57 protein-coding genes and 1 tRNA gene (1 of these 58 running past the window's edge) are annotated in these 53,402 nt (G+C 64.1%); 28 read left to right on the forward strand and 30 right to left on the reverse strand.

Features of this window, described 5'->3' with window-relative positions; all coding sequences use genetic code 11:
* The 3 genes from ACQKPE_RS03695 to ACQKPE_RS03705 form a co-directional block, all read left to right on the forward strand.
* Positions 1-2,032: efflux RND transporter permease subunit (locus ACQKPE_RS03695; RefSeq protein WP_427663415.1), on the forward strand; the 2,032-nt coding region annotated here is incomplete at its 5' end.
* 178 nt (positions 2,033-2,210) lie between these two features.
* Entirely contained in the window at positions 2,211-2,453 is a 243-nt protein-coding gene (locus ACQKPE_RS03700) for a DUF2790 domain-containing protein (protein WP_427663416.1), read from the forward strand.
* 183 nt (positions 2,454-2,636) lie between these two features.
* Positions 2,637-2,906: a hypothetical protein gene (locus ACQKPE_RS03705; RefSeq protein WP_427663417.1), complete on the forward strand. Its 270-nt coding sequence runs from the start codon at positions 2,637-2,639 to the stop codon at positions 2,904-2,906.
* 76 nt (positions 2,907-2,982) lie between these two features.
* Here ACQKPE_RS03705 and ACQKPE_RS03710 read toward each other — a convergent pair whose 3' ends face one another.
* From ACQKPE_RS03710 to ACQKPE_RS03730, 5 genes are all read right to left on the reverse strand, one after another.
* Positions 2,983-4,416 carry an aldehyde dehydrogenase family protein gene (locus ACQKPE_RS03710; RefSeq protein WP_427663418.1) on the reverse strand — a complete coding sequence of 478 codons (1,434 nt, stop codon included), beginning with the start codon at positions 4,414-4,416 and terminating at the stop codon, positions 2,983-2,985.
* A 13-nt stretch (positions 4,417-4,429) separates the two neighbouring features.
* Positions 4,430-5,929 carry a purine-cytosine permease family protein gene (locus ACQKPE_RS03715; RefSeq protein ID WP_427663419.1) on the reverse strand — a complete coding sequence of 500 codons (1,500 nt, stop codon included), beginning with the start codon at positions 5,927-5,929 and terminating at the stop codon, positions 4,430-4,432.
* Positions 5,930-5,998: 69 nt separating this feature from the next.
* Positions 5,999-6,388: a nuclear transport factor 2 family protein gene (locus tag ACQKPE_RS03720; RefSeq protein ID WP_427663420.1), complete on the reverse strand. Its 390-nt coding sequence runs from the start codon at positions 6,386-6,388 to the stop codon at positions 5,999-6,001.
* 175 nt (positions 6,389-6,563) lie between these two features.
* On the reverse strand, positions 6,564-7,091 hold the full coding sequence (locus ACQKPE_RS03725) for an RES family NAD+ phosphorylase (RefSeq protein WP_427663421.1): 528 nt from the start codon (positions 7,089-7,091) through the stop codon (positions 6,564-6,566).
* A complete protein-coding gene (locus tag ACQKPE_RS03730; protein ID WP_427663422.1) occupies positions 7,088-7,483 on the reverse strand; it encodes a DUF2384 domain-containing protein in 396 nt (131 codons plus the stop codon). Before ACQKPE_RS03730 ends, ACQKPE_RS03725 begins: the two co-directional genes overlap by 4 nt.
* A gap of 384 nt (positions 7,484-7,867) precedes the next feature.
* On the opposite strand from ACQKPE_RS03730, the gene ACQKPE_RS03735 reads away from it, so the two are divergent.
* From ACQKPE_RS03735 to ACQKPE_RS03745, 3 genes are all read left to right on the forward strand, one after another.
* A complete protein-coding gene (locus ACQKPE_RS03735) occupies positions 7,868-8,320 on the forward strand; it encodes a transketolase (RefSeq protein WP_427663423.1) in 453 nt (150 codons plus the stop codon).
* 42 nt (positions 8,321-8,362) lie between these two features.
* Complete coding sequence (mdeB, locus tag ACQKPE_RS03740; RefSeq protein WP_427663424.1) at positions 8,363-11,071, forward strand: alpha-ketoglutarate dehydrogenase; 2,709 nt, start codon at positions 8,363-8,365, stop codon at positions 11,069-11,071.
* Positions 11,072-11,172: 101 nt separating this feature from the next.
* Positions 11,173-12,429 carry a dihydrolipoyllysine-residue acetyltransferase gene (locus tag ACQKPE_RS03745; RefSeq protein ID WP_427663425.1) on the forward strand — a complete coding sequence of 419 codons (1,257 nt, stop codon included), beginning with the start codon at positions 11,173-11,175 and terminating at the stop codon, positions 12,427-12,429.
* A 27-nt stretch (positions 12,430-12,456) separates the two neighbouring features.
* Here the strand turns inward: ACQKPE_RS03745 and ACQKPE_RS03750 are convergent, their stop codons facing one another.
* Positions 12,457-12,966 carry an Lrp/AsnC family transcriptional regulator gene (locus tag ACQKPE_RS03750; RefSeq protein ID WP_427663426.1) on the reverse strand — a complete coding sequence of 170 codons (510 nt, stop codon included), beginning with the start codon at positions 12,964-12,966 and terminating at the stop codon, positions 12,457-12,459.
* Positions 12,967-13,146: 180 nt separating this feature from the next.
* Here ACQKPE_RS03750 and ACQKPE_RS03755 point away from each other — a divergent pair, with 180 nt between their 5' ends.
* Complete coding sequence (locus ACQKPE_RS03755; protein WP_427663427.1) at positions 13,147-14,163, forward strand: 1-aminocyclopropane-1-carboxylate deaminase; 1,017 nt, start codon at positions 13,147-13,149, stop codon at positions 14,161-14,163.
* Between the two features lie 98 nt (positions 14,164-14,261).
* Here the strand turns inward: ACQKPE_RS03755 and ACQKPE_RS03760 are convergent, their stop codons facing one another.
* Positions 14,262-14,735, reverse strand: coding sequence for a DoxX family protein (locus ACQKPE_RS03760; protein WP_427663428.1), 474 nt, complete (start codon positions 14,733-14,735; stop codon positions 14,262-14,264).
* 350 nt (positions 14,736-15,085) lie between these two features.
* Between ACQKPE_RS03760 and ACQKPE_RS03765 the strand changes: the two genes are divergently transcribed.
* From ACQKPE_RS03765 to ACQKPE_RS03775, 3 genes are all read left to right on the forward strand, one after another.
* Entirely contained in the window at positions 15,086-15,859 is a 774-nt protein-coding gene (locus ACQKPE_RS03765; protein ID WP_427663429.1) for an SDR family NAD(P)-dependent oxidoreductase, read from the forward strand.
* Between the two features lie 83 nt (positions 15,860-15,942).
* Positions 15,943-16,284, forward strand: a complete 342-nt coding sequence (locus tag ACQKPE_RS03770; protein WP_427663504.1) for a carboxymuconolactone decarboxylase family protein — start codon at positions 15,943-15,945, stop codon at positions 16,282-16,284.
* A 74-nt stretch (positions 16,285-16,358) separates the two neighbouring features.
* A complete protein-coding gene (locus ACQKPE_RS03775) occupies positions 16,359-17,012 on the forward strand; it encodes a cupin domain-containing protein (RefSeq protein WP_427663430.1) in 654 nt (217 codons plus the stop codon).
* 56 nt (positions 17,013-17,068) lie between these two features.
* Here the strand turns inward: ACQKPE_RS03775 and ychF are convergent, their stop codons facing one another.
* From ychF to ACQKPE_RS03815, 8 genes are all read right to left on the reverse strand, one after another.
* Positions 17,069-18,169: a redox-regulated ATPase YchF gene (gene ychF, locus ACQKPE_RS03780; protein WP_427663431.1), complete on the reverse strand. Its 1,101-nt coding sequence runs from the start codon at positions 18,167-18,169 to the stop codon at positions 17,069-17,071.
* 21 nt (positions 18,170-18,190) lie between these two features.
* Positions 18,191-18,775: an aminoacyl-tRNA hydrolase gene (gene pth, locus ACQKPE_RS03785; RefSeq protein WP_427663432.1), complete on the reverse strand. Its 585-nt coding sequence runs from the start codon at positions 18,773-18,775 to the stop codon at positions 18,191-18,193.
* Positions 18,776-18,855: 80 nt separating this feature from the next.
* Positions 18,856-19,455 carry a 50S ribosomal protein L25/general stress protein Ctc gene (locus ACQKPE_RS03790; protein WP_427663433.1) on the reverse strand — a complete coding sequence of 200 codons (600 nt, stop codon included), beginning with the start codon at positions 19,453-19,455 and terminating at the stop codon, positions 18,856-18,858.
* A gap of 122 nt (positions 19,456-19,577) precedes the next feature.
* The gene (locus ACQKPE_RS03795; protein WP_029614333.1) at positions 19,578-20,519 is read right to left on the reverse strand and encodes a ribose-phosphate pyrophosphokinase; all 942 of its coding nucleotides are present in this window, start codon (positions 20,517-20,519) and stop codon (positions 19,578-19,580) included.
* 47 nt (positions 20,520-20,566) lie between these two features.
* Positions 20,567-20,641 (reverse strand) — tRNA-Gln (locus ACQKPE_RS03800).
* A gap of 19 nt (positions 20,642-20,660) precedes the next feature.
* On the reverse strand, positions 20,661-21,521 hold the full coding sequence (ispE, locus tag ACQKPE_RS03805) for a 4-(cytidine 5'-diphospho)-2-C-methyl-D-erythritol kinase (RefSeq protein ID WP_427663434.1): 861 nt from the start codon (positions 21,519-21,521) through the stop codon (positions 20,661-20,663).
* 4 nt (positions 21,522-21,525) lie between these two features.
* A complete protein-coding gene (lolB, locus tag ACQKPE_RS03810; protein ID WP_427663435.1) occupies positions 21,526-22,143 on the reverse strand; it encodes a lipoprotein insertase outer membrane protein LolB in 618 nt (205 codons plus the stop codon).
* A gap of 3 nt (positions 22,144-22,146) precedes the next feature.
* Positions 22,147-23,874, reverse strand: a complete 1,728-nt coding sequence (locus tag ACQKPE_RS03815) for a tetratricopeptide repeat protein (protein ID WP_427663436.1) — start codon at positions 23,872-23,874, stop codon at positions 22,147-22,149.
* A gap of 227 nt (positions 23,875-24,101) precedes the next feature.
* Between ACQKPE_RS03815 and hemA the strand changes: the two genes are divergently transcribed.
* Genes hemA through murI form a run of 5 tightly spaced genes read left to right on the forward strand, consistent with a single transcriptional unit; the run spans position 24,102 to position 28,827 of the window.
* Positions 24,102-25,379 carry a glutamyl-tRNA reductase gene (gene hemA / locus ACQKPE_RS03820; RefSeq protein ID WP_427663437.1) on the forward strand — a complete coding sequence of 426 codons (1,278 nt, stop codon included), beginning with the start codon at positions 24,102-24,104 and terminating at the stop codon, positions 25,377-25,379.
* Positions 25,376-26,458: a peptide chain release factor 1 gene (gene prfA, locus ACQKPE_RS03825; protein ID WP_427663438.1), complete on the forward strand. Its 1,083-nt coding sequence runs from the start codon at positions 25,376-25,378 to the stop codon at positions 26,456-26,458. The genes hemA and prfA overlap by 4 nt, the downstream gene beginning before the upstream one ends.
* Entirely contained in the window at positions 26,458-27,288 is an 831-nt protein-coding gene (gene prmC, locus ACQKPE_RS03830) for a peptide chain release factor N(5)-glutamine methyltransferase (RefSeq protein ID WP_427663439.1), read from the forward strand. The genes prfA and prmC overlap by 1 nt, the downstream gene beginning before the upstream one ends.
* Entirely contained in the window at positions 27,282-28,037 is a 756-nt protein-coding gene (locus ACQKPE_RS03835) for a molybdopterin-synthase adenylyltransferase MoeB (RefSeq protein WP_427663440.1), read from the forward strand. Before prmC ends, ACQKPE_RS03835 begins: the two co-directional genes overlap by 7 nt.
* Positions 28,030-28,827, forward strand: a complete 798-nt coding sequence (gene murI, locus ACQKPE_RS03840) for a glutamate racemase (RefSeq protein WP_427663441.1) — start codon at positions 28,030-28,032, stop codon at positions 28,825-28,827. Before ACQKPE_RS03835 ends, murI begins: the two co-directional genes overlap by 8 nt.
* Here murI and phrB read toward each other — a convergent pair whose 3' ends face one another.
* The 4 genes from phrB to ACQKPE_RS03860 form a co-directional block, all read right to left on the reverse strand.
* Positions 28,828-30,246, reverse strand: a complete 1,419-nt coding sequence (gene phrB, locus ACQKPE_RS03845; RefSeq protein ID WP_427663442.1) for a deoxyribodipyrimidine photo-lyase — start codon at positions 30,244-30,246, stop codon at positions 28,828-28,830.
* Positions 30,247-30,269: 23 nt separating this feature from the next.
* A complete protein-coding gene (locus ACQKPE_RS03850; RefSeq protein ID WP_427663443.1) occupies positions 30,270-31,139 on the reverse strand; it encodes a MerR family transcriptional regulator in 870 nt (289 codons plus the stop codon).
* The gene (locus ACQKPE_RS03855) at positions 31,129-32,097 is read right to left on the reverse strand and encodes a YbgA family protein (protein ID WP_427663444.1); all 969 of its coding nucleotides are present in this window, start codon (positions 32,095-32,097) and stop codon (positions 31,129-31,131) included. Before ACQKPE_RS03855 ends, ACQKPE_RS03850 begins: the two co-directional genes overlap by 11 nt.
* A 101-nt stretch (positions 32,098-32,198) precedes the next feature.
* Entirely contained in the window at positions 32,199-33,185 is a 987-nt protein-coding gene (locus ACQKPE_RS03860) for an NAD(P)/FAD-dependent oxidoreductase (protein WP_427663445.1), read from the reverse strand.
* Positions 33,186-33,386: 201 nt separating this feature from the next.
* Between ACQKPE_RS03860 and ACQKPE_RS03865 the strand changes: the two genes are divergently transcribed.
* Together ACQKPE_RS03865 and hemH are read left to right on the forward strand one after the other, a co-directional pair.
* Positions 33,387-34,292, forward strand: a complete 906-nt coding sequence (locus ACQKPE_RS03865; protein WP_427663446.1) for a TIGR01777 family oxidoreductase — start codon at positions 33,387-33,389, stop codon at positions 34,290-34,292.
* A gap of 13 nt (positions 34,293-34,305) precedes the next feature.
* The gene (hemH, locus tag ACQKPE_RS03870) at positions 34,306-35,319 is read left to right on the forward strand and encodes a ferrochelatase (RefSeq protein ID WP_427663447.1); all 1,014 of its coding nucleotides are present in this window, start codon (positions 34,306-34,308) and stop codon (positions 35,317-35,319) included.
* 48 nt (positions 35,320-35,367) lie between these two features.
* Here hemH and ACQKPE_RS03875 read toward each other — a convergent pair whose 3' ends face one another.
* A complete protein-coding gene (locus tag ACQKPE_RS03875) occupies positions 35,368-36,642 on the reverse strand; it encodes a uracil-xanthine permease family protein (protein ID WP_427663448.1) in 1,275 nt (424 codons plus the stop codon).
* A 2-nt stretch (positions 36,643-36,644) separates the two neighbouring features.
* Positions 36,645-37,283: a uracil phosphoribosyltransferase gene (gene upp / locus ACQKPE_RS03880; protein ID WP_427663449.1), complete on the reverse strand. Its 639-nt coding sequence runs from the start codon at positions 37,281-37,283 to the stop codon at positions 36,645-36,647.
* Between the two features lie 295 nt (positions 37,284-37,578).
* Here upp and ACQKPE_RS03885 point away from each other — a divergent pair, with 295 nt between their 5' ends.
* The 4 genes from ACQKPE_RS03885 to ACQKPE_RS03900 all read left to right on the forward strand — a co-directional run bounded on the left by ACQKPE_RS03885 (position 37,579) and on the right by ACQKPE_RS03900 (position 39,483).
* Positions 37,579-38,136: a hypoxanthine-guanine phosphoribosyltransferase gene (locus tag ACQKPE_RS03885; RefSeq protein WP_427663450.1), complete on the forward strand. Its 558-nt coding sequence runs from the start codon at positions 37,579-37,581 to the stop codon at positions 38,134-38,136.
* A gap of 2 nt (positions 38,137-38,138) precedes the next feature.
* Entirely contained in the window at positions 38,139-38,612 is a 474-nt protein-coding gene (locus ACQKPE_RS03890) for a WbuC family cupin fold metalloprotein (protein ID WP_427663451.1), read from the forward strand.
* Positions 38,613-38,652: 40 nt separating this feature from the next.
* Positions 38,653-39,123: a hypothetical protein gene (locus ACQKPE_RS03895; protein ID WP_427663452.1), complete on the forward strand. Its 471-nt coding sequence runs from the start codon at positions 38,653-38,655 to the stop codon at positions 39,121-39,123.
* A gap of 69 nt (positions 39,124-39,192) precedes the next feature.
* Positions 39,193-39,483 carry a PA4642 family protein gene (locus ACQKPE_RS03900; RefSeq protein WP_427663453.1) on the forward strand — a complete coding sequence of 97 codons (291 nt, stop codon included), beginning with the start codon at positions 39,193-39,195 and terminating at the stop codon, positions 39,481-39,483.
* A gap of 160 nt (positions 39,484-39,643) precedes the next feature.
* Here the strand turns inward: ACQKPE_RS03900 and ACQKPE_RS03905 are convergent, their stop codons facing one another.
* Genes ACQKPE_RS03905 through ACQKPE_RS03915 form a run of 3 tightly spaced genes read right to left on the reverse strand, consistent with a single transcriptional unit; the run spans position 39,644 to position 42,959 of the window.
* Positions 39,644-41,131, reverse strand: coding sequence for an aldehyde dehydrogenase family protein (locus ACQKPE_RS03905; protein WP_427663454.1), 1,488 nt, complete (start codon positions 41,129-41,131; stop codon positions 39,644-39,646).
* A 10-nt stretch (positions 41,132-41,141) separates the two neighbouring features.
* Positions 41,142-41,357 carry a hypothetical protein gene (locus ACQKPE_RS03910; RefSeq protein ID WP_427663455.1) on the reverse strand — a complete coding sequence of 72 codons (216 nt, stop codon included), beginning with the start codon at positions 41,355-41,357 and terminating at the stop codon, positions 41,142-41,144.
* A gap of 51 nt (positions 41,358-41,408) precedes the next feature.
* A complete protein-coding gene (locus ACQKPE_RS03915) occupies positions 41,409-42,959 on the reverse strand; it encodes a GMC family oxidoreductase (RefSeq protein WP_427663456.1) in 1,551 nt (516 codons plus the stop codon).
* Positions 42,960-43,085: 126 nt separating this feature from the next.
* Here ACQKPE_RS03915 and ACQKPE_RS03920 point away from each other — a divergent pair, with 126 nt between their 5' ends.
* Positions 43,086-44,015 carry a LysR substrate-binding domain-containing protein gene (locus ACQKPE_RS03920; RefSeq protein ID WP_427663457.1) on the forward strand — a complete coding sequence of 310 codons (930 nt, stop codon included), beginning with the start codon at positions 43,086-43,088 and terminating at the stop codon, positions 44,013-44,015.
* Between the two features lie 75 nt (positions 44,016-44,090).
* On the opposite strand, the gene mqo is transcribed toward ACQKPE_RS03920, so the two are convergent.
* The gene (gene mqo / locus ACQKPE_RS03925) at positions 44,091-45,599 is read right to left on the reverse strand and encodes a malate dehydrogenase (quinone) (protein WP_427663458.1); all 1,509 of its coding nucleotides are present in this window, start codon (positions 45,597-45,599) and stop codon (positions 44,091-44,093) included.
* Between the two features lie 599 nt (positions 45,600-46,198).
* The gene (locus tag ACQKPE_RS03930; RefSeq protein WP_427663459.1) at positions 46,199-46,432 is read right to left on the reverse strand and encodes a hypothetical protein; all 234 of its coding nucleotides are present in this window, start codon (positions 46,430-46,432) and stop codon (positions 46,199-46,201) included.
* Between the two features lie 145 nt (positions 46,433-46,577).
* On the opposite strand from ACQKPE_RS03930, the gene ACQKPE_RS03935 reads away from it, so the two are divergent.
* Positions 46,578-47,162, forward strand: coding sequence for a YajG family lipoprotein (locus ACQKPE_RS03935; RefSeq protein ID WP_427663460.1), 585 nt, complete (start codon positions 46,578-46,580; stop codon positions 47,160-47,162).
* Positions 47,163-47,221: 59 nt separating this feature from the next.
* Here ACQKPE_RS03935 and ACQKPE_RS03940 read toward each other — a convergent pair whose 3' ends face one another.
* Entirely contained in the window at positions 47,222-47,863 is a 642-nt protein-coding gene (locus ACQKPE_RS03940; protein ID WP_427663461.1) for a TetR/AcrR family transcriptional regulator, read from the reverse strand.
* A gap of 208 nt (positions 47,864-48,071) precedes the next feature.
* Here ACQKPE_RS03940 and ACQKPE_RS03945 point away from each other — a divergent pair, with 208 nt between their 5' ends.
* Positions 48,072-49,295, forward strand: coding sequence for an MFS transporter (locus ACQKPE_RS03945; RefSeq protein ID WP_427663505.1), 1,224 nt, complete (start codon positions 48,072-48,074; stop codon positions 49,293-49,295).
* 51 nt (positions 49,296-49,346) lie between these two features.
* Here ACQKPE_RS03945 and ACQKPE_RS03950 read toward each other — a convergent pair whose 3' ends face one another.
* On the reverse strand, positions 49,347-49,553 hold the full coding sequence (locus tag ACQKPE_RS03950; RefSeq protein ID WP_427663462.1) for a hypothetical protein: 207 nt from the start codon (positions 49,551-49,553) through the stop codon (positions 49,347-49,349).
* A gap of 156 nt (positions 49,554-49,709) precedes the next feature.
* Here ACQKPE_RS03950 and ACQKPE_RS03955 point away from each other — a divergent pair, with 156 nt between their 5' ends.
* Positions 49,710-49,970 (forward strand): hypothetical protein, encoded by a 261-nt coding sequence (locus ACQKPE_RS03955; protein WP_427663463.1) that lies wholly within the window; start codon positions 49,710-49,712, stop codon positions 49,968-49,970.
* 33 nt (positions 49,971-50,003) lie between these two features.
* On the opposite strand, the gene ACQKPE_RS03960 is transcribed toward ACQKPE_RS03955, so the two are convergent.
* Positions 50,004-51,173: a 1-acyl-sn-glycerol-3-phosphate acyltransferase gene (locus ACQKPE_RS03960; RefSeq protein ID WP_427663464.1), complete on the reverse strand. Its 1,170-nt coding sequence runs from the start codon at positions 51,171-51,173 to the stop codon at positions 50,004-50,006.
* Between the two features lie 124 nt (positions 51,174-51,297).
* Here ACQKPE_RS03960 and ACQKPE_RS03965 point away from each other — a divergent pair, with 124 nt between their 5' ends.
* The 3 genes from ACQKPE_RS03965 (at position 51,298) to ACQKPE_RS03975 (ending at position 52,520) form a co-directional block, all read left to right on the forward strand.
* On the forward strand, positions 51,298-51,483 hold the full coding sequence (locus ACQKPE_RS03965) for a CPXCG motif-containing cysteine-rich protein (RefSeq protein ID WP_427663465.1): 186 nt from the start codon (positions 51,298-51,300) through the stop codon (positions 51,481-51,483).
* Entirely contained in the window at positions 51,483-51,743 is a 261-nt protein-coding gene (locus ACQKPE_RS03970; RefSeq protein WP_427663466.1) for a putative signal transducing protein, read from the forward strand. The genes ACQKPE_RS03965 and ACQKPE_RS03970 overlap by 1 nt, the downstream gene beginning before the upstream one ends.
* Before the next feature lie 156 nt (positions 51,744-51,899).
* Positions 51,900-52,520, forward strand: coding sequence for an SOS response-associated peptidase (locus tag ACQKPE_RS03975; RefSeq protein WP_427663467.1), 621 nt, complete (start codon positions 51,900-51,902; stop codon positions 52,518-52,520).
* A gap of 72 nt (positions 52,521-52,592) precedes the next feature.
* On the opposite strand, the gene ACQKPE_RS03980 is transcribed toward ACQKPE_RS03975, so the two are convergent.
* A protein-coding gene (locus ACQKPE_RS03980) for a methyl-accepting chemotaxis protein (RefSeq protein ID WP_427663506.1) crosses the window boundary here: on the reverse strand, positions 52,593-53,402 show its 3' portion. The gene runs 33 nt beyond the window's last position; 810 of the gene's 843 nt are visible here — the last part of the coding sequence; its start codon lies beyond the right edge, outside the window; it ends in the stop codon at positions 52,593-52,595.

Here is a 53,402-nt window from a genome sequence, read left to right on the forward strand (position 1 = left end):
GCCCAGGACGAGGCGAACTGACATGCTGGCTTACATCCTGCGGCGCCTGCTGCTGATCAATACCCTGACCCTGTTCGGCCTGGTGCTGGCGATCGGCATCGTGGTGGACGATGCCATCGTCGTGGTGGAGAACGTCGAGCGCAATATCGCCGAGGGCCTGGAGCCGCTGGCGGCAGCGCACCAGGCGATGCGCGAGGTGTCCGGGCCGATCATCGCCATTGCCCTGGTGCTGTGCGCGGTGTTCGTGCCGATGGCCTTCCTCGATGGTGTCACCGGGCAGTTCTACAAGCAGTTCGCGGTGACCATCGCGATTTCCACGGTGATCTCGGCGATCAACTCGCTGACCCTTTCCCCTGCCCTGGCGGCGCGCCTGCTGCGCCCGCACGGCGCGGCACCCGACCGCCTGAGCCGGGTGATCGACGCGCTGCTTGGGCGTTTCTTCGCGCGATTCAACCGAGGGTTCGGCAGCGCCTCGCAGCGCTACCAGGGCACGGTGCAACGCACCCTGGGGCGGCGTGGCGCGGTGTTCGTGGTGTACTTCGCCTTGCTCGGGGCCACGGCGTGGCTGTTCAACAGCGTGCCCGGCGGGTTCATTCCGACCCAGGACAAGCTGTACCTGTTCGCCGGCGCCAAGCTGCCGGAAGGCGCATCGCTTGAGCGCAGCGCCGAGGTGACTCGCAAGTTGGGTGAGATCGCCCGCGAGGTCGAGGGCGTGGCCTACGTGCCTGGCTATGCGGGCTTCAACGCCTTGCAGACGGTCAATACGCCGAACGTCACTGCCTCCTACGTGATCCTCGACCCGTTCGGCGAACGCAGCCGCAGCGCGGCATCGATCAACGCCGAGCTCAACGAACGCTTCGCCGCCATCGGCGATGGTTTCGCCTATGCGCTGATGCCGCCGCCGATCCAGGGGCTGGGCAATGGCTCGGGCTATTCGCTGTACCTCAAGGACCGCGCGGGGCTTGGATATGGCGCGTTGCAGCAGGCCTTGCAGGCGTTCACCGCCGAGGTGGCCAGCACGCCGGGCATGACCTTCCCGGTGAGTTCCTACCAGGCCAATATTCCGCAGCTGGAAGTGCGCGTCGATCGTAGCAAGGCCAAGGCGCAGGGTGTGGCTTTGAACGATTTGTTCGAGACCTTGCAGGCTTATCTCGGCTCGGTCTACGTCAACGACTTCAACCAGTTCGGCCGGGTCTACCGGGTGATGGTCCAGGCCGAGGCTTCGGCGCGCCAGCAGGCCGAGGACATCACCGCGCTGCGCACGCGCAACGACCAAGGCGAGATGGTGCCGATCGGCTCGATGGTCACCGTGGTGCCGACCTTCGACCCGGACCCGGTGATCCGCTACAACGGCTTCCCGGCCGCCGATGTGATTGGCGACTCCGACCCGCGCGTGCTGTCGTCGGCGCAGGTGATCGAGGTGCTGCAAGGCATCGCCGAGCGTACCTTGCCGCGCGGCATCGAGCTTGAGTGGACCGACCTCAGCTACCAGCAGGTCAACCAGAGCCATGCGGCGCTGATCGTGTTCCCGGTAGCGGTGCTGTTGGTGTTCCTGGTGCTGGCCTCGTTGTACGAGAGCTGGAGCCTGCCATTGGCGGTGATCCTGATCGTGCCGGTGTGCATGTGCGCGGCGTTGCTGGGGGTGTGGCTCAGTGGCGGTGACAACAACGTGTTCGTGCAGGTGGGGCTGGTGGTGCTGATGGGGCTGGCGTGCAAGAACGCCATCCTGATCGTCGAGTTCGCCCGCGAGCTGGAAATGCACCGCGGCATGAGCCCGGTGCAGGCGGCGCTGGAGGCCTGCCACCTGCGCTTGCGGCCGATCATCATGACGTCGGTGGCGTTCATCGCCGGTTCCGTGCCGTTGCTGCTGGGGCACGGCGCGGGTGCCGAGGTGCGGTTCGCCACGGGGGTGACGGTATTTGGCGGGATGTTGGGGGTGACGTTGTTTGGGTTGTTCCTGACGCCGGTGTTCTATGTGGCGGTGCGCAAGTGGGCGCAGCGGGGTGAGGTGCTGCGGGGGGAAGCTGCCTGAGGGCATTGTGCGGCCGCTCCCACGCAGAGAGGGGCGGCGGCAGAAAGTCTCGCTGATGCGCTGTGCTAATCACGGCGATAGTAGAATTATATTTTGCGCACTAAATATTATCGCGCAATATACGTCTCAAGCAGCGACAGTCGCTGACACCACTACCCAACGATACCGGAGAACGATCATGACCTTCAGCAAAGCCATCGCCATCGCCACCTTCACCCTCGGCACCAGCGTCAGCACCTTCGCCCAGACCGCCACCCCGTACCAGTACGGCATGGACCTGGACATCGACCACGTGATCTCGGTCGACGCCAAGGCCACCACCGGCCACGCCAGCACCGCCACCCTGACCTACCGCGACAGCGACGGCCAGGTGCAGAAGGTCAGCTACATCCGCCCAGCCATCAACGCCAACCAGAACTGATCAACGGCCCTGGGAATGGGGCTGCCGCGCAGCCCCGGCAACACCGATTGAACAGCGACAGGATCAGGCAAAACGGCGGCACTAATCAGATAACGCCAATCGATTGGGAAACTTAATCTAAACCCATGCAGCAAGGGCACCCCACTCAACCGAATCGCACTTGGACACTTTGGAGCCGCCACCATGAAATCGATCACTACCCTGATCCTCAGCGCCACCCTGATCGCTACCAGCGCCAGCGCTTTCGCCGTCAGCAGCAAGCCACAGCAGCCAGTGGTCGCCGAAGGTGGCTACGAGCGTACCCCAGCCGGCCAGCGTGTCGCTGAAGGTGGCTACGAGCGTACCCCAGCCGGCCAGCGTGTCGCTGAAGGTGGTTACGAGCGCACTCCTGCTGGCCAACGCGTCGCCGAAGGTGGTGCAGATCGCCTGCGGGAAATCCAGCAGCGCGCTTGATCCCCACGCTTGGCCCAAAACGCAACAGCCCCGGCAAATGTCGGGGCTGTTGCGTTACGCCAAGTCAGTATCTAACTCACCCCAGGCAACGCGTCACATGCTTCACCGACTGGTACGCCGACAACCCCCAAGGCCCCAGTTCCCGCCCGATACCGCTGCCCTTGGTGCCGCCCCACGATGTCTCGACGAACACCGCCTGCACCGAGTTGATCCACACGTGCCCCACCTCCAACGCATCGGCCACGCGCTCTGCACGGTCGAGGTCGGCGCTGCACACGGTGGCCACCAGTCCGAAGCGGCTGTCGTTGGCCTGGGCAATGGCGTCTTCTTCAGTTGCAAAGCGCCGCGCGCACAGCACCGGCCCGAAGATTTCCTCGCTCCACAGGCGGCTGCTCTGCGGCACATCCACATACAGCGTGGGCGCGACGAACCAGCCATCGCGCGCTAGCGCCTGGCCGCCTGCCAGGCACTTCAGGCCTTCCTCGCGGGCAGTGGCGAAGTAGCTCGCAACCTTCAGCCACTGTGCCTGGCTGGTCAGCGGCCCCATGACCACATCGTCTTCAGCCAGCGGGTTGCCTACGCGCAGTTGTTCCAGCGCCGCTTGCAGACGCGGTAGCAGCGTGTCGGCGATACCCTCCTGCACCAGCAGGCGCGAGGTGGCCGAGCACATCTGCCCGGCGTTCCAGGTAATGCCGGCGACGATCCACTCCACCGCCTGGTCCGGGTCGCAGTCGTCGAACACCACGATCGCCGACTTGCCGCCCAGCTCCAGGGTCACCGGGCGGCACTGCGCCGAGGCGCTGCGCATCACCTGGCTGCCCACGGCATTGCTGCCGGTGAACGACAGCTTGTCCAAACCGTTGTGGCTGCTCAGCGCCGCGCCGGTCTCGGCCTTGCCGTTGACGATGTTCAGCACCCCGGCGGGCAGGCCCAAGGCCTGGGCGATCTCGCCATAGGCCTGTTCGACCAGTGGGGTGACCTCGGACGGCTTGAGCACCACGGTGCAGCCAGCGGCCAAGGCCGGGGCGAGCTTCCAGGCGCTGGTCACCAACGGGAAGTTCCACGGCACGATCAGGCCGACCACGCCCACCGGCTCCAGGCGCGTCCGGGCGCTGAAACCCGGCGCTGCCAGCGGCACGCCGCGGTTTTTCTGCGGCAGTTGTTCGGCGAGTTCGGCGTAGTAGGCGAAGGTGGCGATGGCGTCGTCCAGGTCGATCTCGGCCTCGTGGCGCGGCTTGCCGTTGTTGCGCATCTGCAGGGCGATCAGCGTTTCGCGGCGCTGCCCGAGTTGCTCGGCAAAACCACGTAGCAGGGCCGCGCGTTCGGCAGGGGCGGTGGCTTTCCAGGCGGGCAGGGCCGCGCGGGCGGCACGTACGGCCTGGTCGACCTGGGCGCTGCTGGCCGACATCAGTTCGGCGAACGGCAACCCCAGGGAAGGGTCGCTGACCGTGATGCAGTCGTTGCCTTGGCCTTCTACCCAGTGGCCGTCGATGTAGTGGGGTGTGGTCATGGTCGGTATCCGGTCAGGCCATTTCGGCGGTGGTCACAGGTGTTGTCGGCGCGCTTTTGCAGCGCACCCAGCGCGGGCCTTTCGGGCCATAGACGCCAGCAGGTTCAGGGAACAGGTTGAGCAGGATCAGGTACAGCACGGCGGCGATGCCGAGGGTGACCGGCAGGCTCAGGTCGATACCGCCCGCCAGCTCGCCCAGGGGGCCGACGAATTGTCCCGGTAGGTTGACGAAGCACAGGCCTACGGCGGCGCTGGGCAACCACGCGCCCATGCCGCGCCAGTTCCAACCGTGCAGGAACCAGTAGTGGCCGCCGCGCTGGCCGCGGGTGAACACTTGCAAGTCGTCGGCGTGGTAGAAGCCGCGGCGGGTGATCAGGCCGAGGATCATGATGATCATCCAGGGGCTGGTGCAGGTGATGATCAGCACGGCGAAGGTCGACACGCTTTGCACCAGGTTGAAGGCGAAGCGGCCAATGAAGATGAAACCGATGGCCAGCACGCCGATCAGCAAGGTGGCAGCGGCGCGGCTGAGCAGGCGTGGGAACACGCTGGACATGTCCAGCCCGGTGCCATACAGCGCGGTGGTGCCGGTGGACATGCCGCCGATCACCGCGATCAGGCACACCGGCAGGAAGAACCAGGTCGGCGAGATTGCCAGCAGTCCGCCGACGTAGTTGTTGGCGGCGATGTAGTCCGGCGCCTGGCTGGCCACCAGGGTGGCGGTGCACAGGCCGAACAGGAATGGAATCAGGGTCGCGGCCTGGGCGGCGATCACCGCCAGCATGATACGCGCCTTGGGGGTTTCACGCGGGATATAGCGCGACCAGTCGCCAAGGAAGGCACCGAACGACACCGGGTTGCTCATGGCCAGGATCGCAGCGCCCACGAATGCGGCCCAGAAACCCGCCTGGCCCAGGTTCACGCTGCCAGCGAAGCCCGCATCGAAGGGCCCGGCGAAGGCGAAGATACCCAGCAGGAACAGCAGGCTTGAGGCCCACACGGCGATCTTGTTGACCCACAGCATGAAGCGAAACCCATAGATGCACACCACCAGCACCAGCACGGCGAACAGCCCGTAGGCCAGGCCCAGGGTCATGTCGGTTTCCGGCAGGCCTACCAGGCGCTTGGCGCCGCCGACCAGCGCATCACCCGAGCTCCACACCGACAGCGAGAAGAACGCCACGGCGGTGAGCAGCGACAGGAACGAGCCGACGATACGCCCGTGCACGCCGAAGTGCGCACCCGAGGACACCGCGTTGTTGGTGCCGTTGAGTGCTCCGAACAGGCCCATGGGCGCGAGGATCAGCGCGCCGACCGCAACCCCCAGCACGATCGCCCAGGCCCCGGCCTGGAACGACAGGCCGAACAGCACCGGGAAACTGCCGAGCACGGCGGTGGCGAAGGTATTGGCACCGCCGAAGATCAGGCGGAACAGGTCCAGCGGGGTGGCGTGGCGTTGGTCGTCGGGGATCTGTTCGACGCCATTGGTCTCGATACCGGTCGAGTGGCTCATGGTGGGCTCCAGCGCGATTCGTTGTGGTTGTAGGTGCGATGGCAGTGCGGCAAGGCCGCGGTCGAAATATCAGGCGGGCGAGGCGACCGACAGGTGCTCGTGACAGGCCAGCCAGCGCTCGCCGACACGGCGAAACACGATGGTCTCGCGTTCCTCCAGGGCAAGTTCCTCGTCATTGATGCGCAGGCGCGTGGCCACGTCGTGCATGAAGATCGCCACCTCGCCTTGCAGGCTCACCTGTGCATTGCTCGACTGGCAGCCGAGCACCGCGAAGCCTTCGGCCTGCCACTGCGCCCACAGCTGCTCGTAGGCGCGGCGTGATAGCAACGGCTGGGGCAGGGTGTGGAAGAGGAAGGTGGCGTCTTCGCTGAAACAGGCGAAGTAGCGGGTGCTGTCGTTGCTGGCGAAGGCGGCGACGAGGTCGGCGGCTGCCTGGCGTACCTGGAGGGTCTGGTCCACGGGAGTGGCCTCACGGTTATTGTGATTATGGTGAGGGGATTCTGGAGAGGAGCGAGGGTAGGAAAAATCGCTGGGGATAAATAATCAGTTCAGGAATTTGTGAACCAAATGGAGCTCAGACCGATCAAGTGGCCAGTTGCTACAAGTGCCGCCGGCGCGTGGGTAAGCCCAAGGGTTATTGGCTGTGATTCCAAGAGGATTGATTACTGGGCAGGTCACCATGGGGGTCATTGACAGCGAGGGTGCCGTGCAGAGGTAATTGGTCGGTATAGATCACCAGGTTTCTACCGCCCGGGTTGGCGATGGAACTGAAGAGAATGCCAGCATAATCGCCCTCCAACGCCAGGTCGCCGATTAGCCAACTGGGTGGTTCGACGCCCTCGTTGAAGCGAATTTTTCGCCAGTCACAGAAAAAGTCTTTCCAGATGCTTGGCCAGCTCTCGTGGTAACCATTGGTGAAGTCGAGCACACGGTTAAGCGTGAGCGAGTAGCTCACCAGCAAGCCCGGCGGGAGAAACGGGCTGCCCTGCTGGAATTCGGCGATGGCCGTTTCGGGTTCGAGGGACAGGTATAGCGCCTCGAGCCCCTTACGATTGGCACGGCCACCCTGGCTTGCAGCACCAGCGCCCGAAGTGGGCGTAATGGCCCACTTCGGTGTGTGCATGCGGTAGCAGTCGAGGTTTTCCAGGTGAGTGATTTTCATCCCTGGGCGCCGGCTTCCCAGGATTGCAAGAAGGCGATCAGCGCCTCGGTCCTGCCTTCGCTGACGATCTCTTCGGCGGTCTTGTAATCGAACACCGACAAGGGTTCGTTCTTGAACCAGAAGATGGCCTTGGTCATGTCGGTACCCATGTCGGTCACGGCACGCAGCACCCGAACCGCGTCGCGAATGTAGGCCTGGATCTTCTCCGACTCAGGTGCGTTGCGCACCGTGTTGCGGTGCACGTGGGCGCGCGAGGCGAAAGTCTGCTGGTCCATCGAAAACACTTTCAGGAACCGCTCGGGAGAAAACATCACCCGGTTCACCTCACGAAGCGACTCCATCAACGCTTCGAAACTGGTCGGGCGAATTTCCAATAATGCGTTGCTGGTCATTGATGACCTCCGAGTGACTTGCGTCGATTATGAGGATAATTTTCGCACAAAATAAGCACAAATCAAGCTCTTGATTCTCGCCAGCCCCACCCCCCGATTCGATTGTTCGTATACAACGTCGCAGGGTCTTGTGGGGTAGGGATCAGGAGAGGGCGCCAGTGTTCTTATCCGGCCCGAAACCAGTGTGCGCGGATCCAGCTCATGCTTGTGCGAATTGGCATACCTGAAGACTCAATGAATATTTCGTTTTCGACCCAGACTATGTAGCAAATCGGAAACATTTACCTGAAACGTCCGAATAATAGGTGTGAAATTCCTTCATCTGCTGAGTATCGTTTTTATACAGACCCCGTGAGCGCAAACCCGAACAAAAGGGAGCAAGCGATGCTGGCGATTTCCAAGTTTGCAAGATGGCTGAAAGAACCGTCGCGTGAGGTGGCAGTGGTGATCGTGTCCAGCACTGCGCTGGCAGAGGACGTCAGCCAAGGCCTGGAGGCCGCCATCGCCGACTGGAACGAGGTCGCTCACCTGCGGGTGGAAGACATGGAAGGCCTGCAGGCCAATTGGCTGGCCACCGATGTTGCCCACGCCTCAGGCGAATGCCAGGCCAGCGAACTGCTGCGGGCGGTGTCCAAGCGCTGCTACCTGCTCGACCTGGAAAGCGATGGCTCGGTACGCCTTGCCTGGTTGGGGTCGGTGTGCGGGCACGAGCTGCGTTGCCTGCAACTGGAGCCTGCGCTGGCCGCCCAAGGCGAGGCGCAGGAGCAGGTCGTGCGGGTAGTGGAAGTGGCCAGGTCACTGGTCAAGACGATTCTCGAGGAGCGCTTCGCGCCCTGAACCCCATTCCAACAAGAACAATACCGAGGTCGAGTCGCTGTCATGAGCAAGCAAGAAGCCGCTGGCCGTCTGGCCGAAGTGTTCCAGGTAGACGAAATCGATGCTGTAGAACTCCAGGAGTGGCGCGAGGCGCTGTTGTCGTTGGTCGAGCACGATGGCCCGGAGCGGGCCAGGCAGGTGCTCGACATGCTGACAGTGCTCGCCCGGCGAGCGCCGATCGACTGGCAGCCACCCCACGGCACGCCCTACGTCAACAGCATCGGCGTGGACCAGCAGCCGGTGTTCCCCGGCGACCTGGCCATCGAGGAGCGCCTGGCCTCGATCATGCGCTGGAATGCCCTGGCCATGGTGGTGCGGGCCAACCAGGCCTATGGCGAGCTGGGCGGCCATATCGCCAGCTATGCCAGCGCCGCCGACCTGTTCGAAGTGGGTTTCAACCATTTCTTCCGCGCAAGCAGCAAGCCGGGCGCTTCGGACCTGGTGTTCTTCCAGCCGCACTCGGCGCCGGGCGTGTATGCCCGGGCCTTCCTCGAAGGGCGCCTTGACCAGAGCAACCTGGAACACTATCGCCAGGAAATCAGCGCCCGCCGCGCCGGTGTGCAGGGCCTTTCCAGCTACCCGCACCCCTGGCTGATGCCGGACTTCTGGCAGTTCCCCACTGGCTCCATGGGCATCGGCCCGATCAGCTCGATCTACCAGGCGCGCTTCATGCGCTACCTGGAGCACCGCGGCTTGCAACAGACCGGCGAGCGCCGCGTATGGGGCGTGTTCGGCGACGGCGAGATGGACGAGCCGGAAAGCATGTCGGCGCTCACCCTGGCCGCCCGCGAGCGGCTGGACAACCTGGTGTGGGTGGTCAACTGCAACCTGCAACGCCTGGACGGCCCGGTGCGCGGCAACGGGCGCATCATCGACGAGCTCGAAGCGCTGTTCTCCGGCGCCGGCTGGCGGGTGATCAAGCTGGTATGGGGTTCGGACTGGGACGGCCTGTTCGCCCGCGACGCCTCGGGCGAGCTGGTGCGGGCGTTGTCCAGCACCGTCGACGGCCAGTTCCAGACCTTCGCCGCGAAGGATGGCCGCTACAACCGCGAGCACTTCTTCGGCCAGAGCGAAGCCCTGGCGCGCCTGGCCCAAGGCCTGACCGACGAGCAGATCGACCGCCTCAAGCGTGGCGGCCACGACATGGTGAAGATCCACGCCGCCTACGCTGCCGCCCTGCAAACCGATGGTCGGCCCACCGTGGTATTGGCGCAGACCAAGAAAGGCTACGGCATGGGCGAGGCCGGGCAGGGCAAGATGACCACCCACCAGCAGAAGAAGCTCGACCGCGAGGCGCTGATCGCCTTCCGCAACCGCTTCAACCTGCCGCTGAGCGACGAGCAGGTCGAGACCCTGTCGTTCTACAAGCCCGCCGACGACAGCCACGAGATGCGTTATCTGCACGCCCGCCGCCAGGCCTTGGGTGGCTACCTGCCGTCGCGCCCACGCCATGGCGAAACCCTGGCGGTGCCGCCGCTGTCTGCCTATGGCGCCTTCGCCACCCAGGCCGAGGGCAAGGATATGTCCACCACCATGGCCTTCGTGCGCATGCTCGGCGGCCTGCTCAAGGACAAGACCCTCGGCCCGCGCGTGGTGCCCATCGTGGCCGACGAGGCGCGTACCTTCGGCATGGCCAACCTGTTCAAGCAGATCGGCATCTACTCCAGCGTCGGCCAGCAGTACGAGCCCGAGGATATCGGCTCGATCCTCTGCTACCGCGAAGCCCTCGACGGGCAGATTCTCGAGGAAGGCATCAGCGAGGCGGGGGCCATCAGTTCCTGGGTAGCGGCGGCCACCAGCTATTCGGCCCATGGCCTGCCGATGCTGCCGTTCTACATCTACTACTCGATGTTCGGTTTCCAGCGCATCGGCGATTTGATCTGGGCTGCCGCCGACCAGCGTGCCCGCGGCTTCCTGCTGGGCGCCACCGCCGGGCGCACCACCCTGGGTGGTGAGGGCTTGCAACACCAGGACGGCCACAGCCTGCTGCTGGCGTCCACGGTGCCGAACTGCCGGGCGTACGATCCGGCCTTTGCCGGCGAGTTCGCGGTGATCCTCGACCACGGCATGCGGCGCATGCTCGAAGAGCAGGAGGATGCGTTCTACTACGTCACCCTGATGAACGAGAACTACCCTCAGCCCAGCCTGCCCAGTGGCGTCGAGGACGACATCATTCGTGGCCTCTACTGCCTGGAAGAACATGCCGCGCAGGCGCCGAAGGGGCGTGTGCGGCTGCTTGGTTCGGGCACCATCCTGCGTGAGGTGCAGGCCGCCGCGCAGTTGCTGGCGCAGGATTGGAACGTGGCCTGCGAGGTGTGGAGCGCCACCAGTTTCAGCGAGCTGGCCCGCGATGCCCGCGAGGTGGAGCGCTGGAACCGCCTGCACCCGCTGGAGCAGCCGCGCACCAGCCACCTGCGCCAGTGCCTGCCAGCGGGCGCGCCGGTGATTGCCGCGACCGACTACGTCAGCGCCTGGCCGCACCTGGTGGCGCCGTACCTGCAGGACCGCTTCGTGGCCCTGGGCACCGATGGCTTCGGGCGCAGCGACAACCGCGAGCAACTGCGCGGCTTCTTCGAGGTGGACCGGCGCCAGGTGGTGCTGGCGGCGTTGTCCAGCCTGGTGGCCGAAGGCGTGCTGCCAGCGCAGGTGTGCGCCGAGGCCATCGCGCGCTACGCCATCGAGGTCGACGCCCCGGCGCCCTGGAACTGCTAAGCGCATTGCCCCACTGACGGTGGGTTGCCCGCCGTCATTTTCCCTACGTTTTGTTCCGAGCGGTCGCCCGCGCGGCGACCCCGTTCGCATGGAGTAACGCCATGAGCAGTTCCCAGGAAATTCGCGTGCCGGATATCGGCGACTACAAAGAGGTGGCGGTGATCGAGTTGCTGGTGAGTGCCGGTGAGTCGGTGAGCGACGGGCAGCCGTTGATCGTGGTCGAGACCGACAAGGCCGCCATGGAGGTTCCCGCGCCCTGGGCCGGGGTGCTGCGGGCGCTGAGTGTGATGGTGGGAGACAAGGTCAGCGAGGGCAGCCTGATTGGTTTGCTCGAGGGTGTGGCCAGTGTCGCGCCGGTGCTTGAGCCACAGGTCGAGCCAATGCCCAGCGTGCAGCGCCAGGTGGACAGCGCGCCAAGCCCCGCGCCGATACCAGCACCGGTGGACAGCCAATTGCCGTTCGCCTCACCCTCGGTGCGTAAGCTGGCACGCGAGCTGGGTGTCACGCTCTCAGGCGTTACCGGGACTGGCCCGCGCCGCCGTATCACCAAGGCCGATGTGCATGGGCATGTGCATGCACGGATGCTCGATCAAGCGCCTGCCGCTAGCCCGCGTGGCGGCCTGCTGGAAGGGCTGCTGCCCTGGCCCCAGGTGGACTTCGCCCGCTTCGGCCCGGTGCAGCGCCAGCCGCTGTCGCGCATTCGCAAGCTCAGTGGCGCCAACTTGCACCGCAACTGGGTGACCATTCCCCATGTCACCAACCATGACGATGCCGACATCACCGAGCTGGAGGCTTTCCGCCAACAGCTCAACCGGGAGTTCGCAGGCAAGGGTACCAAGGTGACCTTGCTGGCGCTGCTGATGAAGGCATGCAGCGTGGCGCTGGCCGAGTTTCCCAGCTTCAACGCCAGCCTGGAGGGCGATGAGTTGGTGCTGAAGGGGTACTGCCATATCGGCTTCGCCGCCGACACCCCGCAGGGTTTGGTGGTGCCGGTGATTCGTGATGTCGACAAGAAGGGCGTGCTGGTAATCGCCACGGAAATGGCCGAGCTGTCGGCCAAGGCGCGCGAGGGCAAGCTGGGTAGCGCCGAGATGACTGGCGGATGCTTCACGATTTCGTCGCTGGGTGGGATCGGTGGCAGTTATTTCACGCCGATCATCAACGCGCCGGAGGTGGCCATTCTCGGCGTGGGCAAGAGCCGAACCGTAGTGGCGTGGGAGGCGGGCGGGCCGGTGCCACGCCTGATGCTGCCGCTGAGCCTGAGCTGGGACCATCGGGTGATCGACGGGGCAGAGGCGGGGCGTTTCAATGCCTGCCTGGTGCGCTTGCTGGGCGACTATCGGCGGATGTTGCTGTAACTCGTGGCGCGAAGGCCGCGACGCGATCTAGAGCGGTATGCGCGTGGTCGACAGCACCTGGCGCAACCCCATGAACGACCGGATCTGCCGCACCCCCGGCAGGTACAGCAACTGTTCGGCATGCAGCCGGTTGAAGCTGTTGCTGTCCTTGGTGCGTAGCAACATGAAGTAGTCGAACTCCCCCGTCACCACATGGCACTCCATGCACCCGGAAACCTTCTGCGCGGCCGCCTCGAAAGCCGCGAAGGATTCCGGGGTGGAGCGGTCCAGCACCACGCCGATCAACACCACCATGCCCGCTTCCAGCGCTTCGCTGTCCAGCAGCGCGACGATCCCTTTTATCAACCCGGCCTGCTTGAGGCGCTCGACACGCCGCAGGCAGGCCGGGGCGCTGAGCTTCACCTTGTCGGACAGGGCCACGTTGGAGATCGAGGCGTCCTGTTGCAGGGTGTGCAGGATGGCGCGGTCGGTGCGATCAAGCGTGATGGGCTCTGGAGCCTTTCGCTTGCTTGTGTCTCGATCATTTGTTGCTTTCATCTGGTTTTATTCACAACAAAGAGTTTTGTAAGGGTGTTACTGCGAATCAATAGTTCTTATTTGTGCTGAAACTTGCAACCCGAATTTTCAGGTTTTTTCTTAGCATGGAAGCCATCGAAGCACGCCGCTTTTTCCCTTCGTCCCAGTGCTTGGATACCTCGAACAACAAGGAGCCATGCCATGAACCTGAGTCGCTACAAACGTTACCCGCTGACCTTCGGCCCCTCGCCGATCACCCCGCTCAAGCGCCTGAGCGAGCACCTGGGCGGCAAGGTCGAGCTGTATGCCAAGCGTGAGGACTGCAACAGTGGCCTGGCCTTCGGCGGCAACAAGACCCGCAAGCTCGAGTACCTGATCCCCGAGGCCATCGAGCAGGGCTGCGACACCTTGGTGTCGATCGGCGGCATCCAGTCCAACCAGACCCGCCAGGTGGCGGCGGTGGCCGCGCACTTGGGCATGAAGTGCGTGCTGGTGCAGGAGAACTGGGTGAATTATTCCGATGCGGTGTACGACCGGGTCGGCAATATCGAGATGTCGCGGATCATGGGCGCCGACGTGCGGCTGGACAGCGCGGGCTTCGACATCGGCATCCGTCCCAGCTGGGAGCAGGCCATGGCGGATGTGCGTGCCGCCGGTGGCAAGCCGTTCCCGATCCCGGCGGGTTGTTCCGAGCACCACTATGGCGGCCTGGGTTTCGTTGGCTTTGCCGAGGAGGTGCGCCAGCAGGAGGCCGAGCTGGGCTTCACGTTCGACTACATCGTGGTGTGCTCGGTGACTGGCAGTACCCAGGCCGGCATGGTGGTGGGCTTTGCCGCCGATGGTCGTTCGCAGCGGGTGATTGGTGTCGACGCTTCGGCCAAGCCCGAGCAGACCAAGGCGCAGATCCTGCGTATCGCACGGCACACCGCAGAGCTGGTCGACCTGGGCCGCGAGATCACCGAAGACGACGTGGTGCTCGACACCCGCTTCGCCTACCCCGAGTACGGCTTGCCCAACGATGGCACGCTGGAGGCCATTCGTCTGTGCGCTCGCACGGAGGGCGTGCTGACCGACCCGGTCTATGAAGGCAAGTCGATGCACGGGATGATCGAGATGGTGCGCCGTGGCGAATTCCCGGAGGGCTCCAAGGTGCTGTATGCACACTTGGGTGGGGTGCCGGCGCTGAACGCCTACAGCTTCCTGTTCCGCAATGGTTGATTGACCCCGGGAGCCTCTAAACGAGGTGCTCGGTTACCGCAGGCTCGGTGCTACCCACAAGGTATGCGCCGTGCCTGCGGGTTTTGTTTTTCCAGTATTCAGACCGTGATCCCGACCACGCGGTCCAGCGACAGGCGCCCGCTGCCACGCACGGCGATGTACAACGCCACGCCCGCGAGAACCACCGGGTACTCGATGCCGCGATCGATCCATGGCCAGGTCGGGCCAAGCGCATAACAGATCCCGACCATCTCCACGGCCATGGCCAGGGCAATCGGACGGCTGAGCAAGCCCAGCGCCAGCATCATTGCGCCGAGGGTTTCCAGGAGCATGACCAGCATCGCCAGTTCCTCGGCGAAGGGCAGGCCCATGACGTTGCCGATCAGGTTGATCGAGCCGGCCATCGGGTCGGCCATCGAGCCGTGGCCCGTGCCGAGCAGCTTCGGCAAGCCGTGGGTCAGCATCACCAAGCCGAAACCGCAGCGCAGCAGGGCGTAGAGCCAGGGCTCGGCGTGGCTGTAGATACGTCCCAGAGAAGGAAACAGCAGGCGTTCTTGTGTGTGATTTGCCATGGGCAGGCCTCGATGAGGGAAGCGTTGCCCATAGTGGTGGTTGGAGTCCTTGGGATAAACCAGAGCCAGTTGACTTGTCTGTTCCAGAAGCATCAACAATCCAGCAGGTAGTGCGCATCGATAAAGTTTTTCTTTGTCTATTGGCTGTTTAATCTCGTTTGTTGACGGGGCACGAAGCGAAGAAGATGCGCTTCAAGGCCAAGGGATAAGTGTTAAAGCAGCCCGCGGCCAATGGCGAATAGTCGAAGTGTTCGAACCATGGAAAGTTTTTCTTCTGTGATAAACGCTTCGCAAGCGCCTCGTTCCCGTCAACCAGGCGCCTGCCATGGGCAGGTGCGAAGAGGTCTCCAATGAGCAATTCATTCAAAGGCAAGAAACTGCTGGTCGTCGGTGGCACCAGCGGCATGGGCTTCGAAACGGCCCGCAGGGTGCTCGCCGAAGGCGCCAGTGTGGTGATCATCGGCCACCGCCCAGAGAAAACCGAGCAGGCTCGGCAAATGCTTGCCGAGCTTGGCAGCGTAACGGCGCTGACCGCCGACCTGGCCAGCGACGAAGGCCTGGCCAAATTGATCGAGACCCTTGCCGAGCAGCACGCCGATATCGACCTGCTGGTGAATGCGGCGGGTGTGTTCTTCCCCAAACCTTTCCTTGAACACCAGGGGGCCGACTACGACCAGTACATGAAGCTGAACAAGGCGTTCTTCTTCATCACCCAGCAAGTCGCCGCGAACCTGGTGAAGCGCGAGCGCCCAGGTGCCATCGTGAACATCGGTTCGATGTGGGCCAAGCAGGCGATCGCTGCCACGCCGTCCTCGGCCTATTCCATGGCCAAGGCCGGCCTGCATTCGCTGACCCAGCACCTGGCGATGGAGCTGGCGCCCAAGGGTATTCGTGTGAACGCGGTTTCCCCGGCCGTGGTGCAGACCCCGATCTACGAAGGCTTCATTCCAAAAGCCGAAGTGCACGATGCGTTGCAGGGCTTCAACAGCTTCCACCCAATCGGCCGTGTCGGCACACCGGATGACGTCGCTGGGATCGTCGCCTTCCTGCTTTCCGAGCAGGCCAGTTGGGTAACGGGCGCTATCTGGGATGTCGATGGCGGGGTCATGGCGGGTCGCAATTAAAGCCCCCGCTCGACTGTTTTCATCAATACAGCCTGTCGTGATGCCACGTCCGGCTGTAACCTTCCGACTGGAGAAACACCATGATGCAAGACTGGAATACCTACCGTGACGCCCTGATGGACCGCGTGGGTGACTATGCCAAGCAAAGCCCCGATGTGATGCGCGGCCTGGTGACCATGGACAACGCGGCGGCCAAGACCGGCCACCTGGAGCCCAAGGTGCATGAGCTGATCGCCTTGGCAGTAGCCGTTACCACCCGCTGCGATGGCTGCATTGCCGTGCACACCCAGAAGGCTGTCGAGCACGGCGCCACCCAGGCGCAAATCGCCGAAGCGCTGGGCGTTGCCATCGCGTTGAATGCAGGGGCTGCGCTGACCTACTCGGCGCGTGTCATGGAGGCCTACCAGCAGTTGCCTGGCAAGTAACTCATCGTCTCGACGGGAGCCGGACGTTACTGTGCTGTGGCCGGTTTCCCTGTCATCCCGATTGGATATCACGCATGTTGATCAACGCCGACTTCACCCTGCCCGCCATCGTGTCGCCGCACCAATACCATTGGGTGGCTTCGCCGCAAATGGGCGTCGAAAGGGTGATGCTGGACCGGGTAGGGGCAGAGCAGGCGCGTGCGACCAGTATCGTGCGCTATGCCCCCGACTCGCGTTTCCCACGCCACCCGCACCCGGGTGGGGAGGAGATCCTGGTACTGTCGGGCACCTTTTCCGACGAGGGCGGCGACTACCCGGCCGGGTGGTACCTGCGTAACCCTCCGGGCTCCAGTCACCAGCCTTCCAGCGCCGAGGGCGCGATCATCTTCGTCAAGTTGCAGCAGATGCCGGCCCACGAGCAGCGTCATGTGCGCATCGATACCCGTGCGCCTTCCAACTGGTATCGGCAGGGCGTGGGCGAGGTTTGCCCGCTGTTCCATGGGGAGTACGAGCAGGTGTGCCTGATGCGCCTTGCGCCGGGGGAAGCGCTTTTTAGCGAACGGCCACAAGGGGTTGAGCTACTGGTGCTTGAGGGGAGTATCGGCGCGGATTGCGCGCTGCATGAGCGAGGGAGTTGGCTGCGGTTGCCAGCCGATGAAGGCGCCCACCTTTTTGCGGGGCCCCAGGGAGGCACTGTTTATCTCAAGACCGGCCACCTGGGCTGTTAACGTAAAAACCCCCGTATCGCCAGGCGATCACGGGGGTTTTTGGTCTAACGCGTCGATTAGACGTTGAAGCGGAAGTGCATCACGTCGCCATCCTTGACGATGTAGTCCTTGCCTTCCAGGCGCCACTTACCAGCTTCCTTGGCACCGCCTTCACCCTTGAACTGGATGAAGTCGTCGTAGGCCACCACTTCGGCGCGAATGAAGCCTTTCTCGAAGTCGGTGTGGATAACACCGGCCGCTTGTGGCGCGGTGGCGCCTACACGTACGGTCCAGGCGCGGACTTCCTGCACACCGGCAGTGAAGTAGGTTTGCAGGTTGAGCAGCTCGTAACCGGCGCGGATCACGCGGTTCAGGCCCGGCTCTTCCAGGCCCAGGGCCTCGAGGAACATGTCCTTCTCTTCGCCGTCGTCGAACTCGGCGATCTCGGCTTCGATCTTGTTGCACACCGGCACCACCACCGCGCCTTCTTCCTCGGCGATGGCCTTGACCACGTCCAGGTGCGGGTTGTTCTCGAAGCCGTCTTCGGCCACGTTGGCGATGTACATCACCGGCTTGCTGGTCAGCAGGTGGAAGCCGCGGATGGCCGCCTTCTCGTCGTCTGCCATGTTCTTCATCAGGCTGCGCGCAGGCTTGCCTTCGGTGAAGTGCGGGATGAGCTTCTCGAGGATGGCCTTCTGCGCCAGGGCTTCCTTGTCGCCGCCCTTGGCGTTGCGGGCAACCTTCTGCAGTTGCTTCTCGCAGCTGTCGAGGTCGGCGAAGATCAGCTCGAGGTCGATGATCTCGATGTCACGCTTGGGGTCGACGCTGTTGGAAACGTGGATCACGTTCTCGTCTTCGAAGCAGCGCACCACGTGGGCAATGGCGTCGGTCTCGCGGATGTTGGCGAGGAACTTGTTGCCCAGGCCTTCGCCTTTCGACGCGCCGGCCACCAGGCCTGCGATGTCGACGAACTCCATGGTGGTCGGCAGGATGCGGTTAGGCTTGACGATTTCCGCCAGCGCCGCCAGGCGCGCATCGGGCATCGGCACGATGCCGCTGTTGGGCTCGATGGTGCAGAAGGGGAAGTTCTCTGCCGCGATACCCGACTTGGTCAGGGCGTTGAACAGGGTGGACTTGCCGACGTTGGGCAGGCCGACGATGCCGCAATTGAAACCCATGGTATTCCCCTCTCTAGGAAATCAGGCCTTCTGGCCGTGCAGTTCACGCATCGCCTTGGCGAAGTCGCCAGCGAGTACGTCCGGCAGCACGCCGAGGGCAAAATCGATGCTGGCGTCGAGCTTCTCCTGCTCGGCGCGCGGCGCGCGGCCCAGGACGAAGTTGGAGACCAGTTTGGCGTCGCCCGGGTGGCCAATGCCAAGCCGCAGGCGGTGGAAGTCGTTCTGGTTGCCGAGCTGCGCGATGATGTCGCGCAGGCCGTTGTGCCCACCGTGGCCGCCGCCTTTCTTGAGCTTGGCGACGCCGGGGGGCAGGTCGAGTTCGTCGTGCGCCACCAAGATCGCTTCCGGCTTGATGCGGAAGAAATTGGCCAGGGCCGCCACGGCTTGGCCGCTGCGGTTCATGTAGGTGGTGGGGATGAGCAAACGAACATCGTTGCCTTGATGGCTGAACTTAGCCGTCAGGCCGAAATACTTTTTATCAGCGGACAGCGAAACGCGCTGGGCGCTGGCAATGCGTTCAACGAAAAGAGCCCCTGCGTTATGCCGGGTCTGTTCGTATTCGGGGCCTGGGTTACCCAGGCCGACGATCAACTGGATGGCGGTCACGTCAGGGGCTCTTTCCTTGGAGTTGGTGGGCTACAGTGCGCGCGGCACTGTAACCCGATCAACGCCGGCGTGCGAGTGGATTACTCGGCAGCGCCTTCTTCAGCAGCTTCGGCGGAAACGCGCGGAGCGTGAACGTTGGCAACAGCTTTGTCATCACCGTGGGCCAGAGCGACGAACTCTACGCCTTTCGGAGCTTTCAGGTCCGACAGGTGGATGATGGTGCCGATTTCGGCCTTGCTCAGGTCAACTTCGATGAACTCTGGCAGGTCCTTGGCTTCGCAGGACACTTCGATCTCGGATTCAACGTGGGAGATCTCGCCGCCTTTCTTGATCGGCGCTTCTTCACCAACGAAGTGAACCGGAACCTTGGCGGTCAGCTTCTGGCCAGCAACGACGCGAACGAAGTCGGCGTGCATGATGAAGCCTTTGGCTGGGTGGCGCTGCAGGGCCTTGACGATGACGTCTTGCTTGGTGCCGTCAACGTTCAGTTGCAGAACGTGGCTGAAGGCAGCTTCGTCCTCGAACAGCTTGGCGATTTCCTTGGCGACGATGGTCAGGGACTGGGCGTCCTTGTTGCCACCGTAGACAACGGCAGGGATGCTCAGCGAGTGACGCAGGCGGCGGCTCGCACCTTTCCCCAGGTCAGTACGCGCTTGGGCGTTCAGGGTGAAATCAGTCATTTTGTTTCTCCAAATTAGCCTCCCGAAAGGCGTTTGCGACCAGCGCCTGACGGGGATGGCAAAAAAGCCCCGCCCCAACGAAGTGTTGGGGCGGGGCGCTTCACATCAACACGTATTCCGCGTTAGCGGAACATCGCGCTGATCGATTCTTCATTGCTGATGCGGCGTACCGCTTCAGCGACAACCGGTGCGATATCCAACTGGCGGATACGGTCACAGGCTTGAGCGGCGGCGGACAGCGGGATGGTGTTGGTCACCACCAGCTCGTCGAGCACCGACTTCTCGATGTTCTCGATCGCACGGCCCGACAGTACCGGGTGCGTGCAATAGGCGTAGACCTTGGCAGCGCCGTGGTCTTTCAGGGCCTTGGCCGCGTGGCACAGGGTGCCGGCGGTGTCGACCATGTCGTCTACCAGGATGCAGGTGCGTCCTTCGACGTCGCCGATGATATGCATCACTTCGGAGTGGTTGGCCTTCTCGCGGCGTTTGTCGATGATACCCAGGTCGACGCCCAGGGACTTGGCGACAGCGCGTGCACGCACCACGCCACCGATGTCCGGGGAGACGATCATCAGGTTATCGAAACGCTGGTCTTCGATGTCGTCGACCAGTACGGGCGAGCCGTAGATGTTGTCGACGGGGATATCGAAGAACCCCTGGATCTGGTCAGCGTGCAGGTCGACGGTGAGTACACGGTCGATACCCACGACAGTGAGCATGTCAGCGACGACTTTGGCGCTGATGGCTACACGTGCCGAACGCGGACGGCGGTCCTGGCGGGCGTATCCGAAGTAAGGAATCACGGCGGTGATTCGCGAAGCTGAGGAGCGGCGGAAGGCATCGGCCATCACTACCAGTTCCATCAGGTTATCGTTGGTCGGGGCGCAGGTCGGCTGAATGATAAATACGTCCTTACCGCGGACGTTCTCATTAATCTCAGTGCTGATTTCGCCGTCGGAGAATTTACCGACAGAAACATCACCCAGTGGGATATGCAGCTGACGTACGACACGCCGAGCCAGATCGGGGTTGGCATTCCCCGTGAAGACCATCATCTTGGACACGCGCAGTACCTGAAGGCTGAGGGTAACCTGGATGAGTATAAGGAAAATGGCAGGGGCGGCTGGATTCGAACCAACGCATGGCAGGATCAAAACCTGCTGCCTTACCGCTTGGCGACGCCCCTGTATCTGTTGCTGCGAGCGCTAGGCACTCGACTTCTTGATCAGACTTTGCAGCTTGCGATGCAACATCGAAACGTTGCTTCCCTTAGCCACAAACCCTGTATGGGCCGCTGAAAGAAGGGCCAGAACTCTACCAGCTTCGGCTTTGCTTGGGAAGGCCCCAAACACGCAACTTCCAGTACCGGTCATTCGAGCCTTCGTATATTTACCCAGGGAATTCAACGCATTGCGAACTTCTGGATAACGCTGCTCGACCACCGGTTGGCAGTCATTTCGACTGTTTCCCTCGGGAACGGGGCGCATCTTAAGGGGGAGGGAATCACGTGTCAACTCTGGATGCGAAAAAATTTCCGCTGTGCTGACAGACACTTGCGGCACCAGCACGACGTACCAGGGCTCCTCGGGCTCGACCGGTTCCAGCTGCTCGCCGACACCCGAGGCGAAGGCCGCGTGGCCGCGCACGAACACCGGCACGTCGGCGCCCAGGGTCAGGCCCAGGGCGGCCAGGCGGTCTTCGCTCCAGTCCAGCTGCCACAGGTGGTGCAGGGCGAGCAGGGTAGTGGCGGCATCGGAGCTGCCGCCGCCGATGCCGCCACCCATGGGCAGCACCTTGTGCAGCCAGATATCGGCGCCCAGGACGGTGCCTGACTGTTCCTTGAGCTGGCGCGCGGCGCGCACGATCAGGTTGCTGTCGTGGGGCACGTCGGTGAGGTCGCTGTGCAGCTGGATCTGGCCATCTTCACGCAGGGCGAAGCTCAACTCGTCGCCGTGGTCGAGGAACTGGAACACGGTTTCCAGCTCGTGGTAGCCATCGGGGCGGCGGCCGATGATGTGCAGCCACAGGTTGAGCTTGGCCGGGGCGGGCAGGGTGAGCTTGTCCATGGGCTCAGTGGCCAAGCTGGCGCGGCTGCCAGTCCTTGACCACCAGGGTCACGTCGATGTTCTCGCCCTGCAGCTTCAGGCGCTCGGGCAGCCAGTAGCCATTCTGCTCGGTATAGCTCAGGTACTGCACCTGCCAGCCGTCCTGGTTCAGGCTGGCCAGGCGGCTGTCGCCGTCCAGGGTCAGCTGGCTCTTGCTGTCGGGTGCCGGCAGGCCGCGCACCCACCACACCAGGTGCGACACCGGCAGTTGCCAGCCGAGTTGTTCTTCGAGCAGCGCTTCGGGGTTGGCTGCCTCGAAGCGGCCCTGGTTGGCCACCTCCAGCACCACGCCGCCGGGGCGTCCGGTCAGGCGTGCGGCGCCGCGGCCCAGGGGGCCGGCCAGGCGGATGTCGTAGTAGTCCTGGCGTTGCAACCAGAACAGCGTGCCGCTGCCGGAGTCGCGGGGCGCGCGGATGCCGACCTTGCCGTTGATCTGCCAGCCGTCGAGGCTGCTCAACTGCTCTTTATGGGCGCGCCACTGCTGCGGGTCGCCCTGGCCTTGCAGGGCCTCGCGGGTGCCGAAGCCGGCGCAACCGGCCAGCAGGGCAATCAGGGTGAAGGTGATGCAATGACGCAGGAACATGGCTTAGAGAGTCTCGGATCCGGTCAGGCGCAAAATGGTCTTGCGCAGAATGGGGCTGTCGGGCTGGGCTTCGAAGGCCTTGGCCCAGACCTGGCGGGCTTCGCGGCGCTCGCCCTTGGCCCACAGTACCTCGCCCAGGTGGGCGGCGATCTCGTGGTCGGGGAAGCGCTCCAGGGCCTGGCGCAGAAAGCGCTCGGCCTCGGCCAGGTTGCCCAGGCGGTAGTTGACCCAGCCGAGGCTGTCGAGCACGGCCGGGTCGTCGGGAGTCAGCTGGTGGGCCTTTTCGATCAGGGCCTTGGCCTCGGCGTAGCGGGTAGTGCGATCCGCCAGGGTGTAGCCCAGGGCGTTGAGGGCCATGGCGTTCTCGGGCTCGCGGCGGATGATCGCGCGCAAGTCCTTTTCCATCTCGGCCAGGTCGCCACGTTTTTCCGCCAGCATGGCGCGGGTGTAGAGCAGGTTGAGGTCGTCGGGGTAGCGCTTGATCGCTTGTTGCAACACCTGGTCGGCCTGGGCTTCCTTGGCGTTGTTGCCCAAGCTTTCGGCCTCGATCAGGTACAGCTGGATGGCGTAGTCGGGCTGCGCTTCGCGGGCCTCTGCGAGCAAGCGCGAGGCTTCGGCGCTGCGGCCGTTGGCGATCAGGATATCGGCCTGGCGCAGTTGTGCGGCCAGGTAGTCGGGGCCTGGACCGACCAGGGCGTATTCGCGCAGCGCGGCGGCCGGGGTGTTGAGCTCTTCGCGGATGCGCCCCAGGTTCAGATGCGCGGCGTCGACGTTGCTGTCGCGCTCGACCAGCTCTTGCAGGTAGCCTTCGGCTTCCTCCCAGTCCTTGTTCTCCATGCACACCAAGGCCAGGGAGTAGCGCAGTTCGTCGTCGTCGGGGTACAGCTGCACCAGGTTCTCGAACTCGGCCTTGGCATTCTGGATGCGGTCCTGCTCTACCAGGGTGCGCGCGTAGGTCAGGCGCAGGCGCTTGTCATCGGGGTTGTCGCGAATGGCGCCGCGCAGCAGCGGCAGGGCTTCCGGACCACGGTCCAGGGCCTGGAGCAGACGGGCGCGCAGCAGTACGGGGGCAATCTCGCCGTTCTGTACCGGGTGGCTTTCGAGCAGCTCCAGGGCTTCTTCGCTCTTGCCGTCCTGGTTCAGCAGCAGGGCCTTGCCGAACAGCAACTGGCCATTTTCCGGGTATTTCACCAGCAGGCGGTCGAAGCTTTGCATCAGGCCGTCGCGGGTGCTCTGGTCGGTTTCAGCAGCGGCGAGGGCGAGGAAATCGAAGTGCGTGTCGCCCTGGCCCTGGAGTACTTTCTCCATGTAGGCCATGGCGTCGTCGTAGCGCCCGGCGCGGGCCAGCTGGATGGCGGCGGCGCGTTGTGCGTCGAGGTTCTCGGCGTCGTTGCGTGCCCAGATGAGTGCGGTGTCCAGAGCTGGCTCGTCGGCACCGAGGTACTCGGCGATGCGGTAGGCGCGCTCGGAAACCGCCGGGTCCTGGGTTTTCTCGGCCTGATTGACGTAGTTGGCCAGGGCGATGTCGAAGCGGTTGCGCTGGCCGGCCAGCTCCGCCACCAACAGGCTATAGAGCGTGTCCTGCTTGAACGAGCCATACACCACGGGCTTTTCCGGCGCGCCTTTGCCGGCCTCGGCGACGGGCGGCTCGGCCTCGTCGTGCTTCGGGGCCAGGCTCTGGCAGCCCTGGAGCAGGGCGAGTGCTAGCAGCAATGCGTAGGATCTGTTCATAGAGGCTTTAAGAAGGGCTTACCGGCGGTCGGGGCATCATGACACAAGCTGGGTGGCAAACCCACCTGCGTTGCAGCGTGTCATTTGGGACAACGGGGGGGCGTTGTCGTTCTGCGCCGATCTGCACACAATAGTGGCCTTGCATGACGACAATAGCGAACGGTGGTTGTCCAAAAACCTGCGAAAGAGGACAATTATCGGCTTCACGTCACAACCAGCGACCTTGCATGGCCTTTCTCGCCCTCGGTATCAACCATAAGACTGCCTCGGTAGACGTACGCGAGCGCGTGGCGTTTACCCCCGAGCAGCTGGTCGAGGCGCTGCAGCAGCTCTGCCGACTGACCGACAGCCGCGAGGCGGCGATCCTCTCCACCTGCAACCGCAGCGAGCTTTATATAGAGCAGGATCACCTGTCGGCCGATGCCGTGTTGCAGTGGCTGGCTACCTACCACCGCCTGAGCCTCGACGAGCTGCGCGCCAGCGCCTACGTGCACGAAGAGCACGATGCGGTGCGGCACATGATGCGCGTGGCCTCCGGCCTCGACTCGCTGGTGCTTGGCGAGCCGCAGATCCTCGGGCAGATGAAGTCGGCCTACGCCGTGGCTCGCGAGGCGGGCACCATCGGCCCGTTGCTCGGCAGGCTGTTCCAGGCCACCTTCAATGCCGCCAAGCAGGTGCGTACCGACACTGCGATCGGTGAAAACCCGGTGTCGGTGGCGTTCGCCGCCGTCAGCCTGGCGCGGCAGATCTTCGCCGACCTGGGCCGCAGCCAGGCGCTGCTGATCGGCGCCGGCGAAACCATCACCCTGGTCGCCCGCCATCTGCACGAGCAGGGCGTCAAGCGCATCGTCGTGGCCAACCGTACCCTGGAGCGGGCGAGCATTCTCGCCGAGCAGTTCGGCGCCCATGCCGTGCTGCTGGCCGACATCCCCCAGGAACTGGCCAACAGCGATATCGTCATCAGTTCTACCGCCAGCCAGTTGCCGATTCTCGGCAAGGGCGCGGTGGAAAGTGCGCTGAAGCAGCGTCGGCACAAGCCGATCTTCATGGTCGATATCGCCGTACCGCGAGATATCGAACCGCAGGTGGGCGAGCTGGACGACGTCTACCTCTATACCGTCGATGACCTGCACGAGGTGGTCGCGGAAAACCTCAAGAGCCGCCAGGGCGCGGCGCAGGCTGCCGAAGAGCTGGTCAGCGTGGGCGCCGACGACTTCATGGTGCGCCTGCGCGAGCTGGCCGCGGTGGATGTGCTCAAGGCCTACCGCCAGCAAAGCGAGCGCACCCGCGACGAAGAACTGCAAAAGGCCCTGCGCCTGTTGGCCAATGGCAGCAACCCCGAGGACGTGTTGGCCCAGTTGGCCCGGGGCCTGACCAATAAATTGCTGCACGCGCCCAGCGTGCAACTGAAAAAGCTCTCTGCCGAAGGCCGCGTCGATGCGCTGGCCATGGCTCAGGAACTCTTTGCCCTCAACGAGGGCTCGACGGACAAGACCCCGCAATGAAAGCGTCGCTGCTGAAAAAACTGGAAATCCTCCAGGACCGCTTCGAGGAACTCACCGCGCTGCTCGGTGACGCCGAAGTCATTTCCGACCAGACCCGTTTCCGCGCCTATTCGCGCGAGTACGCCGAGGTCGAGCCGGTGTTCGTCGCCTACAAGGCCTGGTGCAAGGTGCAGGACGACCTCGAAGGCGCCCAGGCACTGCTCAAGGACAGCGACCCGGACCTGCGCGAAATGGCCGTGGAGGAAGTGCGCGAAGCCAAGGAGCAGCTGGTGGAAATGGAATCGCAGCTGCAACGCATGCTGCTGCCCAAGGACCCCAACGATGGGCGTAACGTGTTCCTGGAAATTCGTGCCGGTACCGGCGGCGACGAGGCGGCGATCTTCTCCGGAGACCTGTTCCGCATGTATTCGCGTTATGCCGAGAAGCGCGGCTGGCGCCTGGAAATCCTCTCGGAGAACGAGGGTGAGCACGGCGGCTATAAAGAGATCATCGCCCGGGTCGAGGGCGACAGCGTTTATGGCAAGCTGAAGTTCGAGTCCGGCGCACACCGCGTGCAGCGGGTGCCCGAGACCGAGTCCCAGGGGCGCATCCATACCTCGGCGTGCACCGTTGCCGTGCTGCCCGAGCCCGACGAGCAGGTGGCGATCGAGATCAACCCGGCGGACCTGCGCGTCGATACCTACCGCGCCTCGGGCGCAGGTGGCCAGCACGTCAACAAGACCGACTCGGCCATTCGTATCACCCACTTGCCCACCGGCATCGTGGTGGAGTGCCAGGAAGAACGTTCCCAGCACAAGAACCGCGCCCGGGCGATGTCCTGGCTGTCGGCCAAGCTCAACGACATGCAGACCAGCGCCGCGCAGAACGCCATCGCCAGTGAGCGCAAGCTGCTGGTCGGTTCCGGCGACCGTTCCGAGCGCATCCGCACCTACAATTACCCACAGGGGCGGGTGACCGATCACCGCATCAACCTGACCCTGTACTCCCTCGACGACGTGCTGGCCGGTGGGGTCGATGCCGTGATCGAACCCTTGCTGGCCGAATACCAGGCCGATCAACTGGCCGCCCTGGGGGACTGATGACCATCATCGCCAGCCTGCTGCGCAACGCGCAGCTGCCCGACTCGCCCACCGAGCGCCTGGACGCCGAACTGCTGCTGGCCGCTGCCTTGGGCAAGTCGCGCAGCTTCCTGCACACCTGGCCCGAGCGCATCGTCAGCAGCGAAGCCGCCGACACCTTCGCCAGCTACCTGGCGCGCCGCCGAGCTGGCGAGCCGGTGGCCTATATCCTCGGGCAGCAGGGGTTCTGGAAGCTCGACCTGGAGGTCGCGCCGCATACCTTGATTCCCCGCCCGGAAACCGAGCTGTTGGTGGAGGCTGCACTGGAGCTGGTGCCCGCCACCCCGGCCAAGGTGCTCGACCTGGGCACCGGCACCGGCGCCATCGCCCTGGCCCTGGCCAGCGAGCGACCGGCCTGGCAGGTGACCGCCGTAGACCGCATCGAAGACGCCGTGGCCCTGGCCGAGCGCAACCGCCAGCGGCTGAACCTGGGCAATGCCAAGGTGCTCGCCAGCCACTGGTACGACAGCCTGGTCGGCGAGCGCTATGACCTGATCCTGAGCAACCCGCCCTACATCGCGACCCAAGACCCGCACCTGAGCGCGGGCGATGTGCGCTTCGAGCCCAGCAGTGCGCTGGTGGCGGGCAGCGATGGCCTGGACGATCTGCGAGTGATCGTCGCCCAGGCGCCGCAGCACCTGCTGCCGGGCGGCTGGTTGCTGCTCGAACATGGCTACGACCAGGCCGAAGCTGTGCGCGGGTTGTTGACCCAGCATGGCTTCGTCGAGGTGAGCAGCCGCCACGACCTGGCCGGCCACACCCGCATCAGCCTGGGGCGCCTGCCATGCTGAGCGACCAGGAGCTGCTGCGCTACAGCCGGCAGATTCTGCTGTCCCAGGTCGATATCGATGGCCAGTTGCGGCTCAAGCAGAGCAAGGCACTGGTGGTCGGCCTTGGTGGCCTGGGCTCGCCAGTGGCGCTTTACCTGGCAGCCGCCGGTGTCGGTGAGTTGCACCTGGCGGACTTCGACACGGTCGACCTGACCAACCTGCAACGCCAGGTCATCCACGACAGCGCCAGCGTCGGCATGAGCAAGGTCGACTCGGCGCTGCAACGCTTGCAGGCGATCAACCCGGAAATTTCCCTTGTCGCCCATCGCCAGGCGCTGGACGAAGACTCCCTCGCCGCTGCGGTGGCGGCGGTTGACCTGGTGCTCGATTGCAGTGACAACTTCGCCACCCGCGAGGCGGTCAACGCGGCCTGCGTGGCAGCGGGCAAGCCGCTGGTCAGCGGCGCGGCCATCCGCCTGGAAGGGCAGTTGTCGGTGTTCGACCCGCGACGTGATAACAGCCCTTGCTACCACTGCCTGTATGGCCATGGCAGCGAAGCCGAACTGACCTGCAGCGAAGCCGGGGTGATCGGCCCGCTGGTGGGGCTGGTGGGCAGCTTGCAGGCGCTGGAAGCGCTGAAGCTGCTGGCCGGTTTCGGCGAGCCGCTGGTGGGGCGCCTGCTGTTGATCGATGCCCTGAGCACACGCATGCGCGAGTTGCGGGTCAAGCGCGACCCGGCCTGCGCCGTGTGTGGCCCACGCCATGGTTGAGCGTTCGGCGCCGGTCGGCGTGATGGACTCGGGGGTCGGCGGGCTGTCGGTGCTCGGCGAGATCCAGCGCCTGCTACCCGCCGAATCGCTGCTGTACGTGGCCGACTGCGGGCATGTGCCCTATGGCGAGAAGTCCGCTGACTACATCCGCCAGCGCTGCCGCCACATTGCCGGGTTCTTCCGCGAGCAAGGTGCCAAGGCCATGGTGCTGGCGTGCAACACCGCCACCGTGGCGGCGGTGGCCGACCTTCGCGAACTGTACCCGGACTGGCCGCTGGTGGGCATGGAGCCCGCCGTCAAACCTGCTGCTGCCGCCACCCGCTCCGGCGTGGTTGGTGTGCTGGCCACCACCGGCACCTTGCAGAGCGCCAAGTTCGCGGCACTGCTCGACCGCTTCGCCAGCGATGTACAAGTGGTCACCCAGCCTTGCCCGGGGCTGGTGGAATTGATCGAGACCGGCGACCTCGGCAGCCCGGTGCTGCGCCAACTGCTGTTCGGCTATGTACAGCCGCTGCTGGATGCCGGTTGCGACACCGTGATCCTCGGCTGCACCCACTATCCTTTCCTGCGCCCGCTGCTGGCCGAGATGGTCCCGCAGCACGTGGCCATCATCGACACCGGCGCCGCCGTCGCCCGGCAGTTGGAGCGCCTGCTGGCGGCCCGTGGGCTGCTGGCAGAGGGGCCGGCTCGCGAGGCGGCGTTCTGGAGCAGCGCCGAGCCGGCCAGCTTGCAGGCCATCCTGCCGTTGCTGTTCAACCGCCCCGGTAGCGTACAGGCCTTCGCGCTCTAGTCAGTTCGACAGGGCCTTGAACGCTGCCAATGCCCGCTGGCGGCTGCTGTCCAGGTCGACGATCGGCGAGACGTAATCGTTGCCAGCGAACAGGTCCGCCGATTTCTTCGGCAGATGAATACTCTTGTCGTCCAGCTTGGAAAGCTCCGGTAGCCAATGGCGGATGAAGCGCCCTTGCGGGTCGAAGCGCTGCGACTGGGTCACCGGGTTGAAGATGCGGAAGTAGGGCACCGAGTCGGTACCGGTGGAGGCGCTCCATTGCCAGCCGCCGTTGTTGGCCGCCAGGTCGCCGTCGATCAGGTGACGCATGAAGTGCCGCTCGCCCTGGCGCCAGTCGATCAACAGGTTCTTGCTGAGGAACATGGCGACGATCATGCGCAGGCGGTTGTGCATCCAGCCGGTCTCCAGCAATTGGCGCATCGCCGCGTCGATGATCGGAAAACCCGTGCGGCCCTCTTCCCAGGCCTTGAGGTCGGACGGCGCGTTACGCCACGGCAGGTTGCGGGTGTGTTCGCGGAACGGCTGGTGCCGCGAGACCTGTGGATAACCCACCAGGATGTGCTTGTAGAACTCGCGCCACAGCAGCTCGTTGACCCAGGTGCGCGCGCCTTCATTGCCACTGTCGAACTCGCCTTGGTTGCTGGCCAGGGCGGCGTGCAGGCATTGCCGGGGCGAGATCACCCCGGCGGCCAGGTAAGGCGAAAGCTGGCTGGTGCCGGGGCGCGCGGGCAGGTCGCGTTGGGTCTGGTAGTCCTCGATCGCTTCGTCGACGAAGCGCGTCAGCCGGGCTTGGGCCTCGTCTTCGCCAGCGTGCCAGTGGTTGCTCAGGGGCTGTGGCGGTTTGTCGAAGCCATCGATGGCTTGAGGGATCGGGTCGTGGGCGATGCCCAGCGGCGCCTGTGGCTTGGGCGGCGGCACCTGGGACGGCAGGCTGCGGTGCAGGTGTTCCAGGCAGGCCTTGCGGAACTGGCCGAACACCTGGAAGTAGTGGCCCGCGCGGGTCAGCAGGGTGCCGGGCTGGAACAGCAACTGGTCGAGGTGGCTATGTACTGCGATACCTGCGTGCTCAAGCTGGGCGCGGGTGGTGGTATCGCGCAGGGTTTCGTTGACGCCGTACTCATCGTTCCAGTGCACGGCCTGGATGCGCTGAGCCTTGCACACCTCGGCCAGCACCTGTGGCACCTGCTGCCAGGTATCGGTATGGCGTATCAGCAGGGGGACGTTGAGCGTGTCGAGGGCCTTGCGCAGGTCGCGCAGGTTGCGCAGCCAGAAGTCCACCTTGCACGGGGCATCGTCGTGGGCCAGCCATTGCCCTGGGCTGGCGACCCACAGGGCAACGGTCGGCCCCTTGGCCATGGCTGCGCTCAGGGCGGTGTTGTCGTTGATGCGCAGGTCGCTGCGCAGCCAGATGAGCTGCATGGGGAGGTCTCGGATAGGGAAGGTCAGCGGGATTGCTGGAGCAGGCGCAATACGCCCGTCGGGGTGTCGAACAGGTGCCGATGCGCCATAGGTTGAGTGCTCAGCCGCGCTTCATGGATGGACGCCGTCTTGCCACCCAGCAGCTGCGGGATGTCGAGCTCTTGCAGGGCGGCCAGTTTTTCCGCCTCCAGGCGTGGGCCCAGGTACAGCACCAGTGCCCGGGGTTGCAGGCGGGCTACCGCTTGCTGCAGCTGCTTGCCGCTCACCGGGCGCTCCAGCACCTCCACGGCCAGGCCGCTGCTACTCAGTAGCCAGGCGCACAACCAGAGGTGCTCATCGAAGGGCTGTTCGTTGTCGCTGGCCAGCAGTACCGGCGGGCCTTCCAGCGATTGGTTGTCGTGGTAGACGCGGGCCCCCAGCTTGCTGCGCAGCCAGGTCTGAAACAGCGACTGTTCCAGGCGCGGGTCGACGTGAATGCGCCAACGTTGTTCGAGGCGCTCCAGTAGCGGCACCAGCAACTGCTCGCACAAGGTCATGGCCGGGTACAGCGCCATGGCCTGGTTCAACTGCTGGTCGAGGCTGCGTTGTGCCAGGTTGGCGACGGCGTCTATCAGCCGCTGGCAGCGGTCGTGCCAGTCGCCTTGCAGCACCGGCGGGGTGTCGGCCTGACGTTCCAGCAGTTCACGCACCTGGCCTACCGAGGCGCCGCGCTCCAGCCAGTGCAGGATGTCCTCGACGCGGGTGACGTGGCTTTCGTTGTACAGCCGGTGGCCCTTGGGTGTGCGCTCGGGCACCAACAGGCCGTAGCGCCGCTCCCACGCACGCAGGGTGATGGGGTTCACGCCGGTGCGCTTGGCTAGCTCGCCGATGGGTAGCCAGGCATCACAGCGCATTGCGTAGCCCCAGGTTTTCAGGATGGGGTTGCAGGTAGGCCTGTTGCAGCAAATAAGGGTCGGGGTGGTTGCGCAGGTGGTGCTTGAGCAGGGTCAGCGGCACCACCAACGGCACGCTGCCTTGCTGGTACTGGCCGATCAGTTGTTGCAGCTCGGCCTTGTCGTCGCGGTCCAGCACCGGGCGCAGGTAGCCGCACAGGTGCTGCAGCACGTTGCAATGGGTGCCGCGGCTGGCGCAGCGGCGCAGAGCCTGCATCAACTGGCTGAAGTACTGGGCGCCGAGGGCATCGGGGTCGTCCTCGCGGCGCATGCTGCCGAGCATACGGCCCAGCTCGCGGTAGGCTTGGGGGTTGTTGGCCATCAGCAGGTACTTGTAGCGCGAGTGGAAGCGCACCAGGGCGCCGCGGCTCAGGCCCTCGGCACGCAGGCGTTGCCAGTCGGCATAGGCGTATACGCGGCTGATGAAGTTCTCGCGCAGCACCGGGTCGTGCAGGCGGCCTTCTTCTTCTACCGGCAGGTCCGGGCGCCGTTCGCAGAACGCCTGGGCGTAGGCGCCACGCCCACCTTTGATCGAGGGATGACCGTTGTCCTGGTACACCTTGACCCGTTCCAGGCCGCAGGAGGGTGACTTCTGCATGAATACATAGCCGCAAATATCGTCGAGCTCGTCGGCCATTCGCTGCCCATAGGTGCGCAGTGGGCCAGACAGGTCGGTACCAGGGTCGCGGGTGCCGACCACCTCGGGCGCGTCGGGGTCGCCCACCAGGCGAATGGGGTCACGGGGGATGCCGAGGCCGATAGCCACCTCCGGGCAGACCGGCACGCACTCGAAGTGCTCGGCCAACAGCGCGTCGCACAAGGACGATGCCTTGTGGCCACCGTTGTAGCGCACTTCGTGGCCTGACAGGCAGGCGCTGAGGGCGATGCGGGGTTTGTCCGATGTGGTGGGGGTGCTCATCACTGCCTCCGGAAATCTATACAAAGATAATTTTTGTATAGGTTTATTCCAGCACACTGAAGAACTTATGCAAGGCAAATTTTCTGTATAACTTTTTTGGACTACTCCAAGTGCTCCAGCAACCTTCGCGCCGCTTCCTGCCCGCTGAGCCAAGCGCCCTCGACGCGGCCCGACAAGCACCAGTCGCCACAGGCATAGAGCCCCTGGTCGGCATCGGCCAAGGCGCCCCACTCATGGTTGCCGGCAGGCCGTGCATAGAGCCAGCGGTGGGCCAGGGCGAAGGTCGGTTCAGGCACCACGCAGCCCACCAGTTCGGCGAACTCGCCCCACAGCTGCTCGATCACATCTTCCTTGGGCAGGTCGATGTGCTGCTTGCTCCAGTTCGATGTGGCGTGCAGCACCCAGGTGTCGAGTTGCTCATCACGACCAGGCTTGCTGCGGTTGCGCGCCAGCCAGTCGAGCGGGTTGTCCTGCACGAAGCAGCCTTGCATGGGGGTGTCGAGTGGTGTCTGGAAGGCCAGGGCGATGGCCCAGGTCGGTTCCATCTGCACCCCGGCAGCCACGGCGGCGAGCTTGGGCGTGGCGGCCAACAGTGCTGTGGCCTGGGGCGCGGGCACGGCAATGACTACGCGGCTGAACGGGCCATGGCTGCAACCGTCGGTGTCTTGCAGGTGCCAGTACTGCTTGCCACGGAACACCTCGGCGATGCGGCAACCAAAGTTCACCGTGACGTCCTTGAGCAACCCGCGGGTGATGGCGCTCATGCGCGGCACGCCTACCCAGCGAGTTTGCTCGTCAGGGGAAGAGGTGAGTTCGCCATCACGGTAGTTGTACAGCTGGGGTTTCCACTGCGCTGCCCAGCCTGCTGCCACCCATTGCTGGACCTGCTCGACGAAGCGCCGGTCACGCGCCGTGAAGTACTGGGCACCCAGGTCCAGGGCTCCGGCATCGCTGCGCTTGCTGGCCATGCGCCCGCCACTGCCGTGGCCCTTGTCGAACAGGTGGACGGTCTGCCCAGCCTTTTGCAGGGCCTGGGCTGCGGAAAGGCCGGCGATACCGGCACCGATGATGGCAATAGGTACTGTCATGATGGCCTCTTCGAACCTTGGCTGTAAGGCAGCCTACGCTGCTGGGCAAACCTGTACAATACAAAAACTTTGTATAAGGTTATTCCGCTCGATGGGCAGCTTGGCCTATGTTTAATCCGAGAGCGTTCGGTCAAACAGCTGGTTTAGAAAGCACCTTGATCTTAAAAATAGACCACAGGCGCAGCTTGCGAGGACACAGCCATGCATATATTGCTGACCGGCGGTACTGGCTTGATCGGCCAGCACCTCTGCCAATTCTGGCGCGGCCAGGGCCACCGCCTGACCGTGTGGAGCCGCGACCCGGCCCAAGTGCCCAAGCGCTGCGGCACTGGGGTGCGTGGCATCGCGCGCTTGGAGGAACTGGCCGCCGATGACCCGGTGGATGCGGTGGTTAATCTGGCCGGCGCGCCAATCGCCGACCGGCCCTGGACCGCTGGCCGACGCCAGCTGCTGTGGGCCAGCCGCATCACCCTGACCGAGCAACTGCTGGCCTGGCTAGAGCAGCGTCAGCAGCGCCCCGAAGTGCTGGTGTCCGGCTCGGCCGTGGGCTGGTATGGCGACGGCGGCGAGCGTGAGCTGACCGAGGCGTCGCAGCCGGTGAAGGAGGACTTCGCCAGCCAGCTGTGCATCGCCTGGGAGGAGACCGCGCAGCGTGCACAGAGCCTCGGCATGCGTGTGGTGCTGGTGCGTACCGGGTTGGTGCTGGCCAGCGACGGAGGGTTCCTGTCGCGCTTGCGCCTGCCCTTCAAGCTGGGTTTGGGTGGCCCGCTGGGCGATGGCCGGCAGTGGATGCCCTGGGTTCATATCGAAGACCAGGTCGCCTTGATTGATTTTCTCTTGCAGCACAAGGACGCCAGCGGTCCCTATAATGCCTGCGCGCCAGAGCCGGTGCGCAACCGCGAGTTCACCAAGCGCCTGGGCCGCGCGCTGCATCGCCCGGCGCTGCTGCCTGTACCTGGGGTACTGCTCAAGGCAGGCCTGGGCGAGCTGTCGACCTTGCTGCTGGGCGGCCAGCGGGCGCGTCCGGCGCGTTTGCTGGCTGCCGGTTTCACCTTCCGCTACAACGATCTGCAATCGGCGCTGGGCAACCTGTCCAGCCGCCTCTGACATAGGACGCTGCATGACCGATCACGCCCTGCTGCTGGTCAACCTGGGTTCACCGGCCTCCACCTCGGTTGCCGACGTGCGCCGCTACCTCAACCAGTTCCTCATGGACCCGTATGTGATCGACCTGCCCTGGCCGGTGCGACGCCTGTTGGTGTCGCTGATCCTGGTCAAGCGCCCCGAGCAGTCGGCCCATGCCTATGCCTCGATCTGGTGGGATGAAGGCTCGCCGCTGGTGGTGCTGACCCGCCGCTTGCAAGCCGCAATCACCCCGCACTGGCCCCACGGCCCGGTGGAAATCGCCATGCGCTATGGCCAGCCGGCCTTGCCTGAGGTGCTCGAGCGTCTGGCCGCGCAAGGGGTGCGCAAGGTGACGTTGGCGCCGTTGTACCCGCAGTTCGCCGACAGCACCGTGACCACCGTGGTCGAACTGGCCAAGGCCACCGTCGCCGAGCGCGGCTTGCCGTTGCAGATGCGCGTGTTGCAGCCGTTCTACGACCACCCCGAGTACATCGAGGCCTTGGCCGCCAGCGCCGAGCCGCATTTGCAGCAGGACTACGACCACCTGCTGCTGAGTTTCCACGGCCTGCCCGAGCGGCACCTGAAGAAACTCGACCCCACCGGCACCCACGACTTCCAGGCCGAGGACTGCTGCAAGGACGCCAACGCCGAGATGCGTGCGGTGTGCTACCGCGGCCAGTGCCTGGCCAGTGCCAAGGCCTTCGCCCAGCGCATGGGCATTCCTGATGGCAAGTGGTCGGTGTCGTTCCAGTCGCGTTTGGGCCGGGCGAAATGGATCGAGCCCTACACCGAGGCGCGGCTCGACGAGCTGGGCAAGGCGGGGGTGAAGAAGCTGCTGGTGATGTGCCCGGCGTTCGTCGCCGATTGCATCGAGACGCTGGAGGAAATTGGCCAGCGCGGCAGCGAGCAGTTCATCGAGGCGGGGGGCGAGGAGTTGGTGCTGGTGCCGTGCCTGAACGACCACCCGCAGTGGGCGCGGGTGTTGGCGGGGATGTGTGAAAAGGCTTGAGGGCCGCATCGTCCGAGCGGGCCCGCGAAGGGGCCCGCCCAGGCGATATCAAGGCAGCTGATCGTCCAGCTTCTTGTTCTTCCAGCCGTCGTTGCCCGGCAGGATCAGGTTCAGCGCAATCGCCACGATGGCGCACAGGGCGATGCCCTTGAGGCCCCAGTCATCCGGGCCGTCGCCGCTGCCGATCAACACCCCACCGATACCGAACACCAGGGTCACCGAGACGATCACCAGGTTGCGCGCCTCGGACAGGTCGATCTTGTGGCGGATCATGGTGTTCATGCCCACCGCCGCGATCGAGCCGAACAGCAGGCAGAGAATGCCACCCATCACCGGTACCGGAATGCTTTGCAGCAGCGCGCCGAACTTGCCGATGAAGGCCAGGACAATGGCGAACACCGCCGCCCAGGTCATGATCTTCGGGTTGTAGTTCTTGGTCAGCATCACCGCGCCGGTCACCTCGGCGTAGGTGGTGTTGGGCGGGCCGCCGAACATGCCGGCTGCGGTGGTGGCCAGGCCATCGCCGAACAGGGTGCGGTGCAGGCCGGGCTTCTTCAGGTAGTCACGGCCGGTCACGCTGCCCACCGCAATCACGCCGCCGATGTGCTCGATGGCCGGTGCCAGGGCTACTGGCACGATGAACAGGATCGCCTGCCAGTTGAACTCTGGCGCTGTGAACTTCGGCAGCTCCAGCCAAGGCGCTGCGGCGATTTTCGCGGTGTCGACCACGCCGAAGGCGAACGACAGGGCAAAGCCCACCAGCACACCGGCGATGATCGGCACCAGGCGGAAGATGCCCTTGCCGAACACCGCCACCACCAGGGTGGTCAGCAGCGCGGGCATGGAGATCATCATCGCGGTGGAGTAGGGCATCAGTGCGGTGCCGTCACCGCCCTTGCCCATGGCCATGTTGGCGGCGATCGGCGCCATGGCCAGGCCGATGGAGATGATCACCGGGCCGATCACTACCGGCGGCAGCATGCGGTCGATGAAGCCGGTGCCTTTGATCTTCACCATCAGGCCCATGAAGGTGTAGACGAAGCCCGCCGCCATCACCCCACCCATGGTCGCGGCCAGGCCGAACTGGCCCTTGGCGAGGATGATCGGGGTAATGAAGGCGAAGCTCGAGGCCAGGAACACCGGTACTTGGCGACCCGTGACCATCTGGAACAGCAAGGTGCCCAGGCCCGCGGTGAACAGTGCCACGTTCGGGTCGAGGCCAGTGATCAGCGGCATCAGCACCAGCGCGCCGAAGGCCACGAAAAGCATCTGCGCGCCGGAGACGACCTGGCGCCACAAGGGGTCGTTGAAGCCGTCCTGCATGGTCAGGCGTCCTTTTGCTTGGTGCCGAAGATCTTGTCACCGGCATCGCCCAGGCCGGGAATGATATAGCCGTGCTCGTTCAGGCGCTGGTCGATGGAGGCGGTGTAGATCTGCACGTCGGGGTGCGACTTCTCGACCACTTCGATGCCTTCCGGTGCAGCCACCAGCACCATGGCGCGAATTTCCCGGCAACCGGCTTTCTTCAGCAGGTCGATGGTGGCGACCATGGAGCCGCCGGTGGCCAGCATCGGGTCGATGATCAGGGCCAGGCGCTGGTTGATGTCCGGCGCAAGCTTTTCCAGGTAGGTGTGGGCTTCTAGGGTTTCTTCGTTGCGGGCAACGCCCACGGCACTGACCTTGGCACCGGGGATCAGGCTGAGCACGCCGTCGAGCATGCCGATACCAGCGCGCAGGATCGGCACCACGGTGATCTTCTTGCCGGCGATCTTCTCCACCGAGACGGTGCCGCTCCAGCCTTGGATGTCGTAGGTTTCCAGCGGCAGGTCCTGGGTGGCTTCATAGGTCAGCAGGGCGCCGACTTCCTGGGCGAGTTCGCGAAAGTTCTTGGTGCTGATATCGGCGCGGCGCATGAGGCCGAGCTTGTGGCGGATCAGCGGGTGGCGGATCTCACGAATGGGCATGGGAGGGGCTCCGGAAGGCGGGCAAAAAAACGGCGGTATAGTAATCTATCCAGTCTGTGCTGTCGTGCACGTCAGGGTTGTACGAAAAATGCCTGCGTGGCGATTATGCTGCGTTGAAAACAGGCTCGGAATGCTCATTGACAATCAGTCAACTCCGCTTCCTCGCCTGTTTTCGCCTTGCCTAATCGCCACTCGGCTATTTTTCGTACAACCCTAGTCCATAAACCCTTGATCTGTGCCCGGCGGATGCGTACCTTTGCCCGCTTTTCCATTTCCCAGCCCCTTGGAGAGCGCCATGTCCGCCGATCTCGAGCATATCCGTCAAGTCATGCACGAGGCTGACTGCCTGTACAACGAAGCCGAGGTCGATGCGGCCATCGCCAAGGTGGGTGTGCAAATCTGCGAGCAGTTGCACGACAAGAACCCGGTAGTGTTCTGCGTGATGAACGGCGGCCTGATCTTCGCCGGCAAGCTGCTGACCCACCTGCAGTTCCCCCTCGAAGTGTCGTACTTGCACGCCACCCGCTACCGCAACCAGACCAGCGGCGGCGAACTGTTCTGGAAGGCCAAGCCGGAAGTGTCGTTCATCGACCGCGACGTGCTGATCGTCGATGACATCCTCGACGAGGGCCACACCCTCAGCGCCATCATCGAGTTCTGCAAGCACGCCGGCGCCCGCGCCGTGTACACCGCCGTGCTGATCGACAAGGACCACGACCGCAAGGCCAGCCCGGACCTGAAAGCCGACTTCGCCGGCCTGCCGTGCGTCGACCGCTACATCTTCGGCTACGGCATGGACTACAAAGGCTACTGGCGCAATGCCAATGGCATCTTCGCTGTAAAAGGGATGTGAGCATGCGCCAGCCTGCGTTCATCGACCAAGCGCTGTTCGCGGGCCTGGCACAAAAGGCTGGCGACAGCCCGCGCGGTCGCCAGCACCACAATTTCCATGAGATGAGCGAGCCCTGCCACCGCATGGCCGTGGGCTTGCAGCCAAGCACCTATATTCCGCCGCACCGACACCTGAGCGACGACAAGGCCGAGGCCTTGATCGTGCTCAAGGGAAGCTTGGGCCTGCTGATCTTCGACGAGCAGGGCGTGGTCGTCGAAAAGCGGGTGATGCAGGCGGGCGGTGACTGCCTGGGCGTCGACCTGGCGCCGGGCACGTACCACGGCCTGGTGGTGCTGGAGGCCGATAGCATTCTGTTTGAATGCAAGGCTGGGCCTTACCGGCCGGTAGGCGAGGGTGAGCATGCGCATTGGGCTCCACGTGAAGGTGAAGCGGGCGTGGTCGAGTACCAGGCCTGGATGCACGCTCAGTTCGACTGAGTGGGCGTGCTAGAGTGCTCGCTCATTCCAAGGAGCCCCCATGCGAGCCCTCATTCCCTTCTTGCTGGCCTTGAGCTTGCCGTTGTCGGCGGCGCCTTTGCACAGCCAGTTCCTGCCCCCGGACGACCTGTCCCTGCGCCAGGAAGCCCCCACCGCGCAGCAACTGCTGCAGGTCACCGACTATTCGGTGGTGGTAGGTACCCAACGCCAGTCCGACCAGCAGCCGATCCCGATCACCTCGTCCTTGCAGGTGCGCCTGAAGGGCAAGCCGCTGAGCAAAGGCGCGACCATCGCCCAGGTGCTGCTGAATTTCGACGGCGAGGCCGGCAAGAGCCTCAAGAAACCAGCGTACGACCAGCCTTCGCGCACCCTGACGCTCAATTACCCGATGGCCGACTACCGCGTGCTGATAGACCTGTTACGCAACGAGACCCTGTACGTACAGTTCCTGACCTACGCCAACGGCCATATCTGGGCCGACCTGCACACCGGCACCGTACGTACGCGTTGAGGCGCCTGGCTTGCGGGGGGTAAACTGCCCGCCTTTGAAATGCCCGTGATGGCCCAGTTGGAGTCGGCAATGCGTAAAGACAAGAAGCAGGTGATTGGCGATGAAATCAGCGATGACTACATCAAGACGTTCCTTCAGTTCGAGCCTGCCGATGGCGTGACCTCGCCGTCGCACCACAAGCTGATCAAGGCCTATCGCGGCCTGCGCATCGACGACTTCGAGCGTTTCGTGGGCTTCTTCGTCGCGGCGGGCTACGACGTGGATGGCAAGGACGAGCACGGCAAGACCTTCGCCGAGGCCATCGCCGACCAGCGCAACGCGCCGGAGTACATCGAGGTGATCGACAACGCCCGCGCGTGACCGCCTTGGTAATGCGGGGTATGGCACCGGCTGCGCCGGTGTTCGCGGCGGTTCGGCGCCCCGACAAGCCCGCTCCTACAGGATCTGCGCAAGCTCTGTAGGAGCGGGCTCGCCCGCGAACCAGGGCAAAGCCCTGGCCATTCACCAATAAACCTCAGCCCTAGCTGAGGCCAGGCTTCAAGGCGATGTGTTTGTACTCCTGGAAGTCCTCAAGCGCCGCAAGCCCGTTCAAGCGTCCCAACCCAGACTGCTTGAAGCCCCCTTCCTCGGTACTGTCGTACACCTTGGCCCAGTCGTTGATCCACACCGAGCCCACGTCGAGGGCCTGGGCAACGCGCAGCGAGCGGTCCACGTCGCGGGTCCAGACACTCGCCGCCAGCCCATACTCGTTGTCGTTGGCCAGGTGGATCGCTTCGGCTTCATCCGAGAAGCGCTGGATCGTCAGCACCGGCCCGAAGGTTTCCTCCTGGACGATGGCCAGGCGGTTGTCGAACACTTCCAGCAGCGCAGGACGGAAGAACGCACCGCTCGCCAGTGGACCGTTGCGCACCGCGCCGCCACGTTCGACCACCTTGGCCCCCGCCGCGATCGCCTGCTCGACGACCCGCTCGACCCGCTCGACATTGGCGCGGTCGATCAACGGCCCCATGTCGCTGGCCGGGTCCGCCGCCGGGCCGACCTTGACCTGGCGCAGCCGCTCGGCCAGCCCGTCGCGCACTGCCTCGTACACGCCGTCCTGCACCAGCAGGCGCGAGCCGGTCATGCAGAACTGGCCGCTGAAGACCGTCAGTGCCTTTTCCAGTACCGGCAGTGCGGCACTCACGTCTGCGTCATCGAAGACGATCATCGGCGTCTTGCCGCCCAGCTCCATGCCAAAGCGCTTGACGTGCCGGGCACCGGTGCTGCTGATCGCACGCCCGGTCTGGGTGGAGCCGGTGAAGCTCACCACGGGGACATCCGGTGAGTCCACGAGGTAGGCCGAGCCTTGCGGGCCGTTCTCGACGAACAGGTTGATGACGCCCTGGGGCAGGTCTCGGGCTTCGGCCATGATCTTGGCCATGACGCTGCCGATCTGCGCCACCTGCGACGGCAGCTTGATCACCACCGTGCAGCCGGCGGCGAGCGCCGGCGCCAAGGAGCGAATGGTCAGTACCACCGGGGAGTTCCAGGGGGCGATAACCGCTGCGACGCCCATCGGCTGGCGCAGGATCATCGAAATGCTGCCGGGCTTGGGCGTGACGGCCCGGCCACTTTCCAGCAGTGCAGTGGCTGCCGAGTAGCGCAGTTTGCTGGGGATCATGTCCAGCTCGAAGCCGGCTTCGGCCTTGACCTTGCCGTTTTCCAGGGAAAGGATGTCCAGCAGCTTCTGGCGATTGCGCTCGAAGGCACTGGCCAGTTGTTCCAGGACCCGCGCACGCAGTTCATGATCGTGCGCCCATGGCGTTTCCTTGAAGGCACGCTTGGCTGCCGTAACCGCGGCTTTTGCCGCCGCCAGGCCATCATCCGGGTAGCAGCCGATCACGTTGTAGGTCGCGGGGTCGATCGACTCCCGCTTGGTGCCGTCCGCGCGCAGGACACCGTCGATCCAGTTGAAGGCCTTGCGCAGCTCGTCGTCGTGGGTGGCCTCGGCCATTGTTTCGATTCCCATTGAAAGAATTTCAGTCGTCGCAAGCCCGGCGCGCAGCGATGCGCGCCCACTTGCGTTCTATTGCGCCTAGCGCTGTCCTGACCATCGGCTCAGTGATATTGGCGACGATCGGCACGATGATCAGCGTGGCGCCCAGTACCCGAAGTGGCAGCGGCCAATCGCTCAGCACATCTCCCAGCAGTGCGAGCACCAGCAGCACGCTGGGGTAGACGGCGAGCCAGATCATCGCCGTCTTCTTCACGCGCTGAAGCAGCGTGCTGCGGATCGACAAGCCGATTTACCCCTTGATCCAGTGGGCGACGCGCTCGGCCAGCATGACCACCGTGGGGTTGGTCGCCACAGACGGCACGTCGGGGAAGCTGGAGGCATCGACGACGCGCAGCTGGGCAACACCGCGCACGCGTCCCTGGTAGTCGGTGACTGCATGCGGGTCGTTGTCGCCGCCCATTGGCACCGTCGAGGTGGGGTGGTGGTAGATGTCCAGTGCCGTGGGCAGGGCGGCTTCCAGCGCCGCTGGGTCGACGATCGCAGCACCCGGAACCAGTTCTTGCGCGATGATTTCGCTGAGCGGCCCCTGGCTGGCGATGCGGCGGATCATCTGGATGCCCTCGACCATCAATGCCCGGTCTTCTGCCTCGCCGAGGATATTCAGGTCGATGATTGGCGCGGTGCTCGGGTTGCGATCGCGCAGCTTCAGCGTACCGGTGGAGCGCGGGCGGGTCAGGCCCAGCGCCAGCATGAAGATGGCGCCGGTTGGCGAGTCTGCCGGGTTGCCGTAGTGCACCGCGCTGACGTGCAGGTCGCCATCGTTGGGGCCGCCTTTGGACGACTTCGCCCAGAGGATGGCGCCGACTGGCGGGATAGGCAGGCCCAGGCGGTCAGGGTGCGCTGCCCAGATGGTGTAGAAGAACGGATGCTCTTGCAGCCGTTGCCCAACCGGCAGGTCGGCTGCGACAGGGATATCCAGCGTTTGCAGGTCGGCAGCCGGGCCAATACCGGAGCGCAGCAGGATGGCCGCCGAGCCATAGGTGCCGGCCGACAGCACGATTTCATTGGCGCTGATGCGCTCACCGTCGGCGAGGATCACCGCACGCGCCTGGCCGTTCTGGACCTCGACCCGATCGACCAGGGTTTCGCTGAGGATCGTCAGGTTCGGACGCAGGCGGACCGCGTCCGACAGGTAGGTCATGCCGGTATTCAGCCGCTGGCCCATGCGGTTGTTCATGGGGTAGGGGCCGGCACCGAACGGCGAGTCGCTGTTGAAATCCTTCACCCGCGCAAAGCCTGCGCTTTCTGCCGACTTGATAAAGGCGTACTGCATGTCGGAGATTTCGTCGTCCTGCAGCTGGTGGATCGGCTCTGGGCCGGTGCGCCCGCGGCACTGATCGACACCGGAGACCGTTCGCTCGCTGGAGCGGAAGAACGGCAGCACGTCATCGATGGACCAATTCGGCAGGCCGGCCTGGGTCCAGCGCTCGAAGTCAGCGGCCGGTGCACGCATCCAGACGCCGGCATTCACCGCGGAACACCCCCCTAGTACCTTGCCGCGTGGTACCGGAAAGGATTTCCCACCCCAGCCGGTTTCGGAGGTGAAGCCCCAATCGTGCTCGGGGTCGCCACCGATGGCCGTTTGCAGTCGTACCGCATCGGGGTAGTTGTGGGGCGCGTAGGCTTTGCCTGCTTCGATCAGCAGGACCCGACGCGATGCATCCTCGCTAAGGCGGTTGGCCAGTACGGCGCCTGCCGAACCGCCGCCGACTATGATGAAGTCGTAGGCGGATGCGTTGCTCGTTGTTCCCGAAGCGGTAGTGCCATTGTTGTTGTTCATGGAGAGATCCGTTGTTAGCGCGGTAAGCGCAGTGAACGAGGGAACCGAGGGACGATCGGTTGTTTACACGCAATCACTTCCATGATTGGCCGGGGCCCGCGTTTACAGAAGGTGGGTGTCGGTCCTATGATTCGCGACAATATGTCCGCAATCAGTTTGATCGAATCGTTCAGTGGCCTTGTGGCCTTCGCGGCTGCCGCAGAGACCGGCAGCTTTGCTGCGGCTGGACGAAAGCTAGGCCTGTCGGCCTCTGCAGTCGGTAAGGCGGTGGAGCGTCTGGAGCTCAAGTTGGGCTTGCGCTTGCTGAATCGCACCACGCGCTCGCTGGCGCTGACGGGGGAAGGCGAGGTGCTTTTCCGGCATGTTGGCAACATCTTGAAAGAACTTCAGGAGGCCGAGCGAGAGCTTCACCTGGTGCAGAGCACGCCCCGCGGTCGACTCAAGGTCAGCGTGCCCACCGTGATGGGGCGTAAGATCGTCCTGCCTGCGCTTCGGGATTTCCGCTCCAGTTTCCCGGAAGTGACTATCGATATCAGCCTGGATGATGTGAAGGTCGACGTTATCGAGGACGGCTATGACATCGTGCTGCGCCTGGGCGAGCTGGAGGACTCGGGCCTGCAGGCTCGCTGCATCGGCCCGCATACCTTCACCACCTGCGCGTCCCCCGAGTACCTGGCGCAGCATGGTGTGCCGCGCTCGCCTGCGGACCTTCACGATCACTGCTGCGTCTACTACCGGTTCCCTACCACCGGGCGGCCGGAGACCTGGGCGTTCAGGGGGCCGGCGCCTGCCAGGCCGCTCAAGCCGAACATCGTGCTGAACGATGGCGAGGCCCTGGCCTCGGCAGCGCTCGGTGGGTTGGGGATCGTCCAGGCGCCGAGCTACCTGGTGAAGGAGGATGTTGCGGCAGGCAGGCTGCACGCGGTGCTCGAAGACTACACGGAGAATCGCGGCAGTATCTGGCTGATGTGGCCACCGAGGTGCGCGCAAACCCCCAGGGCTCGTGCGTTCATCGACTTCATTACCGAACGGATCCCGCAGCAACTGGCGGATTGACACGCTCGCCTGCAACGAAAAAACGCCCCGAAGGGCGTTTTTTTGATGCCTGAAAAGTCAGGCGTACTGCTTTGCTCAGGCGTAGTTTTGTTGCGCCGGGCTGCTCTCGACCAAGCCCAGCGCCTCGTCGTTGTGGGCGCTGATCTTGTGGTAGAGGGCGGCGTCGGTGGCCAGGGTCTTCTCGCGGGCCGGGAAGATCTCCTTGAGCTTGGCAGCCCAGGCACCGTTGGCCTGCTCGGGGAAGCAGCGCTCGATCAACTCCAGCATGATCGACACGGTCACCGAGGCGCCAGGGGATGCGCCCAGCAGTGCGGCCAGGCTGCCATCGGCGGCCGAGACCAGCTCGGTACCGAACTGCAGGATGCCGCCTTTCTTCGGGTCTTTCTTGATGATCTGCACGCGCTGGCCGGCCACTTCCAGGCGCCAGTCCTCGGCCTTGGCCTCGGGGTAGAAGCGGCGCAGCGACTCCAGGCGTTGCTCCATCGACTGCATCACTTCGCTGACCAGGTACTTGGTCAGGTCCATGTTGTCACGGGCCACCGCCAGCATCGGGCCGAGGTTGCCCATGCGTACCGACAGCGGCAGGTCCATGAACGAGCCATGCTTGAGGAACTTGGTGGTGAAGCCGGCGTAGGGGCCGAACAGCAGCGATTTCTTGCCATCCACCACGCGGGTGTCCAGGTGCGGCACCGACATCGGCGGCGCGCCGACCGCGGCCTGGCTGTAGACCTTGGCCTGGTGCTGCTTGACGATTTCCGGGTTGTCGCAACGCAGCCACTGGCCGCTGACCGGGAAGCCGCCAAAGCCCTTGCTCTCCGGGATGCCCGAGGCTTGCAGCAGCGGCAGGGCCGCGCCACCGGCGCCGAGGAACACGAAGCGGGCGTCGACTTCACGGCTGCCGCCGCTGTTGACGTCCTTGATGCTGACGGTCCAGCCGCTGCCATTACGGCGCAGGCCAACCACTTTCTTGCTGTACTTGACCTGGGTGTTGGCGTCGTTGCCCAGCAGCTTGAGCAGCTTGTTGGTCAGCGCGCCGAAGTTCACGTCGGTACCCTTGAGCACGCGGGTGGCGGCGATGCGCTGGTCGGCCGGGCGACCCGGCATCATCAGCGGCATCCAGTCGTTCATCACGGCCTTGTCTTCGGTGTATTCCATCTCGGCGAAGGCGTGATGCTGCTTGAGCAGCTCGAAACGCTTCTTGAGGAAGTCGACACCCTTGTCACCTTCGACATAGCTCAGGTGCGGCACGGGGTTCACGAAGTCGCGCGCAGGGCCGAAGCCACCCTTGTTGCTCAGGTAGGCCCAGAACTGACGGGACACCTCGAACTGGGTATTGATGTGCACCGCTTTCTTGATGTCGATGCTGCCATCGGCGGCCTGGGGCGTGTAATTCAGCTCGCACAGGCCGGCATGGCCGGTCCCGGCGTTGTTCCACGGGTTGGAGCTTTCCGCGGCACCGGAGTCCATTGCCTCGACGACCTCCAGCTTGAGCGTCGGGTCCAGCTCCTTGAGCAGTACGGCCAGGGTGGCACTCATGATGCCCGCGCCTACCAGTACCACATCAACCGATTCGTTCTGCGCCATTAACGCGTCTCCACAATCTACAGCACCTAATTGACAGCATAGGACGCCTGGGGTGGCCAGGGTCGCCATGTCCGACTCTTCGCAGTTCTTGCAACTTCCGCGGACACCGCCAACCAGTCTTGGGTGTTCGAATATTGAACGCCCTTGCCGCTGCTGCGGCAATTCGACTTATGGTCAAGGGGCCCGTCGCGGGTTACGGAGCGGCTTCAGGCTCCCATCCAGGATGAGCGCTTTTGCCGTCTGTTCAGGGCTGTTAGGGACACATCTGCCGCTTTTACACATGCCAGACTGTTCATTTGCTCGCCACACTCTCGTGAAGTTGTGAAAACCGTTTTTTCACGCTCTTTTGAAGACGTGAACCTCAAAGTGGACTGCGCGATGGCAACCCGCAGGTTCATGCGAAGGGCAGCGGCCAGAAACAGCGGGCACGATGCCAAGGCAAGACCTGAGTGGAAGGCTCTCTGTGGGCGAAGCGGAAGATGCCGGGGTCAAGCGGCGAATGCGGGGCCCGATCAGGAGACGTCCTTATAATCGGGGGCAGATTATAACGATGTCGCGGGCAGAAAGGTGCGCTTCTTGGCTTTTTATTGCAGCGTTTGTCAGGCCGGCAGGGTGCGTTGCAGCCAACGACGGCTTGCGCGGGCGCAAACCCGGGCGCTGGCGGGCAGTGGGCGGCCCAGCCAGCCCAGGTGCGCTTCGCTGACTTGTACCCAGCCACTGCCCCCAGGTGCCTGGCTGCACTGCTTGAAGCCCAGGCACAGGCCATCAGCGTCCAGGCGGGCGTAGGTGTTGTGGCGCGGACGTCGGAAAATCAGGGTCCAGAGCGAGGCCATGGCGGGGGTTCCTGTGCAATCGGGGCTGGGGCAAGGATAAGCACAGGGCATGAAACCATTGTGACAGTAGGGCTGGGCCGATGACTGGCCTGTATCAGGCTGGGTATACTGTGGGCCTTTGCCGCTTTTTTCTGGAGAAATGCGCATGCTGCAACGTCTGTTGTTCGGTTTGATCGCGGTGGCCACGCTGAGCCTGGTCGGTTGTGCCCACAGCCCGCAACAACTCAGCCCGCAACCCAAGCTCAACGCCCAGCTGGAGCCGGTAGGCCGTGGCCAGCCGGTGGTGGTCAAGGTGGTCGATGGCCGTGCGTCCCCGGCGTTGGGTACCCGTGGCGGCATGTACCCTGAAACCAGCACCATCAGTGTCGGCGCCAACGATGTGCTGCCCAAGTTGCAGGCCCAGGCCGAAGCGGCGGTACGCCTGCTCGGCTTCACCCCAACGGCCAATGCCTACAACGCCCCGCAGCTGACCGTGACCCTGGCCGAGCTCAAGTACCAGTCGCCCAAGGACAAGATGTACGTGACCGAGGCGACCATCGGCGCCACCTTCCGCGCCGACGTGTCCAACGCCAACCGCCGCTACAGCGGTCGCTACGGCGCCTCCCTCGACCAGCGCTTCGGCATGGCGCCGAACGAGGAAACCAACACGAAACTGGTCAGCGACGTGCTCAGCGATGCCCTGACCCGCCTGTTCAAGGACCCGACCATCGGTCAGGTGCTGGGCGAGTAAAGCTCGCCGCTGGTAATAATGAAGAAAACCCGCTGCCTGGGTAGAGGCGGCGGGTTTTTTTATGCCCTGGCTGTGCTTCCTTGCGCGCAGGGCACCGCCGCTGCATCCCATGCCGACAGGGTCTGGGTGATGGCAGCGTCCACTGCCGCGTAGGAAATACCGTCGCGGGCCAAGGTGGACAAGCCGAGCAGAAAGGCGTCGAACACCACTGCAAGTGCCTGGGCCTGGGTATCGGCACGCAATTCACCGCTGTCGATACCTCGTTGTACGCAGGCCACGAAGCCTGCTCGGGTCCGAGCCCGTGAGCGAGTCAGTGGCATTGTCACTGCGGCGTGTTCGTCGGAAGGGGCGCTCATGATCCCAAGGCCAACCATGCAACCGGCGGGGTGGCCTCCCTCCCACTGCATCCGTGCTGAGCTGCGCAGCGCCGTTGCGATGGCTTCACGCGGAGACAGGCGGGTGTCCCACAGTGGCTCCGTCACCTGTGCATAGGTGCACAGATAGCGTTCCACACACTCCTGGAACAGCGCTTGTTTGGAGCCAAAAGCCGCGTAGAAGCTGGGCGCGGATATACCTTTGCCGATACCGGCCTTGAGCTGGGCCAGCGACGTCGACTCGTAGCCGTGCTGCCAGAAGATGTTCATCGCTTGCTCGATCGCCTCGTCGCGGTCGAAGGTACGCGGGCGCCCTATTTCCGCCATGTCGGACTCCAGGAAAATGCTGATATTTATATACTAGTCAATACATAAGTCATTGACAACGCGCCTTTGCTCTCATTAGTGTATCGATCGGTATATATCTTGCGCGCGATCAATGTCGCCTCCAACGGACCAGACCTGGCCAATATATGTACCGATCGATACTGATACTCGCTTTACCCATTCCACCTTCACCGAGACACATATCGCGATGACGACTTCTTCAACGGCTTCTTCAACAGTGGCCAGGACCCAGGACGACCGGATTCCGCTGGCCGCGCTGCTGGCGCTGGCCATGACCGGTTTCATCTGCATCATCACCGAAACCCTGCCGGCCGGGCTGTTACCCCAGATGGCGACCGGTCTTGGTATTTCCACTGCGTTGGCGGGCCAGACGGTGACGGCTTACGCACTGGGTTCGTTGCTGGCTGCCATTCCGCTGACCATCGCCACGCAAGGCTGGCGACGGCGCAATGTGTTGCTGCTGGCCATCGTGGGCTTTCTGGTTTTCAACACGATCACGGCATTTTCCTCGAACTACTGGCTGACGCTCGTCGCCCGGTTCTTCGCTGGGGTTTCGGCCGGGCTGGCCTGGAGCCTGCTGGCCGGCTATGCACGCCGGATGGTGCCGGTGCGTCTGCAAGGCAAGGCGTTGGCCGTGGCGATGGTCGGCACGCCGATCGCGTTATCGCTGGGCGTGCCCCTGGGTACTTGGCTGGGTACGGCTATCGGCTGGCGCAGTGCGTTCATCGTGATGTCCGCGCTGACCTTGGTGCTGATCGTCTGGGTGCTGGCCAAGGTGCCGGATTATCCAGGCCAGGCCGGGCATGAGCGGTTGCCACTGCGAAAGGTGTTCACGACGCCAGGTGTGCGACCGGTTCTTGGCGTGGTGATCTGCTGGATGCTGGCGCACAACCTGCTCTACACCTACATCGCGCCCTTCGTGGCGCAAGCGGGGCTGGGGGCGCAGGTGGACCTGGTGCTGCTGGCATTCGGTGTGGCGGCGCTCATTGCCATCGGCGTTACCGGTCGACTCGTCGATCACCATCTGCGCGCCACGGTGCTGGGCAGCCTGGCGATTTTCGCACTCGTGGCCTTGTTGTTCGTCTGGCTGGCTCGCGTACCGATGGCCATCTACGTCGGTGTGGCTGTGTGGGGTCTGACCTTCGGGGGGGCTGCAACGCTGTTGCAAACGGCATTGGCAGATACGGCGGGCGAGGGGGCTGACGTAGCCTTGTCGATGAACGTCGTGGCCTGGAACTGCGCCATTGCCGGCGGCGGTCTGCTAGGAGGCATGCTGCTGGAGGGGTGGGGAGTCATATCGTTCCCGCCCGCGCTGGTGTTGCTGCTGGCCGTTGGCTTGCTCATCGCCTGGTCGGCGCGCAGACACGGCTTTCAGGCTGGCGCGCGTTATACCCGGGTGCCTGGGCATTAAGGAAGTCGAGCCTGGTGAGCAGTGGGCGCCGACGGGGTTATCGGGCTGTTTTCACGCAGCTTCGATAGCGAAGTCCAGCACGCTCACACCGGTACCGAAATCGATCTCCGGCAGGTCCTGGTGCGCGTGCCCGCCCAACGCGCAGTAGACCAGCCAGCGGCGATCGTGGACGTTGATGGCGAAACCGTCGATCAGCGCTTGCTGCTCATCGTTCTGGGCCACGAGGTAGAGACGGTCCTGGTTTTCGGCGTGCAGCATGGTGAGTTCCTGTCAGAAAAGGCCGACAGGGTGGCGTGGCGGTGTGACATGCGTATGACAGATGAAACTGCGCGACAGTTGGTCGCAAAAAACGGGCGGTGGCGTCGGGCTTGGGTAGAATGCCGGGCTTCGTTTTCGTCGCTGCGAGGTTGTGCGATGTCGCTGCAATTGCTCTGGGGGCTCCTGGCTGCCCACCCGGCCAAGCTGATCAATGTGCTGGCCTTGCTCATCACCTGCCCGGGCGGCCTGCTGCTGCATTTCGCCCGTCGTCGCGAGGTGCAGGCCCGTGAGAGCCTGGCGGCCGAGGAGGGCGTGGTGGATGCCTTCTACCAGCGCGTGCCGCGTTACTACTACATCCTCGGCTTCTCGTGCCTGGCCATGGCGCTGCTGCTTTCCTGGTTCAGTACCTGGGTGTGAAACCACCGGGGCCGCGAGGCGGCCCCGGGAATATCAGGCCACAGGGCTTTGCGCCTTGACCTGGTACTGGTTGCGCACCGGCGTTGCGTATTGCAGCACCAGGTAGGGGCGATGCTCCACCGGGCAGGCGTCGAGGCGGCGTTGCCATTCGGCCTTGGCGCGTTCCAGCTCATCGGCCGGGAACAGCTTGTCGGCGCTCGGCACACCCAGTGCCGCGTCCTTTTCTTCCCACATCGCGTACGCCAGGTAGTGCACCGGGAACAGGCGGTAGCCGCCGAGAATCTGCCGGTCGATCTCCTGGGCCAATTGTTTGGTGTCTTCGAAGTACTCGGTCACCGGTGGCGCGAAGTTGATGTGCACCCGGCCTTTGTAACCGGTGATGCCCAGGGCGATGCTGTTGTCGTCCTCGCCGGGGGCCTTGGTGTAGCTGCCGGTGCTGGCGCGGATATACAGCTCGCGGGCCTTGGCTTGGTCGCAGGGGTCGTATTCGTAGCTGATCGACACCGGGATCAGGTTCAGTCCCTGGATCACCGTGCCGAACGGCTCTTCCTTGCGGCTCATGTGGAACATCTTGAGGATCGCCGAATCGGTGCGGTCGTCACCGTCCTTGGCGCGGCCTTCGGCCTGGGCGATCCAGATCGAGGCGCCGTCGTTGCGGATAGAGTGGTTGATGTAGGCCGACAGCAGCTGGTAGGCCGCCAGCTTCTCGCGTCGACCGCTCAGCGAGCGGTGCACGATGAAGCTCTTGTTCAGGCGCATCATGTCGCTGACGAATGGCTTTTGCAGCAGGTTGTCGCCGATGGCGATGCGTGGGGTCGGCAGGCCTGCGTGGTATACCGCGTAGTTGACGAACGCCGGGTCCATCACGATGTCGCGGTGGTTGGCCAGGAACAGGTAGGCGGTGCCGGCCTTGAGCTGTTCCACGCCGGTGTAGGTAACGCCGTCGGTGGCGCGGTCGATGGTGCGGTCGACGTAGTACTCGACCTTGTCCTGCAAGGTCGACACGCAGCTGACGCCGGCGAACTCCTGGCGCAGGCGCCGGGCGATCAGCGGTTTGAGCAGCCAGCCGAAGGCGCTGGCTGCGCGCGGGAAGCGGAAGTGGGTGAGGATATCGAGGAATGCCGGGTCGCTGAGCAGGCGTGCCAGAACGGCAGGGACCTCAGCGTCGTCGTACGGTCGGATGGCATCGAATTCGCCCATCATGCTCTCTTGTTGGAAACGGCTAGGGTAATAAGGTAGGGGTGGGGTTCGAAAAACGGCTCGGACACACGCAGGCCCTGTAAATAGACCGGCAATTATACGCACAAGTCACTGCGCAGGCCCCAAGATGCTAGAGACCGACTTCTATCGTTGCCCTTATTGTGGCGAGTCGGTGGAAACCACGATCGACCTGTCGGCGGGCGATCAGGTCTACACCGAGGACTGTCAGGTATGCTGCCAGCCCGTTGTGTTCATCCTGCAGGTGCACGGTGACGAATGGATGCTCGATGTACGACGCGAGGATGACGCCTGATGCAACGTATCTATGAACCGGCAAGCCTGATGGAGGCCGAGATGCTGGTGGGCATGTTGGCCAGCGAGGGCATCGAGGTGCATGTGATTGGCCGCGACCTGGTCGGGGCCATGGGAGATTTACCCATGCACGGCCTGCTGGCCTTGGCGGTGGCCGATGAGCAAGCCGGGTACGCACGCCAGCTGATCGATGAGTACAATGCGGCCCAGCCACTTGCCGGCGACGAATCGGAGAGTTTTCCCGGTACCTTGATCTGCTAGGGTCTGTCTGAAATGTGTCTGCGCGAAGGCCAGACAAGGCGAAACGGGGCGAGGAAGCGCTGTGTACTGTAGTACATGAGCATTCCGAGCCCCGTTTCAACGCAGTATGGACGAGTGCAGGCATATTTCAGACAGACCCTAGGTTGTTTTCGCCTTATGTGTGGACGTTACGCCCTCTTTCGCTGGTCCCCAAGCTTCGCCGCCCTGCCGGGCTTTCCAAGTGACCAGCAAGCCCAGTGGAACATCGCCCCCGGGGCCTCGGTGCTGATCCAGCGCCAGCTCGACGGTCAGTTGCAACTGGCTCGCGCGCGTTGGGGCCTGACCCCGCCATGGCTGACCGACCTCACTCGTACCCCGGCCCAGGCCCGGGCAGAGACCCTGGCCGATCAGCCGATGTTTCGCGAGGCGTTCCTTAAGCGGCGCTGCCTGATGCCGGCCAATGGTTTCTACGAATGGCGCGGTACGGCGCGCAAGCGCCCTTACTGGCTGACCCCGGGCGAGGGGGCGTCGTTGTTCTATGCGGCGGTGTGGGAGGCGTACCCGGTGCAGGAGCAGGTCTGGCTCAGTTGCGCGGTGGTGACCCAGGCGGCGGTCAACCAGCGTCGGCCGTTGATTCTGGATGAGGCGGGGCAGGCGGCGTGGCTCGATCCGCAAACGCCCATCGCCAGGCTCCACGAGTTGCTGGCCAGCCCGCCCGCAGCGCTGCGCGAGCGGGCGCTGGCGAACTTCGTCAATGACCCGAAGCTGGATGCGCCGGAGTGCCTGACGCCGGCATAAGGTTTTTCGTTGTCGGCACTGGCGCTATCGCGGGCTTGCCCCGCGATAGCGCCATCACTGACACCCCACCCATCAAACCCTGAACTGGTTGATCAGGCGCCGTTGCTGCTCGGCCAGCTTGGTCAGCTCGGCACTGGCCTGGCTGGACTCATCCGCGCCGCCAGCCACTTCACCGGCCACCTGGCCAATGTTGATGACGTTGCGGTTGATGTCCTCGGCCACCGCGCTCTGCTGCTCGGCGGCGCTGGCGATCTGCGTGTTCATGTCGTTGATCACCGACACCGCCTGGGTGATGCTTTCCAGCGCTTCGGCCGCACGGGTGGCCTGCTGCACGCTGTCGTCGGTCTTGCCCTGGCTGTCTTCCATCACCTTGACCACGTCGCGGGTGCCTTGCTGAAGCTGCTGGATCATCTGCTGGATTTCTTCCGTGGCCTGCTGGGTCTTCTGGGCCAGGTTGCGCACCTCATCGGCGACCACCGCGAAGCCGCGCCCCTGCTCGCCGGCGCGGGCCGCCTCGATGGCGGCGTTGAGCGCCAGCAGGTTGGTCTGCTCGGCGATGGCGCGGATCGCCACGAGAATCGCATTGATGTTCTCGCTGTCGCGCGCCAGGTCCTGCACAACCGTCACCGCTCGGCCAATTTCACCGGCCAGCACGCTGATCGAGCGTGAGGTGTCGCGCACGATCTGCAAGCCCTGGTTGGCGGCCTGGTCGGCGTTGCTGGCCGCGTGTGCCGCATGGGTGGCGTTGCGCGCGACGTCCTGGGCGGTGGCGGTCATTTCCTGCACGGCGGTGGCTACCTGATCGATCTCGACCATTTGCTTGTGCACGCCCTGGTTGGTACGGATGGCGATATCGGCGGTGTGCTCGGACGAGTCGCTGAC

It is taken from the genome of Pseudomonas sp. NPDC089554, from assembly GCF_050280645.1.
In the GTDB taxonomy this organism is placed as follows: Bacteria; Pseudomonadota; Gammaproteobacteria; order Pseudomonadales; family Pseudomonadaceae; genus Aquipseudomonas.

What these genes read in the sequence shown, in the direction of transcription:
- ACQKPE_RS03700 (WP_427663416.1), top strand. Translation starts at nt 2,211, where the DNA reads ATGACCTTCAGCAAAGCCATCGCCATCGCCACCTTCACCCTCGGCACC.
- ACQKPE_RS03705 (WP_427663417.1), top strand. Translation starts at nt 2,637, where the DNA reads ATGAAATCGATCACTACCCTGATCCTCAGCGCCACCCTGATCGCTACC.
- ACQKPE_RS03710 (WP_427663418.1), bottom strand. Translation starts at nt 4,416, where the DNA reads ATGACCACACCCCACTACATCGACGGCCACTGGGTAGAAGGCCAAGGC.
- ACQKPE_RS03715 (WP_427663419.1), bottom strand. Translation starts at nt 5,929, where the DNA reads ATGAGCCACTCGACCGGTATCGAGACCAATGGCGTCGAACAGATCCCC.
- ACQKPE_RS03725 (WP_427663421.1), bottom strand. Translation starts at nt 7,091, where the DNA reads ATGAAAATCACTCACCTGGAAAACCTCGACTGCTACCGCATGCACACA.
- ACQKPE_RS03730 (WP_427663422.1), bottom strand. Translation starts at nt 7,483, where the DNA reads ATGACCAGCAACGCATTATTGGAAATTCGCCCGACCAGTTTCGAAGCG.
- ACQKPE_RS03735 (WP_427663423.1), top strand. Translation starts at nt 7,868, where the DNA reads ATGCTGGCGATTTCCAAGTTTGCAAGATGGCTGAAAGAACCGTCGCGT.
- mdeB (WP_427663424.1), top strand. Translation starts at nt 8,363, where the DNA reads ATGAGCAAGCAAGAAGCCGCTGGCCGTCTGGCCGAAGTGTTCCAGGTA.
- ACQKPE_RS03745 (WP_427663425.1), top strand. Translation starts at nt 11,173, where the DNA reads ATGAGCAGTTCCCAGGAAATTCGCGTGCCGGATATCGGCGACTACAAA.
- ACQKPE_RS03750 (WP_427663426.1), bottom strand. Translation starts at nt 12,966, where the DNA reads ATGAAAGCAACAAATGATCGAGACACAAGCAAGCGAAAGGCTCCAGAG.
- ACQKPE_RS03755 (WP_427663427.1), top strand. Translation starts at nt 13,147, where the DNA reads ATGAACCTGAGTCGCTACAAACGTTACCCGCTGACCTTCGGCCCCTCG.
- ACQKPE_RS03760 (WP_427663428.1), bottom strand. Translation starts at nt 14,735, where the DNA reads ATGGCAAATCACACACAAGAACGCCTGCTGTTTCCTTCTCTGGGACGT.
- ACQKPE_RS03765 (WP_427663429.1), top strand. Translation starts at nt 15,086, where the DNA reads ATGAGCAATTCATTCAAAGGCAAGAAACTGCTGGTCGTCGGTGGCACC.
- ACQKPE_RS03770 (WP_427663504.1), top strand. Translation starts at nt 15,943, where the DNA reads ATGCAAGACTGGAATACCTACCGTGACGCCCTGATGGACCGCGTGGGT.
- ACQKPE_RS03775 (WP_427663430.1), top strand. Translation starts at nt 16,359, where the DNA reads ATGTTGATCAACGCCGACTTCACCCTGCCCGCCATCGTGTCGCCGCAC.
- ychF (WP_427663431.1), bottom strand. Translation starts at nt 18,169, where the DNA reads ATGGGTTTCAATTGCGGCATCGTCGGCCTGCCCAACGTCGGCAAGTCC.
- ACQKPE_RS03790 (WP_427663433.1), bottom strand. Translation starts at nt 19,455, where the DNA reads ATGACTGATTTCACCCTGAACGCCCAAGCGCGTACTGACCTGGGGAAA.
- ispE (WP_427663434.1), bottom strand. Translation starts at nt 21,521, where the DNA reads ATGGACAAGCTCACCCTGCCCGCCCCGGCCAAGCTCAACCTGTGGCTG.
- lolB (WP_427663435.1), bottom strand. Translation starts at nt 22,143, where the DNA reads ATGTTCCTGCGTCATTGCATCACCTTCACCCTGATTGCCCTGCTGGCC.
- ACQKPE_RS03815 (WP_427663436.1), bottom strand. Translation starts at nt 23,874, where the DNA reads ATGAACAGATCCTACGCATTGCTGCTAGCACTCGCCCTGCTCCAGGGC.
- hemA (WP_427663437.1), top strand. Translation starts at nt 24,102, where the DNA reads ATGGCCTTTCTCGCCCTCGGTATCAACCATAAGACTGCCTCGGTAGAC.
- prfA (WP_427663438.1), top strand. Translation starts at nt 25,376, where the DNA reads ATGAAAGCGTCGCTGCTGAAAAAACTGGAAATCCTCCAGGACCGCTTC.
- prmC (WP_427663439.1), top strand. Translation starts at nt 26,458, where the DNA reads ATGACCATCATCGCCAGCCTGCTGCGCAACGCGCAGCTGCCCGACTCG.
- ACQKPE_RS03835 (WP_427663440.1), top strand. Translation starts at nt 27,282, where the DNA reads ATGCTGAGCGACCAGGAGCTGCTGCGCTACAGCCGGCAGATTCTGCTG.
- murI (WP_427663441.1), top strand. Translation starts at nt 28,030, where the DNA reads ATGGTTGAGCGTTCGGCGCCGGTCGGCGTGATGGACTCGGGGGTCGGC.
- phrB (WP_427663442.1), bottom strand. Translation starts at nt 30,246, where the DNA reads ATGCAGCTCATCTGGCTGCGCAGCGACCTGCGCATCAACGACAACACC.
- ACQKPE_RS03850 (WP_427663443.1), bottom strand. Translation starts at nt 31,139, where the DNA reads ATGCGCTGTGATGCCTGGCTACCCATCGGCGAGCTAGCCAAGCGCACC.
- ACQKPE_RS03855 (WP_427663444.1), bottom strand. Translation starts at nt 32,097, where the DNA reads ATGAGCACCCCCACCACATCGGACAAACCCCGCATCGCCCTCAGCGCC.
- ACQKPE_RS03860 (WP_427663445.1), bottom strand. Translation starts at nt 33,185, where the DNA reads ATGACAGTACCTATTGCCATCATCGGTGCCGGTATCGCCGGCCTTTCC.
- ACQKPE_RS03865 (WP_427663446.1), top strand. Translation starts at nt 33,387, where the DNA reads ATGCATATATTGCTGACCGGCGGTACTGGCTTGATCGGCCAGCACCTC.
- hemH (WP_427663447.1), top strand. Translation starts at nt 34,306, where the DNA reads ATGACCGATCACGCCCTGCTGCTGGTCAACCTGGGTTCACCGGCCTCC.
- ACQKPE_RS03875 (WP_427663448.1), bottom strand. Translation starts at nt 36,642, where the DNA reads ATGCAGGACGGCTTCAACGACCCCTTGTGGCGCCAGGTCGTCTCCGGC.
- upp (WP_427663449.1), bottom strand. Translation starts at nt 37,283, where the DNA reads ATGCCCATTCGTGAGATCCGCCACCCGCTGATCCGCCACAAGCTCGGC.
- ACQKPE_RS03885 (WP_427663450.1), top strand. Translation starts at nt 37,579, where the DNA reads ATGTCCGCCGATCTCGAGCATATCCGTCAAGTCATGCACGAGGCTGAC.
- ACQKPE_RS03890 (WP_427663451.1), top strand. Translation starts at nt 38,139, where the DNA reads ATGCGCCAGCCTGCGTTCATCGACCAAGCGCTGTTCGCGGGCCTGGCA.
- ACQKPE_RS03895 (WP_427663452.1), top strand. Translation starts at nt 38,653, where the DNA reads ATGCGAGCCCTCATTCCCTTCTTGCTGGCCTTGAGCTTGCCGTTGTCG.
- ACQKPE_RS03900 (WP_427663453.1), top strand. Translation starts at nt 39,193, where the DNA reads ATGCGTAAAGACAAGAAGCAGGTGATTGGCGATGAAATCAGCGATGAC.
- ACQKPE_RS03905 (WP_427663454.1), bottom strand. Translation starts at nt 41,131, where the DNA reads ATGGGAATCGAAACAATGGCCGAGGCCACCCACGACGACGAGCTGCGC.
- ACQKPE_RS03910 (WP_427663455.1), bottom strand. Translation starts at nt 41,357, where the DNA reads ATGATCTGGCTCGCCGTCTACCCCAGCGTGCTGCTGGTGCTCGCACTG.
- ACQKPE_RS03915 (WP_427663456.1), bottom strand. Translation starts at nt 42,959, where the DNA reads ATGAACAACAACAATGGCACTACCGCTTCGGGAACAACGAGCAACGCA.
- ACQKPE_RS03920 (WP_427663457.1), top strand. Translation starts at nt 43,086, where the DNA reads ATGATTCGCGACAATATGTCCGCAATCAGTTTGATCGAATCGTTCAGT.
- mqo (WP_427663458.1), bottom strand. Translation starts at nt 45,599, where the DNA reads ATGGCGCAGAACGAATCGGTTGATGTGGTACTGGTAGGCGCGGGCATC.
- ACQKPE_RS03930 (WP_427663459.1), bottom strand. Translation starts at nt 46,432, where the DNA reads ATGGCCTCGCTCTGGACCCTGATTTTCCGACGTCCGCGCCACAACACC.
- ACQKPE_RS03935 (WP_427663460.1), top strand. Translation starts at nt 46,578, where the DNA reads ATGCTGCAACGTCTGTTGTTCGGTTTGATCGCGGTGGCCACGCTGAGC.
- ACQKPE_RS03940 (WP_427663461.1), bottom strand. Translation starts at nt 47,863, where the DNA reads ATGGCGGAAATAGGGCGCCCGCGTACCTTCGACCGCGACGAGGCGATC.
- ACQKPE_RS03945 (WP_427663505.1), top strand. Translation starts at nt 48,072, where the DNA reads ATGACGACTTCTTCAACGGCTTCTTCAACAGTGGCCAGGACCCAGGAC.
- ACQKPE_RS03950 (WP_427663462.1), bottom strand. Translation starts at nt 49,553, where the DNA reads ATGCTGCACGCCGAAAACCAGGACCGTCTCTACCTCGTGGCCCAGAAC.
- ACQKPE_RS03955 (WP_427663463.1), top strand. Translation starts at nt 49,710, where the DNA reads ATGTCGCTGCAATTGCTCTGGGGGCTCCTGGCTGCCCACCCGGCCAAG.
- ACQKPE_RS03960 (WP_427663464.1), bottom strand. Translation starts at nt 51,173, where the DNA reads ATGATGGGCGAATTCGATGCCATCCGACCGTACGACGACGCTGAGGTC.
- ACQKPE_RS03965 (WP_427663465.1), top strand. Translation starts at nt 51,298, where the DNA reads ATGCTAGAGACCGACTTCTATCGTTGCCCTTATTGTGGCGAGTCGGTG.
- ACQKPE_RS03970 (WP_427663466.1), top strand. Translation starts at nt 51,483, where the DNA reads ATGCAACGTATCTATGAACCGGCAAGCCTGATGGAGGCCGAGATGCTG.
- ACQKPE_RS03975 (WP_427663467.1), top strand. Translation starts at nt 51,900, where the DNA reads ATGTGTGGACGTTACGCCCTCTTTCGCTGGTCCCCAAGCTTCGCCGCC.